Origin of the sequence: Paraburkholderia sp. (genome assembly GCF_024281035.1) — a bacterium.
GTDB lineage: Bacteria > Pseudomonadota > Gammaproteobacteria > Burkholderiales > Burkholderiaceae > Paraburkholderia.
Map to the genome: position 1 here is coordinate 1 of NZ_JAMXLH010000069.1, position 57,443 is coordinate 57,443.

The following is a 57,443-nucleotide window of genomic DNA, read 5'->3' on the forward strand; positions in this document are numbered from 1 at the left end:
TTCGCGTGCTCTTCGAGCTTGCGCGCGAGATCGAGCACCGGCGGAGCATGACGCAGCACGCGCTCCACGCCCGCACGCGCGGCAGCGTAGAAGCGGCCCGACATGAGGCGCGCGAGATGGCGATTCAGCGCGCCCACCGGCGGCGAGATCGACATGTCGTTGTCGTTGAGGATCACGAGCAGCGGCACGTCGTCTTCGACGCCTGCGTTGTTCATGGCCTCGAAGGCCATGCCGGCCGTCATCGCGCCATCGCCGATCACGGCGATGCCCATGGCGTTGTCGCCCTTGAGCTTGCTCGCGACGGCCATGCCGAGCGCCGCCGAGATCGACGTGCTCGAGTGGGCGGTGCCGAACGTGTCGTACGGCGACTCATCGCGCTTCGGGAAGCCCGAGATGCCGCCGAGCTGACGCAGCGTGTGCATCTGGTCGCGGCGACCCGTCAGGATCTTGTGCGGATAGGTCTGATGGCCGACGTCCCAGACGATGCGATCGCGCGGTGTGTCGAACACGTAATGCAGCGCGATCGTCAACTCGACCGTACCGAGGTTGGACGACAGGTGGCCGCCCGTTTGCGAGACGCTGTCGAGAACGAAGGCACGCAGTTCATCGGCAAGCGGTTGCAACTGCCGGCGATCGAGGCGGCGCAAATCCGCCGGGTCGTCAATGGTTTTCAGCAAGTCGTACATCGTCGTTCCATGGTAGGAAATCGGTCGCTCCCGCACTTCTGCAGCGCATTACTCCCCTTTCATGCGCGCGGGCGGGTTAGCGTAATCAGCTCACCCGGTTGACAACCAGATCAGCCAGTTCGGCGAGGCGCTGCGCGCGTGCGCCGAACGGTTCGAGCGCCGCATGCGCGTCGCTGCGCAATTGCTGCGCGAGCGCACGCGACGCGTCCAGACCGATGATCGACACGTAGGTCGGCTTGCCGTCCTTCGCATCCTTGCCAGCGGTCTTGCCGAGCGTTGCCGAGTCGGCGGTGACGTCGAGAATGTCGTCCACCACCTGGAAAGCGAGGCCCACGGCTGCCGCGTACGCGTCGAGCGCGCGCAGCGTATCGGCGGAGGGCGTTTCGCCCGCCACCGCGCCCATGCGGACCGCCGCGCGCAGCAGCGCGCCGGTCTTCAGCCGATGCATGGTTTCGAGTTCATCGCGCGAAAGCGCGCGGCCGACGCTAGCGAGGTCGATGGCCTGACCGCCCGCCATGCCGATCGAGCCGCTCGCCAGCGCGAGTTCGCGCACGAGCGCGGCCTGGCGCGACGCCGCATCGCGCAGCCCCGGCACGTCCGACGTCAGCGTAATGAAAGCTTGCGATTGCAGCGCGTCGCCGACCAGCAGCGCGGTCGGTTCGTCGTATTTAACGTGGACCGTCGGCTTGCCGCGACGCAGATCATCGTCGTCCATGCACGGCATGTCGTCGTGCACGAGCGAGTAGACGTGGATCATCTCCAGCGCACAGGACGCCGCGTCGAGCGCTTCGGGCGTCGCGCCGGTCAGCTCGCCCGCGGCATGGCACAAAAGCGGGCGCACGCGCTTGCCGCCGCCGAGCACCGCGTAACGCATGGCGTCGTGCAAGGTCGCAGGCAGCTCGCTGGCTGCGGGCAAATAGTGTTCGAGCGCGGTTTCGACCCGGTCCAGTACGAGCCGGGTCCATTGTTCAAATGTCATAGATCGTCGTCTCCGCCCTCGGCGGAACTGCCTGTTGTATTGAGGGGCACGGGCCGAAGCGTTTCGCCGTCGAGCACGCGCACCTGTTGTTCAACCTTCTCCAGCTGCTGCTGGCAGAACTTCACCAGCACGGCGCCCCGCCGGTAGGCAGCCAGCGATTCCTCGAGGCTCAGGCTGCCGCCTTCCATACGCGCCACGAGCGTATCGAGTTCCGCCAGCGCGGCCTCGTAGCTCCCGGGCTGCATCGAACCGTCGCTGGCTTGATTGTCAGTGACGGCATCTGCCGCCGTAGCGGCACGGTCCGCCGCACTGCCCGCTGCACTGACTTTCGGTGCGGATTTAGCCATGGGTCGTCGCAGAATTGAAACAAGGCGGAGATTCTACGCCAAAAGCGTGCCGATAGCCCCGCTCGCAGACGCATAAGCCGTGGGCACCTTATATCGGATGCTGACCGAAATTAATCCCGTTGGCGAAATTACACCGTTGCTGGGGCGCAATTTTGGCAAAAATCAGTGACTTAGCTATCGCGTGGGGGTGTAAACGGGTATAATCCCCGGCTCCCTAAATCGAATCTTCGATGGTTGGGTTGTTCACTGCTTTCACGTCTTCATCGGGAGTGGGAATGTCCAATCTGAGCAATGCATTGCAGCTGCATTCCATCCACTGCCAGCTGCCAGTCACCGCTTATTTTGACGATGCGCTACTGAAGCGCGAAATCGAAACGCTTTTCCAGAAAGGTCCCCGTTATGTCGGGCACGAGCTGATGGTGCCCGAGGCGGGGAATTATTTTGCCCTGCCGAGCGAGAACGAGGGGCGCGTGCTGGTGCGCAACCAGCACGATCAGGTCGAGCTGCTCTCGAACGTGTGCCGCCACCGCCAGGCCATCATGCTGAACGGCCGCGGCACGGCCGACAATATCGTCTGCCCGCTGCACCGCTGGACCTACGATCTCAAGGGCGACCTGCTCGGCGCGCCGCACTTCGCGGACAACCCCTGCCTGAACCTGAGCAGCACGCCGCTGCAGAAGTGGAATGGCCTGCTGTTCGAAGCCGCGGGCCGCGATGTGGCGCGCGACCTCGCCCAGCTCGGCCCGGCGCAGCATCTCGACTTCACGGACTTCATGTTCGATCACGTCGAGATCCACGAGTGCAACTACAACTGGAAGACCTTCATCGAGGTCTATCTGGAGGATTACCACGTCGTCCCGTTCCACCCGGGCCTCGGCAATTTCGTGTCGTGCGACGACCTGAAATGGGAATTCGGCGAGTGGTACAGCGTGCAAACCGTGGGCGTGCACAACCGTCTCGACAAGGCCGGCAGCCCGACGTACCGCAAGTGGCACGACGAAGTCCTGCGCTATCGCAAAGGCGTGCCGCCGGAGTTCGGCGCGATCTGGATGGTCTACTACCCGAATCTGATGATCGAGTGGTATCCGCACGTGCTCGTCCTGTCGTGGCTGATTCCGCAGGGCACCCAGAAGACGATGAACATCGTCGAGTTCTATTACCCCGAGGAAATCAAGCTCTTCGAGCGCGAGTTCGTCGAGGCCGAACGCGCGGCCTATATGGAAACGGCCATCGAAGACGACGAGATCGCCGAGCGCATGGACGCCGGCCGCCGTGCGCTTCTCGAGCGCGGCGAATCGGAGGTCGGCCCGTACCAGAGCCCGATGGAAGACGGCATGCAGCACTTCCACGCGTTCTTGCGCCGCGAGCTGGGCACCATCTAGGCACCTTCGAGGCACCTTCGAGGCGCCATCCAGGCACATTCGGAATGCCTCGGCCCGGGTAATGACCGGCCGGAACGAAAGACGGGCTTCGGCCCGTCTTTTTGTTTAGACTGAAGGCATCGGGCCGGCCTTGCCGGCCGCGCATCCATCAGGAGCCGTCGTCATGCCGCACACCCATCACACCACGCTGATCTCCGCCGCCAATCTCCATGAGCGTCTGGCCGCCGCGCCCGGCAGCACACTCGTGTTCGATTGCCGCTTCGACCTCGTCAACCCCGACGTGGGCGAAACCGCCTGGGCGGCCGGTCACATTCCGGGCGCGCAGTATTTGCATCTCGACCGCGATCTGTCCGGCGCGAAGACCGGCAAGAACGGCCGCCATCCGCTGCCCGATCGTGCTGCGCTCGTGAACACGCTCGCGGCCCGGGGCCTCAATGAAGGCCAGCAGGTTGTCGCGTATGACGCGCAAGGCGGCTCTTACGCAGCGCGTCTGTGGTGGCTGCTGCGCTGGCTCGGTCACGACTCGGTCGCGGTGCTCGACGGCGGCCTGCAGGCATGGGAAGCAGCCGGCTATCCCGTGTCGACGGACGTGCCGCACGCCGTCAAAGGCAACTTCAAGGCGGGCGCGCCGCTACAGGTGACGATCGACGTGCAGGGCGTCGTGCGCAATCTTTCGACGCACGAACTCGTCGTTCTCGACGCACGCGCAGCCGACCGCTATCGCGGCGAGAACGAAACGGTCGATCCAGTCGGCGGTCATATTCCCGGCGCGCGCAACCGTTTCTTCAAGGACAACCTCACCGCCGATGGCCGTTTCAAGCCCGCGCACACGCTGCGCGAGGACTTTACGGCCGTGCTCGCGGGCAAGACGCCCGAGCATGCCGTGCTGCAATGCGGCTCAGGCGTGACGGCATGCCATAACGCACTCGCGATGGAAATCGCCGGACTGCACGGCGCGGCGCTCTACGCGGGTTCGTGGAGCGAGTGGTGCGCCGACCCGGCGCGTCCGGTCGCGACGGGGCCGAATCCCTGAGCGCGTCCAGGCCCGTTCCAACTCAGCAACCCTCCAACCTTCAAGTCGCACGGCGTCACGCGACGCCGTGCGACTTGAACCACGCGAGCATGCGCGTCCAGCCATTCTGGGCGTCAGCCCTGCGATAGCTCGCACGATAGTCGGCGAAGAACGCGTGCCCCGCGTCGGCATATACGACGAATTCCGAGCCGCGGCCGCCCTGCGGCCCTTGCGCGATTGCCCGCTTCATCTGCGCGAGCGTGTCCTGTGGAATGCTCGTGTCCTGGCCTCCATATAGGCCGAGCACCGGCACCTGCAACTCGCCCGCGAGATCGAGCGGATTCGCCGGCGCGTTCTGCGTATGCGGCCCCGCCACGCGCCCGTACCACGACACCGCCGCCTTCAGGTGCGGATTGTGCTCCGCGTAGAGCCAGGTGACGCGTCCGCCCCAGCAAAACCCGGTGATGCCCAGACGCTTCGGGTCGCCGCCATGCTGCCCGGCCCAGTCGACCGTCGCATCGAGGTCGGACATCAACTGCGCATCCGGCACCTTGCTCAAGATGTTCTGGTCGATCTGCTGGATCGTCGGATAGACCGACGCGTCGCCTTCGCGCACGAAGAGATCGGGCGCGACGGCAAGGTAGCCGAGCTTCGCGAAACGGCGGCAGATGTCGGCGATATGCTCGTGCACGCCGAAAATCTCATGCACAACGACGATCACCGGCAGATTCGTTTTGCCGCGCGGCTGCGCGCGATACGCGGGAATCAGCGTGCCGTTCGATTCGAAGCCGACTTCACCGGCATCGAGACCTTCGGCATCGGTATGGATGGTTTGCGCGGAGACCGGCAGCACGGCGGCGGCAAAGCCGCTGCCGAGTGCGGCTCCAAGCGCGGCCTTGACGAAGGTGCGCCGGTCGAACGGCACGTGCGGGACAAGGGAATCGACATCGGGCTTCAACATGCAACGCTCCTCGTTCGACGACGGCGCCGGCGGCCGTCAATGCAGCTTCACGCGCGGCAGCGTGGTGCGGCGCAGCCAGTGCGCGAACGTGTCGAGCACCATGCGCGCGTAGCCGTGCAACGCAGCAATGTGCAGACGGTACAGCGACATGTACATGAAACGCGCAAACAGCCCTTCGATCAACATGTTCCCGCCGATCAGACCGCCCATCAGATTGCCGACCGCGCTGAAGTGACCGAGCGACACCAGCGAGCCGAAGTCGCGATAGGTGAATTCCGGCAGCGGCTGTCCGTCGAGCAGGTTGCCCATCGCCCCGAGCAGGAATGCGGCCTGCTGATGCGCGGCCTGGGCGCGCGGCGGCACGTTGCGTTCGTTGCCGGGCCACGCGCAGGCGGCGCAGTCTCCGAACGCGAAGATGTTGTCGTCGATTTCGGTCTGAAGCGTGCGGCGCACGCTGAGCTGCCCGAGCCTGTTGACAGGCAGTCCGTCGAGTTGCGCCAGCACCGGCGGCGCAATGATGCCCGCGGCCCAGACCGTGAGGTCCGCGCGCACGGCCTTGCCGCTTGCCGTATGAACGACACCCGGCGCGACCTCGGTGACGCGCTCGGCAAGCAGCAGACGTACGCCGAGTTTCTGCAGCAGATCGGCGGTCGCCGACGACACGCGCTCGGATAGTGCGGGCAAAATGCGCGGCCCCGCTTCGATCAGCACGATGCCGACGTCGTGGCGCGGATCGAGCTTGTGAAGCCCATAGGCGGAGAGCACCTGCGCCGTGTTGCGCAGTTCGGCGGACAACTCCACGCCGGTTGCACCCGCACCGATGATCGCCACCTGCACGCGCGGTTCGCCGCTCACCGCAGCACCTGCGGGCGCAGGCTCCGGAGCCTGATGCTCGGCGCGCATGCACGCCGCGATGAGCCGCTTGCGAAAGCGCTCGGCCTGCGCCACGGTGTCGAGCGCGATGGAGTTTTCGGCGGCGCCCGGCACGCCGAAAAAGTGCGTGGTACTGCCGATCGCCAGCACAAGCGTGTCGTAGGCGAGTTCGCGCGGCGGCAACAGTTCGCCGCCGTCATCGTCCTTCACGGCGCCGAGCATGATGCGCCGCGCCGCACGATCGAGTCCGATCAACTCGCCCTGCTGGAATTCGAAGCCGTGCCAGCGTGCCTGCGCCGCGTATTCGAGTTCCTGGGTGAACGGGTCCATGCTGCCCGCTGCGACTTCGTGCAGCAGCGGCTTCCAGATATGCGTTGGAAAGCGGTCGACCAGCGTGACGCTCGCCCGCGGCTCGCGGCCGTTGCGCGCCTTGCAGTAACGGTCGCCCAACCGCGTCGCCAGTTCCAGTCCACCTGCGCCTCCTCCCACAACGATAAACCGATGCATAAACTCTCCGTGCGTGTCGATAATTGCGTACGCGGCACGGCGGCAAGATGCGCCGGCCAGCCGCTTAATGTCGGCTTACGGAGCGCACGGCAGCAAGCCGTGCGCCTGCGCACGCTTGCGTGCGCGGGTATTGCATGTTCGATACGGCAAATCGTTCGCGTGGATCGCGGCTTTAAAGCGCGGCTTAAAAGCGTGGATTAAAGCGAGGCTTAAAAGCGCGGCACGGCGAGCGTAATCAGTGTGCTTCTTCCCAGTTCGCGCCAACGCCCACTTCGGCGACGAGCGGCACCTTGAGCGTCGTCACCGAACACATCAGTTCGGGCAGACGTTTGCGCACCTCGGCCAGCTCGTCGTCTGGGACTTCGAGCACCAGTTCATCGTGCACCTGCATGATCATTTTCGTGCGCATGCCGGTTTCGTCGAGCCACTTCTCGACGGCGATCATCGACAGTTTGATGAGGTCTGCCGCCGTGCCCTGCATCGGCGCATTGATCGCGGCGCGCTCCGCGGCCTGGCGGCGCGGGCCATTGCCGCCGTTGATCTCGGGCAGCCACAGGCGCCGGCCGAACACGGTCTCGACATAACCGCGCGATTTCGCGTCCGTGCGCGTCTCGTCCATGTAGCGCGCGACGCCCGGATAGCGCGCGAAATAGCGGTCGATATAAAGCTTCGCCGCATCGCGCGTGATGCCGAGATTCGACGCGAGCCCGAATGCGCTCATGCCGTAAATCAGGCCGAAATTGATGACCTTGGCGATGCGGCGCTGGTCGGAACTTACTTCGATCGGCGTGACGCCGAACACCTCGGAAGCCGTCGCACGGTGAATATCGTCGCCGCGCGCGAAGGCGGCGAGCAGCGACGCGTCGCCCGAGATGTGCGCCATGATGCGCAGCTCGATCTGCGAATAGTCGGCGGAGACGATCTTGTGTCTAGGCGGCGCGATGAACGCCTCGCGGATGCGCCGCCCTTCGCCCGTGCGCACCGGAATGTTCTGCAGATTCGGATCGTTCGACGCGAGCCGCCCCGTCACCGCCACGGCCTGCGCGTAGTTCGTGTGGACGCGGCCCGTTTGCGCGTTGACCATGCGCGGCAGCTTGTCCGTATACGTGGACTTCAGCTTGGACAGCCCGCGATGTTCGAGCAGCAGCTTCGGCAGCGGATAGTCTTCGGCGAGCTTTTGCAGCACTTCTTCGTCGGTGGACGGCGCGCCGCTCGGCGTCTTCTTCACGACCGGCAATTGCAGCTTTTCGAAAAAGATCTGGCCGATCTGCTTGGGCGAGCCGAGGTTGAATTCGCCGCCCGCGAGCGCGTAGGCTTCCTGTTCGAGTTCGACGAGCCGCACCGCGATTTCTGCGCTCTGTTTATCGAGCCGTTCCGTATCGATCAGCACGCCGTTGCGCTCCATCTGGCGCAGTACGCGCGAAGTCGGCATCTCGATCTCGCGATACACGTAGTCGAGCCCCCTGCCGGCTCCCTTGTCCTGCGCAACCTGCGGATAAAGCGCGAGATGCAACTGCAGTGTGATATCGGCGTCTTCGGCCGAATACTCCGCAGCTTTATCGAGCGGCACTTCATCGAAGCCGATCTGCTGCGCACCCTTGCCCGCAACCTCTTCGTACTTGATCGTCTTGATGCCGAGATGGCGCAACGCGAGGCTGTCCATATCGTGGCTGCGGTGCGATTCGAGCACGTACGATTCGAGCATCGTGTCGTGCTCGACGCCGTTCAACGCAATGCCGTAGTTCGCGAGCACCTGCTCGTCGTACTTCATGTGCTGGCCGACTTTCTTGTACTGGCCACCTTCGAACCACGGCTTGAGTCGCGCGAGCACGTCGGCGAGCGGCAGTTGCTCGGGCATGTCCGGCCCGCGATGCGCGAGCGGCAGATACGCGGCGTGCCCCGGCTCCGTTGCGAACGACATCCCCACCAGCTTCGCGACCATCGGATCGAGCGCCGTGGTTTCCGTGTCGAAAGCGGTAAGCTCGGCCGCCTCGATTTTCTTCAGCCACGCATCGAGCCGATCCCACGTCTGAATGGTTTCGTAATGCCGCGGCACGTCGAGCATCAGCGCGGGCTGCACTTCGGCTTCTCGTGCCTCACGCTGGTTCGCATTGGCATTGGCATTCGCGCTCGCGCTCGCCGCTGCAGGTGCAGCGTCGTTCGCACGCGCTTCGCTCAATTCGCGCGTCCAGGTCTTGAAACCATGGCGCGTAAAGATGTCGAGCAATTCGTCGCGCGCTTCGGCGCGCGTTGCGAGCGAACCGCCGATCGACTCGATGTGCTGTGAAAGATCGCACTCGGTTGCCACGGTAACGAGTTGCCTCGCCATGGGCAGAAACGCAAGCGCGTCGCGCAGATAACCGCCCACGGCGCCCTTGATTTCGGCTGCGTGTTCGACGACGCCGTCGAGCGTGCCGTATTCCGTGAGCCACTTGACCGCCGTCTTCGGACCGCACTTGTTCACGCCCGGCACGTTGTCGACGGTGTCGCCGATGAGCGAAAGATAATCGACGATGCGCTCGGGCGGCACGCCGAACTTCGCAATCACGCCTTCGCGGTCGAGCGTTTCATTCGTCATCGTGTTGATGAGCGTGACGTGATCGGTCACGAGCTGCGCAAGATCCTTGTCGCCGGTCGACACGATCACTTTCATGCCGCGCTTTTCCGCTTCGCGCGCGAGCGTGCCGATCACGTCGTCGGCTTCGACGCCTTCCACCATCAGCAACGGCCAGCCGAGCGCGCGCACGGCCACGTGAATGGGCTCGATTTGCGCTGCGAGCGGCTCGGGCATGGAAGGACGGTTCGCCTTGTAGTCGGGATACCAGTCATCACGAAACGTCTTGCCCTTGGCATCGAACACGCACGCGCTATACTCTGCCGTAACCTCCTTGCGCATACGGCGCAGCATGTTGATGATTCCGTATAGCGCACCCGTCGGTTCGCCGTCAGGACCGCGCAGATCCGGCATCGCATGGTAGGCCCGATAGAGATAGCTAGAACCATCGACCAGCAGCAGGGTCTTTCCTTCCAGCTCAGTTTGTAGCTTGGTTTCCACGCGAAGTTCTTCAGGCATTATGGACAAGAGAAAAGTGATTCCGAGTCTGCGTTCACTCGCAGATCAAGAGCGCGCAACGGCCAAGAAGGCGCGCGCATCGTGGCAGATGTTCACGATTATGGCAGAGTTTATCGAGGCAACCGAGTATCTGTCCGAGATCCGTCCGGCGGTCAGCATCTACGGTTCCGCACGCCTGAAACCGGACTCGGAGTACTACCAGCTCGCGACACAAATCGCCCGAAAAGTGTCGGACGCAGGCTTCGCCGTGATCTCCGGCGGCGGCCCTGGCATCATGGAAGCGGCCAACCAGGGCGCGCATGCAGGCAAGTCGCCTTCCGTTGGCCTGAACATCGAATTGCCGCACGAGCAATCGGGCAATCAATGGCAGGACATCTCGTTGCGATTCCGCCATTTTTTCACGCGCAAAGTCACGTTCGTCAAAAACTCCGATGCGGTGATCGTGATGCCGGGCGGCTTCGGCACGCTTGACGAACTCGCCGAAGTGCTCACGCTGATTCAGACGAAGAAATCGCGGCACGTTCCGATCATTCTGGTGGGCGCGGAATTCTGGAAAGGCCTGCTTGCCTGGTTCCGCTCGGCGCTCGTGCCGATGGGCCTCATCAATCCTGAAGACATGGATTTGATGAAGGTGACCGACGATCCGGACGAAGTGCTCGAAGCGGTGCTCAAGTTTTACGAGGACACTGGAGAAGAAGGCGAAGAGAGCGAAAAAGAACGGCGTACGCGCACCGATCCCGACGAAGACCGGATGTTCTATCTTTGAGCTTGCGGTTCGCACGCGACATGGCTCAGAGCCATGCCGCGCGCGCAGCGGGGCAAGCGATCGCGTGATGGTTGTAGACGCCTGTAATTTCAGGTCACATGCGATGCCATGAAGTTGCTTTGTGACGATCCCGTTTGGCGCTATTTCGCGCTACGCTCGCTACTTGCGTCAACGATCGTCCCCGCATGAAACAGATTCCCTCCACGACTCACGCCGCCACGCTGCACACCCCCACTGTGCGTGAGTTATTCCTCGGCTTTGTCGGCCTCGGCTTCACATCGTTCGGCGGCGCGCTGCCGCTCGCACGCCGCACCATCGTCGAACAGCGCCGCTGGCTTTCCGCCGCAGAATTCACCGATCTGCTTGGCCTGTGCCAGTTCTTGCCGGGCGGCAACGTCATTAATCTGTCCGTGGCGATTGGCGTGCGATTTCACGGCTGGCGCGGCGCACTCGCCGGGCTGCTCGGGCTGATCGAGGGACCGTCGCTTGTTGTAATCGGGCTCGGCGTGGTCTACGAGCAAACGCAGAACGATCCGCGTGTGCAGCACCTTTTCGTCGGGCTTGCCGCTGCGGCCGCAGGGCTGCTCGTCGCCATGGCCGTGAAGATCCTGGTGCCGCTGCGTCACGACCCGGCTGGCGCGTGCATTGCGCTCACTGGATTCATTGCGATCGCGATACTGCGCACGCCGCTCCTGCTCACCATGCTGGTACTCACGCCGATCGGGATTGCGTTCGCCGCCCGCGCCGCGCGCCGTGCGAGCAACGCGTCATGAACGCCACACTCGTCTCGCTCGCCGCGATTTTCAGCCAGCTTTCGCTGCTTGCATTCGGAGGGGGTAACACGATCCTGCCCGAAATGCAGCGACAGGTCGTGGACGTGCACCACTGGATGCCCGCCCGCGAATTCAGCGCGCTCTTCGCACTCGCCCAGGCCGCGCCAGGCCCGAACATGATGATCGTCACGCTGGTGGGCTGGCATGTGGCGGGTTGGGCGGGCATGCTCGTGACGTCGGTGGCGAAGTTCGGCCCGTCGTCGCTTGTGACGATAGCGGTGCTGCACGCGTGGGACCGCTTCAAGGACCGGCCATGGCGGCGCATTGCGCAGCGCGGACTCGTGCCGGTGACCGCAGGCCTGGTCGCCGCGAGCGCGGTGCTCATCGCGAAAGCGTCCGATCCGGCGTGGATCGCATGGGCGATTACCGGGGTCTGCGCGGTGCTCGCGTTCCGCACGAAGATTCATCCGCTCTGGCTGCTCGCGGCGGGCAGTCTGATTGGTTTGACTGGTTTTGGGCAGTGAGCATCACGCCGCAATGTGAAGCGACGTCGTGAAGTGGAGGCTCGGGACCTGCGGGCCGTGTCAATCGGGCGGATCACGATCCGGTGCGCAACCACCAAATGACGACCGCGACCGGGAACGGCGAGGTGAATGCCTGGCTCGGTCTCCGGATCAGACTCAACAACCTCCCGCTCGGCCGAAGTGCGCGTCACGATGCTTACTGCCTCGGTGAATTCATGCTGCGGGATCTGGCGGTACGAGACCTTGAAGTGCGAGTGAAGCTTCGAGTACATCTTCGTGACGCCGCCGGCCCGCTTCGCTTTTGGCAAGCGCTCGACGAAAGCATTGATCGTCAGGCGGAGCGTTTCGGCTTGCTCGCCAGCAAGCACATCCCGTCGATTAACTGAGAACGCGATGCGTGGATTGATTGCGATGCCCTCGTTCCAGTACTGCCAGAGTACATCGTCGCATTCGTTCTAATAGCGCGTAACCGACGCACGCAACTCGGCTCGAATTTCCCAATGTGAACGCCGGCGAGCCAACTCAAAAGCTTGCGTAAGGGAATCGCCGCCATCGACAGCGCGCCTCCGGCAGAAGGCATGGTGATAATCGCCATACCCCAGCGCCTCTTATTGGCCGCCAACTTTGCGTGCTGGCTTTTTCAGTCCAGATCCATCCACTCAACAATCGGCTTCATTGGCCTGTATGGCTGGCCGTTGCGCTCGACCACATACAGTTCAGTGCCGCTAAACGGTATTGAGAAAACCCGTGGGAATGTGTCTTAACGATGAATTCGGTTAGAGTGCGATAGACTATCGGCCCTCCGGCATTTATGTGAAGGCTCCCATGAACTCCAGACTGTTATATTCGGCCGCCCTTTCGATATTCGTTGCTTGCTCGTCTGGCTGCACAACCGGCTTTCGCAATGGCCAGGCGTGCAAGCAAAAGATGATCGAAACCTATCCTACCGGCAGTCCGGAACTCTCCTATGAACTGCCACAGGCATCGATACATGGCAGAAGGGTTGTCGTTGAAGCAACTTACCAAGGGCCACTCAAAAAACCTGAAACCGGCATATTCGCCAGAAAAACAGCCGACTATCCGGCAGCAGTCGAATGCACCTTTAATGGCGAAAATATGGAAACTTTCCGTTGGCTATCGCCAAAAAAACTTGCAACGGCTTACGCCAACCCTGACGAGAAAGAATCCGACAACAAAGTGGAAGATCAGTGACTGGCGTGGCGGCTTGGTCGCCCTTTATGCGAGGGTATTGCTAAGCCTTGTATCTCAGGCTGGATAGAAAAAGTGATGCCCACGCAGCCGCAGCAAGATACGCGCAGAATGTTACTGCGAGCAGCGCGCCAATCTTCCTTTGCTCGACCCTCTCAAAAATTGCACCGATCGCGAAGGGGATGAAGATCGCGATCATCGGTAGCGCAAAACGGTTTTCGACGGCAGAGATGGAATAGACCGCGAGCCAGGTCACGACGAACGCGGCAAGCATGGCAACGGCAAACCGCGCAGCGGGAGCCTTTGGGCCGCCATCACGCACTACCGCGATCTTCAAACACCGAATTGCGCCGACGACACCCCAGAAATTGGCCGTTTGACAAGCAATAAACAACAACGGCCGATACCACGGGCGAGCGTCATAGATGTACGGAAACAGGGCATCAAAATCAAGCGCGCCGAAGATGTGAAATGCAACCGTGCGCAGGCTGGTTCGCTGTACCGGGATAGTGAAGTGCGCCTCGCGCTCACCTTCACGAAGCACTCCATCGTCCGCATCAACACGCGGCACGACTTCTCGGGACATTCGATCTATAACCCGGTGCACGGTGCAACGAAGGCCCTGCACTTCGGCGTCCCCGACCACGTTGCGGTCTGCGGGCAAAAGAACACGCCAGGCTATTGCGTGCTGAAAGACCCGGACATGTGCATATTAAGCCGTCGACTGTCCACGTGAACTACGTCATGTCGTCAGTAGCGAAGGCGCCAATCTTCGGGTTCAACCGGTCGATGCACCACGCTAGACGCTGCGTAAGCATTGGAGGTGTTGCATCGACCGGTTGAATCCGCCTCTCGTTTCGTACGTCGGGCCGCTACTGAACGGCGGAAACCTGTGCTGGGTGTTGTATGAATGCATTGGCCGGGCGCAGCAGGGCGCTCCGCCGACTCAGGGACAGCACCTCGCTCAGATGCAGCAGATGATCGGTGTCGCTGGCGCAGCGCGTAACCTCAAGGCGACCCTCACGGCGGCTGGTACGTTGACCATCACCACTGATGAGGTTGGGGTGAGGTCGGCACTCGGTGACCCTGCGCAGATGCTGGCGAACTTCAACCAGACGGTATCGAAGACTGGAGCCGGTATCGGTGGCGTGGTGGGAACCGCGCTGACCGCAAATGGTTCTGCCGACATCTATGCCGTCTACAATCCATCAACCGGCCAGCAGGGCGCATACATCAAGAATGCTAACTCGCCCCTTCCGAATTTTGATGCATCGCCGCCGGCGGGTTGGGAATCAAACGGCCTCATTTCTTTCTGGCAACTGAACGCAAGCACGTAGTTTGTCGCTGGATTCCAGAGAAATCGTCGCATCTCGTATGCACCGCACGCCGCTTTTAGCACGAACACTGTATCTGCAACTTTCACCTCCTTCTCCATTGCTGGCGCCGTTCCTCCAAATGCCACACGCGTTTTCGCGAATCTCGGAATCGCGTCAACCGCAGGGCCTAGCGGAATGACTCCCATCGTGGCTGCCGACGCTAATGGCGCTGGAACCTAGCAAGACAATGGCGTCAACGCCAACAGTGTAACCAATTACATCAATTTCAATATTGATTTAACTATCCCACAAACACTCTATTACAAAAACTCGAACGGCTCTGGCACACCGATCGATTCGGTTTTGGTAAGCTGGTACGAATTCCGAGGAAATTAAATTCAAAATATCAATGTCCAATTTTCCGGAGCCGATCAAACAGAAATAGTTTCCTATTTCTGCTGCGCACAGAATTCTAAGATCTAGCCGAACCAAGGGTAAATACCTACGTAAGATCCGCGCTTGAAAACGTATTACGATGGTGTGCCGGCAGGAACGCAGCAGTACGGTCCGGCACCGAATAGCTAGGGTATGACTTCGCCTGGTCAGCCATCATCAAATGCTCATTGATTGATCGCTGGAAATGTGTCCGGTACAATCCACAGTGTTTGTCGTGACTAAGAGGCCATGGTGGCAACTGTGACTGTTGATCAGAAGTGGATCGGCGCTAGGGGTTTGTTGGTTCTGTGGACCTGTTTTGTCCTTCTGTCATTTCTCTTTTTTAAGCATCAGCAAATATACCACTCGTCAGGTGAGGTAGATGATCGAGGGTATTTAGAGATGATGAAACAGTACGCAAGTCACGGAATACTGGTCAGCGACAAATACTCAAAAATACGACTATATGCGTATCCGGCATTTCTGGCAATTATCTATCATGTTGCTGATATATTTAGAATTGGAGTTGAATTTGCAATATTTGCAGTTCAACTTTTGATATATATTTATTCTGTATATTTGCTGAACAGAGTTATCAGCAAGAACGTATCCGAACGTGCCGGTAATGCAATCGCGATTGGTCTTGGTGTAAATATATTTATCTCCCCTTACATTGGGATTGCGCTTACCGAAAGTTTGTCTGTTTCACTTCAGATTGCAGCGATAGCGGTTCTAGCGCGGGCATACTTCGAAGTAAATAGCTTATCGCTTCGCAAGATGGCGTTGATGGGCTTGACGGCAGGCATTATCTCAGGCTTGGCACTGATGGTGAGACCTGCGAATATACTGTTTATGGCAATCGTTATAGCAGGGTGCGTCACTACGGCTTTTCATCGCCGGGAAACCGCATCCCGAACGATGGCAATATTTTTATTATTTTCAATTTTTGGTTTTTCCCTTGCGGTTGCCCCTCAATTTGTGGTGAACGTTCATCTATTTAATTCATGGACCTTCATGCCCGTATATCATCTTGGTTCACTTCAGATTGATTTCGGAGAGCAGTATCTAAAATACGGAACTCGCATTGCGAATGTCGCACGGCCAATGCCATACGTGAACCCCTGGTACCACGGCGACGGGGCAGCTTCGCTGAAATGGTACGTGCTACACCCTGCCGCCGGCATCTCAACCATTGCGATGCACATCTTTGGCGTACTCGACTTCGATTTTCTATTTGTATATATCTACGACACTGACCCCTGGTATCGCTGGCCGCTGTTTTTCCTCTCGCAAGCTGCGAATTTCTTTGGAATTTTAGGGATCGCCCGCTGCATGAGAGCGGCAATTAATCGTGGTCACAGTAGCGAACGTGATGGCGCTCGATTGATGATTGTCTTGCTTTCCGTTTTTGCCATTACTTGGTTGGCAATTTGTTCGGTTTCTGCAGTAGAGAACCGGTTCGCGTTGCCAATGGTCGCAATATTTCTTCCTTGCGCCGTCGCATCGATAAGATGGCTGGTAGGCAGCAAGCGCGTCGTCTCTGTGCTCGCAATGTTCGCCGTATATCTCGCTGTTGCTGCCTACGCTTCCACTTTTTTGTCAGGTCTTAAAGTTGTTGCCTAAAGCACATTCGCCCTGTACTTGAGCATCAGTACGTGCGTTCCCTTCCAGATCGGCGCATACGGACACGGGAGTGTCGTTCTTGAAGTACTGATACGAGACTGACAAGTTCTTGTATCCGACAGACGCGCCGACGCCCCATCTGAGGTTCCACTTCGGATTGTTGTGGACGCTGATGTTCTGAGGAGCCGCATTCGGAGACGAGACCCACCTGATCACGTCTTCGGCCCATATCGACCGATGGATATATCGACCGATGGATGTACGGACCACCCTCAACGCCGAATCGCCATCCCGCATAGTCGTAGTGCGGCTCAAGCGTGAGCATGACGCCCGTGTCGTGACCGGAACCGAGATAGTTCGCGAGCGGCAGGCACTTGCCATTGCAACCTTTTGTTATCGGGTTGTAATTCGCATCTTCGGGCGTCGCCATGGCTTGGGTATGGATCGTTCCCAACCACGCATAGTCGGCGTGCCATGAAATGCCCCAGTGATCGGCCTGACACAGGTCACCGGTGAATCCAGCCTCGACGGCCAGGGCGGTCAAGTCGAATTTGTGTTCGAAGTCGTCCTGGTACCACAGGCCATTCGCTCTATGGTGGTAGGCGGCTCCGCCGATGCCTGCCTAGATTTCGAAGAACGATTCGGCATGCACTTGCGTGGCCGCTGCGTAGCCGAGCGCAGTCGCTACGGCTGCTGCTCTCCATGGAGCTCCTGCTTTTCTGGATCCGTATCCAGATCGATAAGCGCGCCGATCTCGCGCATCGTTTCCAACACGCTGTCGATCCGCTCTTGAGGCAGTGTCACCACTGCGGACGCCATGAAAAGGTTAGCCGGCGGAATCCCCTGCAGCTTGTTCTCGTCGGCGTAGTCCCTCCACCGTCGCGCGCTTTTCAAGCCCAGGATTTGCACCATCTGCGTGCCGTAGTAGCCGAGTTTCTCCTTCCACTGCTTCATTTGCGCCACGCTGGGCGATCGGAAAAGCATGTCGAGTTAATCCAAAACGCGCGAAAGCAGAGTTTCATGATGGTTTCCTTTCGGATGGCCGCCGCGCAAATGCGCTTCCAATACCTCCCACGACAGGCGGAATCCACCTCGCCATCAAGAACAATCGCCAGCCGCCTTCGGGCTGACCGTAGATTTTTACGCTCTGACCAAAGCACAAGACACGCATGAAACTCGCCGCACTGTCTCCGAGGACGTTTTCTACCTGGGCCATGATCCGCGCACCGAATCCGCCGTCTTCCGTGCAAGCAAGCGCGAAATGAAGCACGAGGGCGGCTATGTCTGCGCGGTGTGCGGCGACGAAGTAAAGGTCGAGTCGCATCACCGATTCTTCGAATGGACCTTCAGCCATGCGATCGACTTCGTATGGTCCGCGGCGTAGCGCTCAACCAGGTCGACACGATGTGGTCGCACAAGCTGCAGCGCGTCGTGCCGATCCCGAAGAAGCACCCGATCCGGGATCTGATCCGGCTGCCCCAAGGCTTCGACCGGGATGCATTCGATCCGGCCAGGCCCGAGACGTTCGTTGATTCCGTCTACAACCAGTTGCCTCTCTGCGAACTCGATCACCGCGGCCGCCACGAAGAGAGCATCGCGTCTGGTCCGTCCAGGCATTTCTCATCAAGGGCTTTGTGTATTCGTCCGACGAACTCAGGTCACTTCACCAGGAGTAGCCATGTACACGGTACTTATCAGCGGCGGCCTGACCGTATCGGCTGCCGATCTCGTTCCCACGGTTGACTGGGCAATGGCCGCCTTACATGGCGCGCCGCCTGCCAATCTGTCGAACCTCATCGCTGGCGCAATCGTGATGGCGATTCACGCTGGCTCAACGCATGGATCGAGCGCAAGCAACCCGCCACACCCACGCAGTAACCCGCCCGGCCGCGTCCGCAGCAAACCTCCCGACCACTCTCCGGAGCGCACCACTCAAACCCCCGGAGTTATCCCAACGAAGTAGCTCATGCTGCTTGCGGCAGGTTTTGTCGCACTATCGCTCACGGCTTGCGGCGGCTCCGCCACTGTCCCCAAGCTCACCTTCCCCCAAGCCGTCTCGCTCGTCTGTATCGATGGCAATGCCGCCTTCGACATCATGAAGACGGACGGCATGTTCACCGGCGGCGCGCTCAACACGTTCGATACCCAGGTTTCGCCGGACTTCAACAAGGTGTGCGCGGCTAGCACGACCGTGACGACCGCCAATCTCCTGAATTTGACGAGCGCCATGGCGCCGGCCATCAAGGCGATCGTGAATTCATCGAGCGCATCGCAGCAGTTCAAGAGCGATGCGAATACGGCTGTCGATGTGTTTTTGCTGGCATTCAATGTGGCAGTTCCGCTTGTGCCGGATGCTACGGCTAACGCTGCATCGCCGGCATCGGCTGCCTCGGCACGTGTCGCTGCATCGAGCGCACAATGATCGACTTCGCGGCTCTGGCGTTCGCCTGTCGTCGCGCAGACGCGGCCCACATCGAGAAGGACTCCGATTGTCAGGCAGCGTTTGAAGCGTCGGCGACGTAGGGGAGGCCAGTATGCGGACAGCGACCACCAAGCGCGCCTCTCCGTCGATCTGCGCGGCCAAACGTGGCTGTCGATCAGCGGTACCCGGGCGAGTGATCTGGCGGTTGGAGATGTCCTGCGTGATGTGATGCTGGAGCCCGTCGCAATCAATGGCAACCACGTCACGCGCGGTGCAGCCGAAGGTATGGATCGCGTGTTCAGATGGGCGGCAGCGACGGCTCCGAAGGGGGCCGTTTTCCAGATCATTGTGCACAGCCTCGGCACGGTCTCGGCAACGCTCGCGCCCTGTTATCTGCCCGCAGACCAGATCGGCACCATAACCTCGCTGGCCACACCGAAGTTCATCGGCCAGTATTTCTTTGTGACGCACGCGCCCGCATTTGAGCGGCTGACGCCCATTGTGCTGGGCGAGGATCGATGGACCAGCTGGCCGTGGTTCGATCCAGAATGGCAATATCGAGCGCCGGTCGAAACGCTCTGGCTCCAAGATGATCAGGGCGCGTACCAGATCCTCAATGACGGCAACCGATGGCATGGCGGCTGGGATTATGCCGACCACGGCATCGGCCGCTATCAGGGTCGGCTCGACAAGATCGCGCAAGCCGCACCAGCAGCTGCATAGCAAGACCTCCGGCGACGCTCGTTCAGGTCGCCGCCCCCTCTCTAACCAGTCGCTCCGACTGCGCGTCTATCGACATTCAAGTTAGACGCTCGCGCTTCGTCAACACGAGAAAAGCCCGCAAATATAGATCCATTCACTGAAACGCCACCTCAGCAAAGCTGCGCAATTTACGACTATGCAGCTTGTGCAATCCATTAGTGCGCAAGATCTCCATCGCCTTCACGCCGATCTGCAGATGCTGATCGACCTGAGCGCGATAAAACGAATCGGCCATGCCGGGCAGCTTCAATTCGCCGTGCAGCGGTTTATCGGAGACGCACAACAACGTGCCGTACGGCACGCGAAAGCGAAATCCATTCGCCGCGATCGTCGCACTTTCCATGTCGAGCGCAATCGCACGGCTCTGCGAAAGACGCAGCACGGGCTCGCGGTGATCGCGCAATTCCCAGTTGCGGTTGTCGACGCTCGCCACGGTCCCCGTGCGCATCACGCGCTTCAGTTCAGGGCCGTCGAGCTGCGTGACCTGAGCCACCGCGCGCTCCAGCGCCACCTGCACTTCCGCGAGCGCGGGAATCGGCACCCACAGCGGCAGATCCGCATCGAGCACATGATCCTCGCGCACGTAGCCGTGCGCGAGCACGTAGTCGCCAAGCCGCTGCGTGTTGCGCAGCCCCGCGCAGTGGCCGAGCATGATCCAGGCGTGCGGACGCAGCACCGCGATGTGATCGGTGATCGTCTTCGCGTTCGACGGCCCCACGCCGATGTTGATCATCGTGATGCCGCTGCCATCCGCGCGCTTGAGGTGATACGCCGGCATCTGCGGCAGGCGCACGGGCGGCATGCCCTCGTGTTCCTGTTCGCCGAGATTGGCGTTGTAGGTCACCACGTCGCCGGGCTCCACGAACGACGTGTATTCGCTGCGATAGCTGCACAGATCGGCGTCGTCGGTGCGCGCCATCATCGCGCGCCCGAGCTTCACGAATTCGTCGATGTAAAACTGGTAATTCGTGTAGAGCACGTAATTCTGGCAATGCGTGGGCGACGTCGCCGTGTAGTGCTTCAGCCGATGCAGCGAAAAATCCACGCGCGGCGCCGTGAAAAGCGCAAGCGGATGCGGCTCGCCCGGTCCCGGTTCGAATGTGCCGTTGACGATGCGGTCGTCGAGCTGCGCGAGGTCGGGTGTATCGAACACGTCGCGCATGGCCACGAGGTGCTCGCGATCGAGTTCACCTTCGAGGTGGATGCCCTCGGCGAACGCAAAGTGAATGGGAATCGGCTGATCCGACACGCCCACGTCGATCGACACCCGATGGTTCTTCGTGAGCAACCGCAGTTGTTCGCGATAGTAGTCGCCGAACAGGTCCGGCCGCGTGATCGTCGTTTCGAAGATGCCCGGGCCCGCCACGAAACCGTACGAACGGCGCGAATCGACATGGGTGTTCACTTCGGTGCGAACGCGCACGAACGGATAGCAGGCGCGCACGCGGCGCTCCAGCACCTCGCCGCGGCGGTAGCGCGCGAACGCGTCGCGCAGGAACGACGTGTTCGCCTCGTAGATCGTCGAGAGCCGCGCCACCGCATCGGCAGCGTCCTCGTAAGACCCCGTCGGGAAATCGTATGCGGGCAACATGAGCGGCCGCAGATTGGTATCGTTGTTCATCGTCATTCGCCTCCAATCGGTCGAACCACCTTACCACGGAACCCGGGCATTCTTGCTGTGCCCCTCGCGGCAACGTCAAGCTGGCCGGCGCGGTACGGCGTCGGTCACCCCCGGGGTCGACCCCGCGGCCGACGCCGGAGTCGCCGTGGGTCACGGCGGCGGGATTTGCTAGAATTGAGCTATCAAACCGGAGAAACACCGATCATCATGAAGTCGCTCCTTCTCATCGCTGCTGCGACGACACTCGCGTTCAGCGGGTTCGCCACGGCCGCGCCCGCCGACGACGCGAAAACCGCCGTCGAGGCCCAGTCCGCCAACGAGCGGGCGGGTCTGCCGGATCTCGCCAAGATCAACCGGCCGGCTGCCGAGGTCACCTCGAAGGTCGACGTCAACGTTCCGCGCCGGCCGAGCTTCCACGAAGTGAGCCCGACCGGAACCGAAATCACCGAATATCGCGACAAGGGCAAGCCCGTCGAAATCAACGTGCACTCGAACTTCGGCACGCGCTACACGATGAGCGCGCCCGCCGACACGTCGCCGCAGGTGCGCCCGAACGGCACGCCCAGCACGCGGCTGCCGTCGATCAACCTGCGCTACTGATCCGCAACGCCGTCTGCGCGCGCCCAGCGCAGGCAGACGGCGCGCGTTTAGCCGCGCTGCGGATTCGCTGCGCACTCGAGCTGTGATGTCTGGCCGCGAGTTCGTGCCACGAATTTGAGCCTCAAGCGCACGGTGCGTGCTGGATGCCATGCAGCGTCGGCAGACCGGCCCGATTTCTGCAGAACGCCCGATAAAACGCCGGCCGCACCCGCGTACGCCGGCCGCCCGACCACGCAACCAACACACTTTTCGCATGGCCGTCTTCACCGCTGTCACCGAAACCCAGCTTGCCCAATGGCTGCTCGACTACGATCTCGGCGACGTGGTCGACTTCCGCGGCATCCAGTCCGGCATCGAAAACAGTAATTTCTTCCTGACGACGACGCGCGGCGAGTACGTCCTGACGATCTTCGAAAAGCTGTCCGCGGACCAGTTGCCGTTCTACCTCGACCTGATGCGCCACCTGGCGTCGCACCGCGTCCCGGTGCCCGACCCCATGCCGCGCGCCGACGGCGCCCTCTTCGGCCCGCTGCATGGCAAGCCCGCGGCAATCGTGACGAAGCTGGACGGCGCGCCCGAACTCGCGCCGGGTGTGGAGCATTGCGTCGAAGTGGGCCAGATGCTCGCGCGCATGCACCTCGCCGGGCGCGATTTCAAAGGCGATCAGCCGAATCTGCGCAGCCTGGAATGGTGGGAAGAGACCGTGCCGACGGTGCTGCCGTTCCTCGACGAAGCGCAGCGCGACCTGCTCACGAGCGAGCTTGCGCACAGCCAAGCGTTCTTCGCCTCGGCAGACTATGCGCAGATGCCGGGCGGCCCGTGCCACTGCGATCTTTTCCGCGACAACGTGCTGTTCGCGCACGCGCATCCGGCGCCGGGCCACGAAGTGCGACTCGGCGGCTTCTTCGATTTCTATTTTGCGGGCTGCGACAAGTGGCTGTTCGACGTGGCTGTCACGGTGAACGACTGGTGCGTGGATCTCGCGACGGGCCGGCTGGATCGCGCGCGCGCCGAGGCGCTGCTGCGCGCCTACCAGACGGTGCGCCCGTTCACGCCCGCCGAAATCCGCCACTGGAGCGATATGCTGCGCGCAGGTGCGTACCGCTTCTGGGTGTCGCGCCTGTATGATTTCTACCTGCCGCGCTCGGCGGAGCTGCTCAAGCCGCACGATCCCGGCCACTTCGAACGCATCCTGCGCGAGCGCCGCGCGAACGATGCCTCCGACGCCCTTCACGCAGAACAAGGCTCATGCAACTGATCGAAGTTCCCGCGAAAACGGGCTACGTCTGGTTCCGCCAGGGTATCTGGCTGTTCCGCCGCAACCCGCTCGCGTTCCTCACGCTGTTTTTCACGTATCTGCTGGGGATGACGCTCATCTCCGCCATCCCGGTGGTGGGCGGCGTGCTGCCGCTCGTCCTCGTGCCGGGCGTGGCGGTCGGCTTCATGGCGGCCTGCCGCGACACGATTGCGGGCAAGCCGTTCTTTCCGACGATTCTCGTCGACGGCTTCCGCGCCTACGGCACGACGGTGACGAAGCGCCTCTTCGCGCTCGGCGGCGTCTATGTGGTGGCGATGCTGCTCGTGCTCGCGGCGTCGGCGCTCGTGGACGGCGGCACGCTGCTGCAGTTGATGACCATCGGCGGTTCGACGGGCACCGATTCGTTCGAGAACAGCGGTGCGCCGCTCGCACTGCTCGCGTCACTGGTGATCTACGTGCCGGTGGCGATGATGTTCTGGTTCGCGCCCGTGCTGACAGCATGGCACGACGTGCCGCCCGTCAAAGCGATGTTCTTCAGCGTGGTGAGCTGCTGGCGCAACAAGGGCGCTTTCGTCGTGTACGGGGCGTTGTGGATGGCGGTGTCGATTGGCATTTCGGTGGGGCTTTCGCTGCTGCTGAGCGCACTCGGCGCGAGCGAATACGGTGTGGCCCTGCTGATGCCCGCGCTCATTGTCCTGTTGACGATGATGTATTGCTCGTTTTACGCGACCTATCGCGGCTGCTTCGGCGTACAGGAAACGGAAAACCCGGAAAACGCGTGAAAAAAAACCACATAGCCTTGCGTCTATGTGGTTTCAGCAAATCTGTTGTGGTGCTTCGCTCGCCGCGGTCCGCACGCTCGAAATCACGCGGCTACGCTTACCAGCCACGCATTGAGCGCCACACGTCACGCGCGGGACGCCGCCTCCAGTTTGCGGCGCTTGAAATACAACCTTCCGTGCACGAACAGGAATACGCCGACGTTGGTCAACATCGCCAGAACCCAGACTACACAAACCACCAATATTTGATTAAAAGACAAATCAAACGCTTTTGTCAGCTGCCCGAACGTCAATGGAACAAGCATCAAAATAAAGGCAATAATTGTATACCGGTTAATCATCTTGCAATTTCCATTAAAGTTCGACGCAAGCACTTTCAATAACGCGCGTAACAACGCGCGCCGATATTACGGCAGTATCGCGCGACCCGCAAAATGGATCTGCAGACGGCGCCGGGCATGGCGTGAACCGATATGGGGAACCACTCGACAGCCCGGCCCCTTCTGATCGGCCCCGTACTGGCACAACGGCCACAATGGCCACAACGGCCCCCACGGCCACGACGTTTTCCGCGTGTGAGCGATGTCAGGCGTCTCATTCTAGTCGCAAAAATACCGTTAGCGGATTGCCCGCCATACATTACGTGTTGCGACGAATTGCGGCATGTATCAGCGGACCGGCACAAGCTGGCAGCCGATCACGCCGTACAGCGGGCGGCGCCGCGCGCCGTCCGCATTTCCGCAGGCTATCTGCGAAACCATGCCGCAACCGGAATCAGCCGGTTGCGGCGCCTGTCGCTGCTATCGTGTGTGGTACACGCTGGAATCAGCGCTGCCCCATCCAGGCCGGATGACGCACCGTCTTCTCGCGATCGATTTCGCGCAAGCGGAACTCGAGATCGTAGATATCGATTGCTTCAGCAAGGTAGGCCTCTTCGCGCGCCTTTTGCATGGCGTCGGCAGAGTTCGTGAGGAAGAGGAAAAGACGGCTCAGCATATACATGATTCAGCCCCGTTTCGAAAAGATATTCGCTGACATTGGATGAAGTGATTATAGGGTAAACCCTAATCGCCTTCACCGGCTGTAACCGAATGTCGCATCGAGTCGGGTAGCGCCTAACCCGCACCCCTGGCCAGCTGGCCGCCAAAGGCGTCGTTGGCCGCATCGCGGCGATGATCTTTGAAGAAGCTCCAGATCATCGCGCTGGCGTCCGGGCCCGTTGCCGAATGGAAGGGCACGGTGTCGTCGCCGCCGCTCCACGCATGATCGAGATTCGCCACACGGCACAGGCGCACGACGCTCGCGCCACGGCGCGCGTAGTCCTGCACGATGTGCCCCTCGCTCGCCGCTTCGTGCGAGGCGACGCCGGGTCTGACGCCGCGCGCGTCGGCCAGGCCGTTGAGCCGGAGGAACTGCACCGTGAGCTGCTCGGCGTTGATCGGTGCGACAACGCCATCGTCCTCACCCTGCACGACGATCGCCGGCATGCCCGGGTGCGCCTCGTCGCCGAGCTGACGCTCCAGCAGCTCCACCGGATCCTGATAGAGCCCGCGCCGCATGACATCGAGCGCGCCGACGCCCGAACGCGCCTCGCCGAATGCCGGCCCCGAATGCAGCGCAACCGCCGCGAACCGCTCGGGTGCGCGCACCGCCAGCAGCGCGGCGAGCCCTGCGCCCGCCGAGAGGCCCGCGAGATAGACGCGCGAGCCGTCGAAGCTGTGTTCGTCGACGAGTGCATCGACAAGCGAAACAACCGCCGCCGCCTCCCCGCCGCCCGCCTCGTCGCGTGCGTCATACCAGTGCCAGCACTGGTGCGGGTGGACGAGTGCGGACTGCTCCGGGTAGACCACCGCGAAACCGTGCAGGTCGGCAAGCAGGTTCATGCGCGTGCCCTCGGCGAACGCCTCCATCGACTGCCTGCAGCCGTGCAGCATGACGACGAGCGGCAGTCCCGCCGCGGCATGGCCCGCCGGCAGATAGAGGCCGTACGGCAGCGCGCGCGACGCGCGCAGCGGCGTCGCCGCAACGGTGTGTTCGGCGCGGCGCCATTCGCCCGCAGCCCAGGCGGCTGCACGCGGGCCCACGCGCGACTGGCGCACAGGCCGCACCACGTACTCACGTGCCGGGTAAGCTGACGCGGCAGCCTCACTGGCTGCCTGGCTGACGGCCTCGCTCACTGCGTCGGCCACGGCGGTTTGCGCTGCATGCCGCGGCGCCTTGGCATGCAGCGCGTGCCGGCGCGCCCCGCGCGCAGCCTCAACGGCAATCCGGCTCTGGATGGCAAGCAAACGTCGCAGGCCACCGGCTAAAAGTTTCGACAGATCTTTCGTCATCATCGGCCTCCCTTGAAGGGGTCTGATGCAATCAGATAGGGTTTGATGCTGGGTCTGATGCTATGTGGCAGTTCGCCACACTGCGTTATTGTGCATCGCACAATAGCACTAAACCGCCGACGCTGCAGAGCGGCTGGAGAAAACCAGGCGCCGGGATCGTGCAGCGCACCGACAGGCCGTACGGATAAGGGTTCGGCCGTGTCCGTCATGCGCCGCTATACTGAAGATCTATGCAATGTGCGTGTCTGCCCGCCGGGCCGCCCGCGCGTTAACCGGGTATCACGCCTTTTTCAATGCACCGTCGCTGCGCCAAGTCATGCCGGATTTACCCCTTCACCTGTGGTATGCGATCACGAACCTCGGCGGCGCGGGCCTCACGCTGCCGCTCGCGGTCGCGATCGCGCTCTGGCTCGCCGCAGGCTATTCCTGGCGCATGGCTGCAAGCTGGCTGCTGCTGATCGGCGCGTCCGTCGGTCTCGTCATGGTCACCAAGATCGCCTTTCTCGGCTGGGGCGTGGGCGTACGCGATCTCGATTTCACGGGCGTCAGCGGGCACGCCATGCTGTCCACGGCCGTCTATCCGGTGGCGTTTTTCCTCATGCTGCAAGGCGCGCGCGCGCCGCTGCGGGTCGCGGGCGTGCTGATTGGCCTTGCAGTGGGCGTTGCGGTGGGATTCTCGCGCGTCGTGCTGGACGCACATTCGCCGTCCGAGGCCGTCACCGGTTGTCTGGTCGGCGCAGTGACAGCGCTCACGTTCGTTCGCTACTGGTGGGCTGCGCAGTCGGGACGTCTGTCTGCGGCGGCCGTCGCGCTGAGTCTTGTCGCACTGACGTTCGCGCTGCACGACGTGCGCGTGCCGACACACCGCTGGGTCACGAATCTCGCGCTGACCGTCTCGGGTCATGAGCGGCCCTATGTACGTGCCCGCTGGAAAGCCAACCGCGCGCCGCGCGCGCCCGCTTCGCCGGTCTCACAGACCCGCAACACGCTCTCGCTGCCCACGCATCGCAACGCCGCCTGAGGGTAGCATTCAGGGCAACCCTCAGGGCAGCACTCAGCCGCTCACTCCCAGAATTACGCTCGACGCCTTGAAGACGGCACGCGCCTGTGCGCCGGGGACAAGGCCGAGCGCATCGACACTTGCATCCGTGACGATGGCGGCGATCACCGTGCCGCCCGGCAGATCGAGCGTCACCTCGGCATTCACCGCACCGCGCCGCACCTGGCCGATCGTACCGGCCAGCTGATTGCGTGCCGAAAGCCGCATCGCCGCCACTTCCTCGCCCGCCAGCAGCACGACCGACGACGCCTTTACCAGTGCGACGGCCGCCACGCCTTCGGCGAGCCCGAGCGTCTGCGTGCTTTCGCACGTCACGACCGCCACCACCTTCTGGCCGCCCGGCAGCACGATCGACACCTCGTCGTTCACCGCGCCGCGCACAATCGTCGTCACGGTGCCGTAAAGCTGATTGCGCGCGCTCGTGCGCAGGCCAAGACGCCCGAGCAGTGCCAGGTCGCTGTCGAACGTCTGCGCGGAATCCGCGCCGCCGAGCACGCTGGCCGCAGCCGCGGCCCGTTCGATGAAACGGCGATGCTCGCGCTCGATCGCGCGCCAGGTGTCGATCAGGCGCAACGCGCGCGGCGTGAGCGTCGTCCCGCCGCCGCCCTTGCCGCCCGTCGCGCGCTCGACGAGCGGTTCGCCCGCAAGATTGTTCATGGCGTCGATGGCGTCCCAGGCGCCCTTGTAGCTCATCCCGACCGCCTTCGCGGCCCCCGTGATCGAACCGGTTGCGCCGATTGCAGCGAGGAGCGCGATGCGCGACGCACCCCCGAGCATCTGCTGTCCGGACTGTAGCCAGAGCGAGCCGCCGACACCCAGTTCGGGCGCGGCACCGGAAGTGAATTCGGAAGAAGCATTCATGGCGGCGTCGCCGGGCGAAGGTGAAATCGGGGGACCGTGCGTTCGATGATCGGGACAGCGGGCGCGGCCAGGTCAGCCGCCCTGGACTTTCGGTTTGCGCAGTTCGCGCAGCAGCCGCTCGCCTTCCTTCGCGGAGCAGCGCTTGACCGCTTCGCACCAGCCGCGTGCAAAGCCGAGCGGATACGGCTCGACATCCATCGCTTCAAGAAAGCGCAGGGCGACCGCCGCGTCGTTGCCGTCACCGAGCACGGTCTGCAGCCGCGCCAGCGTGCGCGTCGTCTCCGTGCGCGTGCGGCGTGACGTGATCGGCGCGAAAAACTCGAGCGCGTAGCGCAGATATTTCGCGTTGATGCGCGCGCGATGGCGGCTCGCTTCGTCAATCGCCGTGAGCTTCTGCATTCCGGCGAGGCGGGCGTAATAGCGGCGCACCTGTTTTGCCGCATGTTTATGCAGCGAGCGGGCATGTGCTTCGCCTTCGCCCTGGCGCTGCGCGAACGCCGCGAGCCATTGCAGCCACACGAGCGTGAGGTGCGCGTAACGCGGCGAAGCCAGCGCCGCGCGCGCACGCGCTCGTGCAGCGAGGCGCATCGCGTCGGCCTGCGCGCGCAAGGCGTCCCAGCGCGCGGCCTCGGTATCGGCAGCCGCCAGCGCGGGCAACGTCGAGTCGACGAATACGTCGCGATCGCGCGCGTCGCCCAGCATGCCCCCCAGCCACTTCAGATCGGGCATGATGCGCGTGGCCCATGCGTCGTCCTGCCAGCCCGAAAATATCCGCAGCGCCGTGCGCAACCGCCGTTGCGAAACGCGCATCTGATGGATGAACTCGGTCTTCGCCGAATCGCGCACGCCCGCGTCGTTGCCGAGCCACTGGTTCGTGATGTTGCGTGCAATCGCCACAAGCGCGCCCAGCGCCGTGTCCACACCGCCCAGATCGACCGGCTCGGCATGAACCGCATCGCCGTCGCCGACGAGACAGCCCGCGGCAACACGGTCGAGCGCATCGCTTATCCGGACGAAGGCCGGCAAGCTTGCGGGCGCCGCATCGACGAGGTCGTGCGCACAGGCGAACAATGCGTCGACGGCCGGCGCGGCGTCGGCCTCTTCGGGCCACGGCGCACGCACGCGAAGCTCGTGCAGACATTGGGTTTCGTCGGGCGGCCGGTTCGGATCGTGAAGGCCCGCATCGAGCACCAGTTCGACCGCGATGCCGTCACGCGGCCACTGCCAGCGGCAACGCTCGCCGCACAGCGCCGCCGCCGGCACGGGCTCGCCCGCTGCGGCGAGCGCGTGCCGAAACGCCTCCGGTGCGGCGTCGAGCGATGCAACCGCGAAACCGTTCGCATCGAGCGGCGCCTCGAAGACGAGTGTGCGTGCGGTAATGCCCGGCGTTGCAATCAGGCAGTTCGACACGACGACCCGATTGCCGTCGCCGCGCGTCTCGACGGCGACGCGCCAGCCTGCGCGAGCCAATGCTGCGTCGCGATCGAACGTGACTGCCGTCACGCATTCCCTTTCGGCCGATAGCGCGACAAGCTGCGGCAGCGCAGCAGCCAATTCCCTCGCGAGCACCGCTGCGGTTCGGTCACCGGGATGCCGGGTGTCGACTGACTCGTTGCAAGCTGCTGGATAAACGATATCCAGCACAATCTCGAGAACGCGAACCATGGACGCTCCAGGGACGGAAAAGCGGGCAAATCAAGGTGCCAAAACAAGGTACAAAACAGGGTACAAAAAAACATCGAAACGGCGTGGAGCCGCGCTATTGTCCCCAAAATTATACGGCGCACCGGCAAAACGACGTACGCCGGCTTGCGTCGCGCGCGTACTCATTCATCCGCCCCCGCTCATCTTGACTATTATCAATTGAGCCAGACGGCGACGATGAAAGAATGTTTAGACCATATTCCCGATCATTCGGACATTTCTAAGGAGTGGCGAGTGTTTCCTGAATTCAGAGATTTGATATCGCGCCTCAAAAACGAGGATGAGCATTTCGCACGGGCTTTCGAGCGCCACAACGAACTGGATCAGCAGATCAAGAACATGGAAGCGGGTCTCGTGCCTGCCGACGGCTTGACGATCGAGCACCTGAAAAAAGAAAAGCTCCAGCTCAAGGATTCGATCTACCAGATCCTGCGCAAAACCTCGAACGACTGAGACACGTCGTGTCGCGCGCGCATCGACCTGCGTGCGCGACGCCGTCGCGTCAGCGAAGAATCGGCGGCAGCGACTGAGGCTGAGTCGACTGCGTCTGCTGCATCGGCTGTATCGACTGCGGCATGGCCGCGGGCTGCGCCGTGGCCGCGGCAGCGGCAGGCGCCTGCACCATCAGCTTGGGACGCGGCGCCGGATGCGCCACAGCGGGCTTCGTGCGCACGTGTTTCGCCACGCTGGCGGTGGAAGCGTGTGCATGCGCGGAATGAGCCGGATTCGCGAGCGCGGCCTGCCGGGTCGAGTGTGCCGCGACGGCGTGACTTCGATGAGCGCGTTGTGCGGACGCATGCACCGCGCTGGCGTGAGATCCGCCGTGCCGTGCCGTCGTCGCTGGCTGGGCGTGTCGCGCCAAAGCATGCGCCTTAACCGCCGCGCGATGACCCGCCTTGCCGCCATGACCGCGATCGCCGTGCGCGACAGCCTGCGCACCGCTGCGCCGCGCATGCCCCGTGTGCGCGGCGTGCGCCTGCGCGCCGTGCTTCTCCGCGTGCAACGAAACGTGGCGCGCCTCCGGCGGATTCCACACCTCTTTGACCTGACCGGCGGCGACCGCCGCCGTCGATACCCACATTGCCGCAACCAACACTGCTACTGCCCGCATGCCGCACCTCCCGAACACTCGTCGCGTTTACTGCTGAATGACTGCTGAATACCGGGCGGCGATTATACCCAACCATAACTTGCAATAATCCATATATGGACTAACATTTACAAATGGTTCATATTAGGACTCAATCATGACGCACGCGTATGCCGCCTCGTCGGCCGCGCCCGCCCGACGACCACGCGCCGAACCCACGTTCACGGAAATGTCCGCCGCCGGTCTGCGCGCCTTCTTCAAGATCGCGCACGACTGGGATCTGAGCGCCGACGAGCAGATCGTGCTGCTCGGCTCACCAGGCCGCTCGACGTTCTTCAAATGGAAGCAGGCACCGGAAAGCGCACGCCTCGGCCGCGACACGCTCGAGCGTCTGTCGCTGCTGCTCGGCATCTACAAGGCGCTGCAGATCCTGCTGCCGCAACCCGCCGCCGCCGACGCCTGGGTCAAGCGGCCCAACAGCGCGCCGCCGTTCGGCGGCCGGCGCGCGCTCGACCGCATGCTGGCCGGCAATATCAGCGATCTCGTGGCCGTGCGTCAGTACCTCGATGCGATGCGAGGCGGCTGGGCGTGACGCAATCGACCTGGCAGGACCGCTGGCGCAGCACGCCGCTCGCGTGGACGCCCGCGTACCGTGTGATTCCCACACGTTTTCCCGCCGTGAACCTGTTCGACCGCGTGGCCTCGTCCGAGGATTTCGACGCGCTCTACGCGCTCGAAGCGCTGACCAACGACCGTCTGCGCACCGAAACCGGCGAACTCGATCTCGTGCCGCGCGAAGAGCGCCGCTTCGGGCCCGGTTATGGCCCGATCATGGCGGCGTTCACGCATCTGAATCCGCAGGGCAGCCGCTTTTCGGACGGCACGTATGGCGTGTTCTATTGCGCGCGCTCGCGCGCAACAGCCATCGCGGAGACGCGCTATCACTCGGCGCGCTTTCTCGCCGCAACCAGCGAGCGGCCGCTGCGCCAGCAGATGCGCCTCTACACCGTCGCAGCCGAGGGCGACATCGTCGATCTGCGCGGCGAGCCCGCACCCGATCCCGCCGTCCTCTCGCCGACCGACTATGCGGCAGGCCAGGCGCTCGGCCGCGCCGTGCGCGAGGCCGGAGCGCCCGGCATCGCGTACCCGTCGGTGCGCGATGCGGGCGGCGAATGTCTCGCCGCGCTGCGCACGTCGCTCGTGCACGCGTGCCATCACGCGGCGTATCTGGAATACAACTGGAACGGGCACACCATCGACATGGTGTTCGAATTGAACCGCATCGTTTGAAGCCTGAAGCGCGCGCTCAGGGCAACGCGAACCTCGCTGCGCCGCGCTCGCGCGCTTCAAGCGTCGAAACGGACCAGCGCCGCGGCGTCAATGCCTCGACCATCGTGAGCCGGCCTTGCGCGATGAACGCGCCGGTGTCGATGAACATCTGCGAGCCGATCTGCTGCACGTCGCGCACGGGCGTATGCCCGCAGTACGTGAGCGAGAGTGCGCGCTTCGGCGGCTTGACCATGCCGAGCACGAGTTCGCGGCCCCACAGCATCCGCTCGCGCACGGCATCGTCGATGCGGCCCGCGTCGAGGTCGTCGTCGTTGCCGAAGAATTCCGCGTGCAGCACATTGAACCGCGCATCGCCCACGCCGACCACGCGCACGAGCGGCAACTGGCGCAGCCGCTGCGCATGGCGCACGAGTTCGCCTTCGGGCAGGCCCTCGGCCCAGGTGCCGCCAATGCCGTACCAGCGGTAGCGCGGCAGGCGGCCTTCGGCGACGGCGCACATCGCATCCTCGTGATTGCCGAGCACCGGGAAGAACCACGGCTTGCCGATGAGGCCGAGCGCCTCCTCGCACTGGTCGCCGCGATCGACGAGGTCGCCCACCGAAAAGAGCCGGTCGCGCGCGGCGTCGAACTGCGCGTCGCGCAACAGATAGCGCAGCGCATCGACGCAGCCGTGCAGGTCGCCGATCACAAAATCGCGGCCTTCACGATTGCTCGCGTGGTGCTGCACGACGGGAACGGAAGCGTGTGTCATGTGATCATCATAGTCCCGCTCATAACACCCGTATGCGCGACGTCCCGCGCTTGCCGCCCACGCATGCGCCACACATCGCTGCACGCCTTTACTGCACGCCCTTACTGCACGCCCTTACTGCGCGCCCTTACTGCGCGCCCTTACTGCGCGCCTTTACTGCGCGCCTTTACTGCGCGCCCTTACTGCGGGATCGCGCGCAGCACGCCGACCTGGGCCGCCGTGATCGCCGCGCGCGGATTGCCGAACTGTTGCGTCACGTAGTTCGAAATCGCGGCGATCTGCTCGTTGGTGAGTTCGCTGCCGAAGGCGGGCATCAGCACATCCACGCTCTTCGTCGTGCGCGTGACGCCGTGCAGGATGACCATCGCCAGGTTGTCCGCATTTGCCGCGCCCGTCACGCTGTTATGGATCAGCGACGGATACGCGCCCGGCGCGCTTGCACCGACGCCCGCACCCGTCCAGTGGTGACAGCTCGCGCAGTTCGCGACGAAGAGCTGCGCCCCGTTCGCGGTCATAAGCGGTGTGCCGCGCAGCGCCGTCACATCGTTGACGGCGGGCTGGCCCCACGTGTCGCGCGAACGCGTCACGCCGCCGGAGATAGGCTGTTGCGCGCTCAGGAACGTCACGATCGAATGCGCGTCTTCTTCGGTGAGAAATTGCGTCGAGTTCTGCACGACTTCGGCCATCGGGCCTGCGGCGTTCGCGTGACCATTGGCGGCCCCGGTCAGGAGATACGCGGCAAGCGCGCCAACAGGCCAGGTGCCGATGCCGCCCATGCGGTCGGGCGTGATGTTGTACGCCTGCCAGCCCGCCTGCACCGCACCCGAAAAGCGGTCGCGCCGCTTCAAACCCTGCATGAAGTTGCGCGGCGTGTGGCACTCCTCGCAATGCGCGAGCCCCCGGACGAGATACGCACCGCGGTTGTATTCGGCGCTCCTCTTCGGGTCGGGCACGAAGCGCCCTTCGTTGAAGTTGAAAAGATTCCAGAAGATCATCAGCCAGCGCTGATTGAACGGAAAGCGCAGTTCGTTGGGCGGCGGCCTGTAGTGGACCGGCGCGACGGTGTTCAGGTACGCGCGGATCGCAAGCACGTCCCGCTCGGTCACGCGCGTGAACTCGGCGTACGGAAACGCCGGATACAGCCGCTCGCCGCTTTTACCGATGCCTTCGTGCATCGCGCGCAGGAAGTCGGTGTTGGACCACCGGCCGATGCCCGTATCCGGATCGGGCGTGATGTTCGGCGAGTAGATCTTGCCGAAGGGCGTCTGGATCGCAAGGCCGCCAGCGAGCGGGCGGCTCTTGTCGGACGTGTGGCACGCGATGCAATCGCCGAGGCGCGTCAGATATTCGCCGCGCTTCACGAGGTCGGGGGTGTCCGCAGCCCCCGCAGCGCCGGCCGCCGCCGCTGTGCCTGGCTGACCGCCCGGCGCCTTGCCGAGCGCGGCGGTCAGCGGCGCTTCGTCGATGAAGCGCGACGGCCCGTCATGCGACGCGTGCCACGCGATGTAAAGCGCGAACGCGCAGAAAACCGTGGCTGCGAGCGCGGCATGCGTGCTGCGCCTGCGGATCGTGGGCACGGGCCCAGGTCTGGGCCTCGGCAACCCGGTATGCGCGGACTGGAACGCTCGTTCGATCATCGTCATTCTCCGGTCGCTGAGCATCACAGTTCGCGCCGCAGCTTGTCGGCAAGTTTCAGCGACAGCGCGGCAAGCGTCAGCGTGCAGTTCACCGATGCCGCGCCCGGCATCACCGCACTGCTCGCGATAAACAGGTTCGCATGGTCGTGGGTGCGGCAGTCGGCGTCGACAACCGAATCGGCCGCGCTCGTCCCCATGATCGTCGTGCCCATGATGTGGTTGTTCGGCGCGAAGTTATCGTCGAATGCGATTTCGGTGCCGCCCAACAGTTCGGCGATCTGCGCATACAGCGCGTGCGTGTGCGCCGCGCTCTTTTTCACGTAGTCGTTGATCGAGTAGTAGATCTCGGGCTGCGGGATGCCGAGCGCGTCCTTGTGCTCGCCCGAAGGCAGCACGCGGTTCTGCGGCTCGGGCAGATGCTCGTGGAAGCTGTTGATCGCGAGTCTGCGCGATGCGCGCTCGCGGATCTGGCGGTCGAGTTCGGCGCCGGTCAGGCCGCTCTTGATGAGCGCCGCCGTCACCGCCATCGTGTTCACGCCGTTCGACAGATGCAGCTTTTTCGATGCGTAGTCGGAGCGGAACGCGCCGTCGCGGAAGTTCACGACCGAGGTCATTTCCATCGGGCCGCGTCCGGGCCATAACGGTTCGTTGGCGAGAAACGTGACGCCCGTGCCCGGATGATCCATCAGATTGCGCCCCACCTGATCGGAACTGTTGCCGATGCCGTGCGCAAACCGCTCGCTCGTCGACATCAGCATGAGCTTGGGCGTTTCGATGCCGTTCGCGGCGAGCACGAAGAGCTTGCCCGACACGCGCGTGCTGTTGCCGTTTGGATCCTTGTAGTGAACCGCCGTAATGAGCCCTTTGTTGTCGGCCTCGATGCGATAGACCACCGCTTGCGCGATGAGCTTCGCGCCCGCGCGCTCCGCCTTGTCGGCATGGATCACGCCGCTGTACATCGCGGCGATCGGGCAGATCGGCATGCAGTTGTTGTTGCCGCAGCAAGTGGGACGCTCATCGTAGGGTCGGCTGTTGCGCGCAACCGGTTCGGGCACGACGTGAAAACCGTTGGCGTTGAGCACGTCGGAAAAGCGCTGGTCCATGTACGAGAGCGGCAGCATGCTCATCGGATAGGGCTGCGAGCGCGGCGAGCCGAGATCGTACGGCGCGCCGGGTCCCGAGACACCCAGTTCGACCTCGGCAAGCTGATACCACGGCTCCAGCTGTTCGTAGGGATACGGCCAGTCGCGGCCCACGCCGTACAGCGTCTTCAAACGAAAGTCCGAGGGCAGCAGACGCCATGCTGCGGCAGCCCAGTGCCACGTCGTACCGCCCACGAGCCGCAGATATTGCGAGTTGTAGGGGTACTCGCCCTTCTGGATCAGGTAGTCGTTCGGTGGCGAATACTCGGGATGCGGCGCGTAGGGCACCGAGGGATACGGTGTCGCGAAGTCGGCTTTCGCGGGCGAATTACGGAAGTTCTCGACGATCTGCCAGCGCGCGAGCCGCGGGCCCGCTTCGAGCAGCAGCACCGAAGCGCCGGCCTCGGCCAACCGATGCGCGACCAGACTGCCCGCCACGCCCGAACCGACCACGACCACGTCGGCAGAATGCTGTATTGGCATCGTCGTCCTCTTTTTTCAGGCTCTCATTGTGCGGACTGCGTTTTGCGCCAGAACGCGGCGCGCGCCGCCGTGCGAGAAGCTGCGCGCGCCGCAACACCACAACGCCCGCGTCTAGCCGCCGTCGGGCTTGCGAGTCCAATAGAACGGCACGTCGCGGCAATACGATGGAATCGTCAGCACGTCGCTGACCGGATCGAACATCAGCGCCTTTTCGTAAGCCACCACCTGAACATGCGGCAATTCGCCGACTAGGCCGAGATACCACGCGCGCATGATGTCGCCGACCGTCGCCGCGAGTTCGGGCCGTTCACCCTGGAGCGCTGCCGTCACGGTATCGGACGGCACGCCGCCATGGCTCCCGATCCACGTATTGAGCGCAGTCACGTTCTGCGCGAACTGGCTGCTCGCGCCAGCAAGCGCCGCGTAGACGCGCTGCGCGAGCAGCTTGTCGAAGCTCGTGCGTCCGGTGAGGTGCTGCGAGAGGACGATAAAGGCGTCGTAGCCGCCGTCGCCGGGCTGCGCCGCGAACACGCGGTCGATGCCGAATGGCCAGCCGCCGCGGCCTGCCATCGTGAAAGCAAGTGCCGCGGCAGCAGCGCAGGCGCCGGTCACGAACTGCCGGCGGCCGGGCCGTAAGCCCGAAGGTTGAGGTGTCCCGTCCTGCGTCACATCTGTCATGGGTACTCCCGATGAGTTTCGTGGCGATACGGATGCAGCGGACGAATACGAATACTGCAGCAAATATTGCAGCTGAATGCAGTGCAATGTAGACGAGATTTGCAATCGTGTCGCGCGACGTGCGCGATGTGCACGACGTGCGCGCCTCACAGGCGAGCATGGCGGCGATGACTCGCCGCGCAAGCAATATAGCCCTTGCCGGCTTCATTAGACAAATCGCCGGGCGCGCATCCCGCATCGCATCGATTCGCGGGATGCAACGGGTAAAATTGCGCCCATTTACACACACCCGACCCGCACACCCAGGCCCGCAAAGGACATCGATACCGCATGAACCTCTATCCGCAGGTGCTTCGCAACCGCCCGCACTTGATGCTGGGTCTCGCCGCCGGCGTCGTGGCCGGCCTCCTGTCTCCCGTTTCGCTCTCGCTTTCGGCGCGCGCGCTGCTCGGCTGGGACGCCGCGGTGTGGGTCTATCTCGTGCTCATCTGGTTTCACATGGCTTTCGCAACCGACGACGACGTGCGCCATCACGCGCAGCGCGAAGACGAGAACGCGGTTGCGGTGCTGTTCGTGATCTGCGTGGCAACCGTCGCGAGCATTTTCGCCATCGTGCTGGAACTGGGCACGACCAAGGATCTCGGCACTGCATCGAAGCTGCTGCATTCGGCCATCACCGGCCTCACGCTGATCGGCGCGTGGTTCCTGATCCCGACCATCTTCACGCTGCATTACGCGCGCATCTACTACGGCTCCGACCAGAATGCGCCTGTCCTCATGTTCCCCGACGAAAACTTTCAACCCAACTACTGGGACTTTCTGTATTTCGCCTTTACGATCGCCGCTGCATCGCAGACCGCCGATATCAGCGTGCGCGGGCGCAGCGCCCGGCGCGGCGTTCTCGCGCAATCCATCCTCTCGTTCTATTTCAACGTCGCCGTACTCGGCCTGTGCGTGAACATCGTCGCAAGCATGGTCGGCGGCTGAGCGTTCGCGCATACCCATCTTCACAGCTTTCGCTGCGTCTTCAGGCATGGCCCTTGCTCGCCTCGCGAGCAAGGCGTCCGGCGTACTTCGTGGTTTGGCTCCGGCCGTCTTCTGCACTACATTGAACTAGACGCGCCGCGGCGAGCGCAGCGCGGCACGCTCCGGCACCCTCCGGGCAACGTGATCGCAGCAGGCGGCATCCACGTTGTCCGACGTATCTGGAAGACGACCGATGGAACCTCCCCACGCCTATGCGCCGCGGATCTATTTCGTCCATTCCGTCCATGTCGGGCCACTCGACGCATGGCCTGCGCTGTTCGCGCACGCCGCCTCGCTCGGCTTCGATCATGTGCTGATCGGCGCGCTGTTCGCGCCCGGCCTTTCCGGCGACGGCCGCATCGTCGCCGATCATGCGCGCCTGCATCCTGACTTCGGAACGTCACAATCGGCCGACGTTGCGCTGCGCACGCTCGCGCAAGCCGCACGCGAGCGCAACATCACGCTGCTCGCCGATCTCACGCTCGACCGCACCGCCGCCGATGGCACGCTCTACGCGGCACATCACGAGTGGTTTCATCCGTTCGAGCCCGAAGACGCGCGGCTCGACCCGCGCCACGGCCACAGCGACGCCAATGTCGCCTACGCCGACTTCGCCCGCGCAGGCGCGCCGCTCGCTGCGTGGTGGGCGCAGCGCGTGATCGAACTCGTGCAGGCCGGCATTGGCGGATTTCGCATCGACTCGCCGCATTGCACGCCGCGAGACGTACTGCGCGGCATCTTCGACACCGTGCGCCAACGCCATCCCGACACACGCTGGCTTGCCGCCACACCAGGACTCGCGCGTCCCGCCATCGCCCAGCTCGAAGGCGTGGGGTTCGACGCCGCCTTCACGTCGCTGCGCTGGTGGGACTACGCGGCGAGCTGGATGGTGGAGGAACACGACGTGCTGCGGCACGTCGGCTCGCCTGTGGCGTTTCCCGAAGCCCCGTATGGCACGCGTTACGTGCACGACCAGGAAGGCGCTGCCGATGCGCGCGCAATCGAGCGGGCATACCGGCGCATGTTGCGCGCGGCGGCGGCGCTCGGCACGGGCTGGCTCGTGCCGATGGGCTTCGAATACGGCGTGAGCGAAATCGTCGAGCATGCGGGCGGCAGCGCAGCGGACTGGGAGACAGCCAAGGCGCGCGCGCCGTTCGATCTGTCCGCCGACATCGCCCACGCGAACGCCTTGCAGCGCGAGACGTGGACCTTGCAGACCAACGGCGAGTTGCGTGCGCTGAACGGCCCCGGTGCGCCGGTCGCTGCCCTGCTGCGCGGCGACCGCGCGGACCTGCGCGACGCCGAAGATGCCGTGCTCACGCTCATCAACCCCGCGCTCGCCGCGCCCGTGCGCGTGGACATGGCGCGCCTGCTCGACGGCGTGCCCGGCGGCTTCACGCGCTTTGCACCGCTCGATGCCGAAACGTTGCGCGGCGCACGCGCCGCCGCGCCGCGCGATGCAAGCGCGGTGCCCGACACCTTCACGCTGCCCGCGGGCGCGTGCTGGATGTTGCGCGCGCTTGCGGCCCCCATCGTCGAGCTTGCGCCGCCTGAAGATGTTGCGAAGACGCGCACGAGCGGTCACAAGAGCGTGATCGAAGCGCTCAGTGCGCCGCGCATCGCCATCGAAAGCGTGACGCCTTCTGTCGATGAAGGCCGCTTCGTGGCGAAGCGCACCGTGGGCGAGCGCGTCGAAGTGCGTGCGGCGATCTTCGCCGACGGCCACGACCATATCGACGCCGCGGTTCTGTGGCGCGCCGCCGACGAAACCGCATGGCACGAGTCGCCGATGACACCCGTGCCGCCTGCGGGCACCGACCTGTGGAGCGGACACTTTCCGCTGGATCGCATCGGCCGCCACGAATTCGTCGTGATCGCATGGCGCGACGACTTTGCTTCGCTCGTCGAACACGTGCAGAAGAAACGCGCGGCAAATCAGAGCGTCGATCTGGAGATGGAGGAAGCGAGCCGTCTGCTCGCGCTATTGCTCGCGACCGCCGAAACGTCCGACGCGCCCGATGCTCACGACGCGCCAACCGCACCCAACGCAACGGGCAGCGAACCGGGCGGCGAACACGCCGCCGTAGTGGCCGCGCTCGATGCAATCGCGCGGCGCTTTGTCGGCGCGGATACGGATACGCGCTGCGCCCTGCTCGCGGCCCCGGCGACGGCGGCGGCGGTTCGCGCCGCGCATCATCGCCCGTTCCTCTCGCGCGACACGCGCGTACGCCGCGTGGATGCCGAACGCCGCGCCGCACGCTTTGCAAGCTGGTACGAAATCTTCCCGCGCTCGATGAGCGACGACGAATCGCGCCACGGCGCTTTCGACGACGTGATTGCGAAGCTGCCGCGCATTCGCGACATGGGCTTCGACGTGCTGTATTTCCCGCCGATCCATCCGATCGGCGTGACCAACCGCAAGGGGCGCAACAATGCACTCACGGCGCAGCCGGGCGACGTGGGCAGCCCGTATGCGATCGGCGCGGCGGAAGGCGGACATACGGCGATTCACCCGCAGCTCGGCACGCTCGAAGATTTCATGCGCATGCTGGCCGCCGCGCATGAGCACGGGCTCGAAATCGCACTCGATTTCGCGATTCAGTGCTCGCCCGATCACCCGTGGCTGAAGGCCCATCCGGGCTGGTTCGCCTGGCGTCCCGACGGCACGCTGCGTTTTGCCGAGAATCCGCCGAAGAAGTACCAGGATATCGTCAACCCCGACTTCTACGCGCACGATTCGAAGCCCGGCCTGTGGCTCGCGCTGCGCGACGCGATTCTGTTCTGGGTGGACGCGGGCGTGCGCATTTTCCGCGTCGACAACCCGCATACGAAGCCGCTGCCGTTCTGGGAATGGATGATCGCCGACGTGCGCGCGCGGCATCCCGACGTGATCTTTCTTTCCGAAGCCTTCACGCGGCCGCGCCTGATGTACCGGCTCGCGAAACTCGGTTTCTCGCAGTCGTACACGTATTTCACGTGGCGCGAGTCGAAGCGCGATTTCACGGATTACCTGACCGAACTCACGCAGACTGCCGTGCGCGACTTCTACCGGCCGAACTTCTTCGTCAACACGCCGGATATCTATCCGCGCCATCTGCAAACCAGCACGCGGGCGAGTTTCATGATTCGCGCGGCGCTCGCCTCGACGCTTTCCGGTTTGTGGGGCGTCTATTGCGGCTTCGAACTCTGCGAGGGGCACGCGCTGCCCAACAGCGAAGAATATCTGGACTCCGAGAAATATCAGCTTCGCGCATGGGACTGGAACCGCCACGGCAGCATCGTCGCCGAAATCACCGCGCTGAACCGCATCCGGCGCGCGAATCCGGCGCTGCAAACCCATCTCGGCGTCACGTTCCTCGACGCGCGCAACGATCAGGTCCTCTGCTTCGAGAAGGCCACGCCGGTGCGCGACAACGTCGTCGTCGTCGCGATCAGCCTCGACCCGTATGGCGAGCAGCGCGCCGACTTCGAACTCTCGTGGCACACGTTCCAGCACTGGCGGATCGACGACGGCGCGGCGCTCGCCGTCACCGACGAACTCACGGGCCAGCGCTTCGAATGGCACGGCCGCCGGCAGCACGCGCACCTCGAAGCGCACGTGCGGCCCTTCGCGATCTGGCGCATCGAGCCCTTGCGCGGACTGCCGCGCGATGAGCCGCCAGCCGAAGCCGAAGGCGCGCCCGTAGAACACGTCAAGGGCCACCCCGAACTCGATGCGGATTTCCCGCCCGGAGGCGCGACGTGAAACGCGAACGCCCCGCTCACGAGCCGTCCGCCCACGAAGCGGCACGCGAAGCCACGCACGACAGCACGGCGCTGGAAGCGCGCGAGGCGAGCACCGCGGCGCAGCGGCGCGGCAAGCCCTCGCCGCTCCCCGACGATCCGCACTGGTACAAGGATGCGGTCATCTACCAGGTGCACGTGAAGTCGTTCTACGACGGCAACAACGACGGCGTCGGCGATTTTCCGGGCCTGCTCGCCAAGCTTGACTACATCGCGGGGCTCGGCGTCACAGCGGTCTGGCTGCTGCCGTTCTATCCGTCACCGCGTCGCGACGACGGCTACGACATCGCCGACTACCGCAACGTGCACCCCGATTACGGCCAGCTCGCCGACGTGCGCCGCTTCATTCAGGAAGCGCACGCGCGCGGCCTGCGCGTGATTACCGAACTCGTCATCAATCACACTTCGGATCAGCATCCGTGGTTCCAGCGTGCGCGCCGCGCCCGGCCCGGCTCGAATCACCGCAACTACTACGTGTGGTCCGACACGGACACGAAATACGCCAACACACGCATCATCTTCATCGACTCGGAACCGTCGAACTGGGCCCACGATCCCGTCGCGGGCGCGTATTACTGGCATCGCTTCTACTCGCACCAGCCGGATCTGAACTTCGACAATCCCGCCGTGCTGCGCGAAGTGCTGCAGGTCATGCGCTTCTGGCTCGACATGGGCATCGACGGGCTGCGCCTCGACGCCGTGCCGTATCTGGTCGAACGCGAAGGCACCAACAACGAAAACCTGCCCGAGACGCATGCGATCCTCAAGCAGATTCGCGCCACCATCGACGCGCACTACCCGAACCGCATGCTGCTCGCCGAAGCGAACCAGTGGCCCGAGGACGTGCAGGAATATTTCGGCCGCGAAGACGAATGCCACATGGCGTTCCACTTCCCGCTGATGCCGCGCCTGTATATGGCGATCGCAAGCGAAGACCGCTTTCCGATCATCGACATCATGAAACAGACGCCGGATCTGCCGCCCAGTTGCCAGTGGGCGATCTTCCTGCGCAATCACGACGAACTCACGCTGGAGATGGTCACCGATTCCGAGCGCGACTATCTCTGGAACACCTATGCGAGCGACCGGCGTGCGCGCCTGAACCTCGGCATTCGCCGCCGCCTTGCGCCGCTCATGGAGCGCGACCGCCGCCGCATCGAACTCATCAATTCGCTGCTGCTTTCGATGCCGGGCACACCCGTCATCTACTACGGCGACGAACTCGGCATGGGCGACAACATTCACCTCGGCGACCGCGACGGCGTGCGCACGCCGATGCAATGGTCGTCGGACCGCAACGGCGGCTTCTCGCGCGCCGATCCCGAGCAACTGGTGCTGCCGCCGCTCATGGGCTCGCTCTACGGCTACGACGCGATCAACGTCGAAGCGCAGAACCGCGATCCGCATTCGCTGCTCAACTGGACGCGCCGCATGCTCGCCACGCGCCGCGCGAAGCAGACGTTCGGACGCGGCACGATCCGCTTTCTGCGGCCGGCAAACCGCAAGATCCTCGCGTACCTGCGCGAAATGGTGGAAAAAGCGCCGGACAAAACGCCCAGCGAAGCGCCGATCCTGTGCGTCGCGAACCTGTCGCGCGCGCCGCAGGCCGTCGAACTCGACCTCTCCGAATTCGCCGGAACGTCGCCGATCGAGATGACGGCCGATTCGGTGTTTCCGCCCATCGGGCAGTTGCCGTATCTGCTCACGTTGCCGCCCTACGGCTTCCTGTGGTTCCTGCTGTGCCCGGGCAATCAGCGCCCGGCCTGGAGCCAGCCCGCCTCCGAGCAATTGCCCGAGTTCGTGACCGTCGTGATCCGCGAAGGGCAGGTGGGCGCCACGCCCGAAAACGTGCGGTTGCTCGAATCGGAAGTGCTGCCCTCGTGGCTGTCGCGGCGGCGCTGGTTCGCGTCGAAGGACCGTGCGCTCAGGCGCGTGCGGCTCGCTGCGCTCACAACGATCCAGGGCGGCGGCTTCGCGTTTACCGAAATCGAAGCCGAGCTCTCCGATGGTTCGAGCGAGCGTTACGTCCTCCCCATCGCGATCGCCTGGGGCGCGGAGATCACGACGCCGCTGCATATCCAGCTTGCGCTTTCGCGCGTGCGGCGCGGGCGCAATATCGGCTACCTCACCGATGCATTCGCGCTGCCGTGGTTCACCTACGGCGTGCTGCGCAAGCTGCGCGAACACGCGGCAGTGCCCACCGTCCAGCAGAGCGTGATCCACTTCCGGCCCACGGAGCGCTTCGACGCCATCGACCTCGGCGAAGCACCGGAAATCCGCTGGCTCGCGGCGGAGCAGAGCAACAGCTCGCTCGTGATCGCCGAGACGCTCGTGCTCAAGCTCGTGCGCAGGCTCATGCCGGGCGTCCATCCCGAAGTGGAAATGAGCCGCTATCTGACGAAGCTCGGCTACGCGAATACGGCGCCGCTCTTCGGCGAAGTCGTGCGCGTCGATCCCGAGGGCGTTCCGCACACGCTCGCGATCCTGCAGGGCTTCATCGACAACCAGGGCAATGCGTGGGACTGGGCGCTCGACTATCTGCGGCGCACCGTCGACGAACTCGCGCTCGCCGCCGATGACGGCGCCGCCGATCAGGCCCACGAAGAAGAAGCGATACAGGGCTATTGCACGGTGATCGGCGTGATCGGCAAACGGCTCGGCGAGCTGCATGCGGCGCTCGCCACGCCGACCGAAGATTCCGCATTTGCGCCGGTTCAGGCCACGCACGACGACGTGCGCAAGTGGGTCGCCGAAACGAAAACCATGCTGACCGCCGCGCTCGACATCCTCGCGCGGCAGACATCGGGCGAGCAGCACACGCTCGACGACGACGCGCACGAACTCGCGCTCGGCCTCGTCGCGCACCGCGATGCGCTGGTCGCAGCGATCGGACACCGCGTGCCGCTCGACGCGACGGCATGGCGTATCCGTATTCATGGCGATTTCCATCTGGGCCAGGTGCTGCTCGCGCAGGGCGACGCCTATCTGATCGACTTCGAAGGCGAGCCCGCACGTCCGCTCGCGCAGCGCCGCGCGAAGACGTGCCCGCTACGCGACGTGGCGGGTCTGTTGCGCTCGCTCTCGTATGCGGGGGCCGCCGCACAGTCGTCGACCGAAAGCGCTCCCCAGCAGACCGCCGATCGCAAGCGCGCGCTATTCGAGCGTTTTCGCGTCTACGCCGCCGATGCTTTCCTCAGCCACTATCGCGCCGCCGTGGCCGACATGCCGCACGCGCTCGTGAGCGCCGCGCACGAACAGGAACTGCTCGACCTGTTCCTGATCGAGAAGGCCGCCTACGAGATCCGCTACGAAGCGGCCAACCGGCCGACGTGGCTCGCGCTGCCGGTGCGCGGACTCGCGGCCATCGCCGCCCGCGTGCTGGCCACCACGGGCGCCACGGGTGCGGCGGGCACGACCGAACCCACGGGCGCGCCCCCGGCGGGAGGCGCTCATGGCTGAACGCGCACCGAACGCGGGCCTCGCGCAACAGGACATCGACGCGCTCGTCGCCGCGCGGCATGCCGATCCGTTCGCGCTGCTCGGGCCGCACGTGGTCGACGGCGCGCCCTATGTGCGCGCGTGGCTGCCCAACGCGGCGAGCGTGCAGGTCGTGGCGCGCGACCGCGCGCACGTGATCGGCGAACTCACCCGCATTCATCCCGCGGGACTCTTTGCGGGGCCGCTGGCCGAGGTGGTGCCGTACCGGCTCGACATCGACTGGCAAGGTGTCACGCAGGAAGTCGAGGACCCCTATTCGTTCGGCCCGCAGCTCTCCGAAGACGCATTGCGCCGACTAGCAAACGGCGATCCGTATGCCGTGCTCGAATGCCTCGGCGCGCAGCCGCTCGTCTGCGACGGCGTGCCCGGCGCGCGCTTCGCCGTATGGGCGCCGAACGCACGGCGCGTCTCCGTCGTGGGCGACTTCAATGCGTGGGACGGCCGCCGCCATCCGATGCGGCTGCGTCACGAAGCGGGCGTGTGGGAACTGTTCATTCCACGCGTGGCCGCCGGTGCGCGCTACAAGTACGAGATCCTCGGCGCGCGCGGCGACGTGCTGCCGCTGAAGGCCGACCCCTGCGCCCTGCAGACCGAAAGTCCACCGTCCACGGCGTCCATCGTCGCGCCCGTCGAAGCACTCGATCACTATGCATGGCGCGACCGCGAGTGGTTGCGCACGCGCGGCGAAAAGCAGAACGCGCGCAGCGCCATCGCCGTGTACGAGGTTCACGCGCCCTCGTGGCTGCCAACCCAGGGCGAAGACGCGCCCGCCCCCAACTGGTCCGCGCTCGCCGATCGCCTGATCCCCTACGCACAGGGCATGGGCTTCACGCACATCGAGCTGATGCCGGTGGCCGAGCATCCGTTCGGCGGCTCTTGGGGCTATCAGCCGCTCGCGCAGTTCGCGCCGACCGCGCGGCTCGGTTCGCCGCTCGACTTCGCGGCCTTCGTCGACCGCGCGCACGAAGCGGGGCTCGGCGTGATCCTCGACTGGGTGCCCGCGCATTTTCCGAACGACGCGCACGGCCTGATCGATTTCGACGGCACCGCGCTCTACGAACACTCCGATCCGCGCGAGGGCTATCACCCCGACTGGAACACGATGATCTACAACCTCGGCCGCCGCGAGGTCAGCGCGTTCCTGATCGCGTCGGCGCTCGCGTGGCTGCTGCGCTATCACGTCGACGCGCTGCGCGTGGACGCCGTCGCGTCCATGCTCTACCGCGACTACTCGCGCGGCGCGGGCGAATGGGTGCCGAATGTCTACGGCGGCCGCGAGAACCTCGAAGCGATTGCCTTCCTCAAGCGCCTGAATCACGAAACGCAGTACGTGCCGCAACGCCCCGGCGTGATCACGATCGCGGAAGAGTCGACCGCCTGGCCCGGCGTCACCGCGCGCCCCGAGGACGGCGGCCTCGGCTTCCAGTTCAAATGGAACATGGGCTGGATGCACGACACGCTGCACTACATGCACGAAGACCCGATTCACCGGCGCTACCACCATCACGAGATGACCTTCGCGCTCGTCTACGCGTGGTCCGAGCATTTCGTGCTGCCGCTGTCGCACGACGAGGTGGTGCACGGCAAGGGCTCGCTGATCGGCAAGATGCCCGGCGACCGCTGGCAGCGCTTTGCGAACCTGCGTGCGTACTTCGGCTTCATGTGGGCGCATCCGGGCAAGAAGCTGCTCTTCATGGGCGGCGAGTTCGCGCAGTGGGCCGAGTTCGATCACGACGGCACGCCGCAGTGGGAACTGCTCGACGACCCGCTGCATCGCGGCGTGCAAAAGCTCGTGCGCGACCTCAACCGGCTCTATGGCGCCGAACCCGCGCTCTATGCACTCGACGCCGAGCCGGGCGGCTTCGAATGGCTCGTCGGGGACGACCACGACAACAGCGTGCTGGCATGGCGCCGTGTGGACGGCTCGGGCCGCGAGATCGTCGCCGTCTGCAACTTCACCCCGGTGCCGCGCCACGGCTACCGCATCGGCATGCCGCAGCCCGGCCAGTGGGAGGAAGTGCTGAACACCGACGCCGCCTGGTACGGCGGCTCGAACATGGGCAACGGCGGCGTCGTCTGGACGCAACCCGTGGCGAGTCACGGCAAGCCACAGTCGGCGGCGCTCGTGCTGCCGCCGCTCGGCACGCTGTACTTCCGCCTGGTCCGGTAGCGACAGCAAACACGAGCGACAGCGGTCGCTTGTAACGTCAGGATTACGATGCAACACGAAGAACAAGACGAGGAGCATCGACATGGCTAACGGCGCGCCCGAGCGCCTCCTGCCGGGCATGCCCTGGCCGCTCGGCGCATCGTGGGACGGGCTCGGCACCAATTTCGCCGTGTTTTCCGCGAACGCCTGGCGCATCGAGTTGTGTCTCTTCGATCGCACCGGGCGCAAGGAACGCATGCGCTACACGCTGCCCGAATGCACCGATGAAATCTGGCACGGCTATCTGCCAGGCGCGCATCCGGGCACCGTGTACGGCTTTCGCGCGCACGGGCCGTATCAGCCGCATCAGGGCCATCGCTTCAACCCGCACAAGCTGCTGCTCGACCCATACGCGCGGCGGCTCGTCGGCCAGTTCCGCTGGTCCGACACGCTGTTCGGCTATCGCGTCCACTCCAACCGCGCGGACCTCTCGATCGAACGTCGCGATTCGGCTCCGGCCATGCCCAAGGCGATGGTGGTCGCGGACACCTTCGACTGGACCCGCGACGTGCGCCCCAACGTGCCGTGGGGCAAGACTGTGATCTACGAAATGCATCTGCGCGGTATCTCGATCGAGCGCCACGACTTGCGCGCGCACACGCGCGGCACCTTCGCCGGACTCGCCACGCCGCACTTCATCGAGCATCTGCACAAGCTCGGCGTCACCACCGTCGAACTGCTGCCCGTGCATGCCTTCATGCACGAGCGCTTTCTGGTCGAGCGCGGCCTGCGCAACTACTGGGGCTACAACACGGCCGCGTTCTTCGCGCCGGAGCCCGCGTACCTCGGCGGCTACGACCCCGACATGATGCGCATCGCCGTGCGCCAGCTTCACGCGGCGGGTATCGAGGTGATTCTCGACGTCGTCTACAACCACACCTGCGAAGGCGGCGAAACGGGTCCCACGATTTCGTGGCGCGGGCTCGACAACGCCAGCTACTACCGCGTCGTGCCAGGCGACGAGCGCCACTTCATCAACGACACCGGCGTCGGCAACACGCTGAATCTCTCGCACCCGCGCGTGCTGCAGATGGTGACCGATTCGCTGCGCTACTGGGCCACGTCGTATCGCATCGACGGCTTTCGCTTCGACCTCGGCGTCGCGCTCGGACGCGAGGCCACCGGCTTCGATCCGAACAGCGGCTTTTTCGACGTGCTGCGCCAGGATCCGGCGCTCGCACCGTGCAAGATGATTTCCGAGCCGTGGGACGTGGGGCCGGGCGGGTATCAACTGGGCCAGCATCCGCCCGGCTTCTCCGAATGGAACGACCGCTTTCGCGACAGCGTGCGCCGCTACTGGCGCGGCGACCGCGGGCAGCGCCCCGAGCTTGCCGCGCGGCTCGCCGGGTCGGCGGATCTGTTCGACAAACGCAGACGGCGGCCGTGGGCGTCGATCAATTTCATCACGTCGCACGACGGCTACACGCTCACCGACGTGGTCTCCTACAACCGCAAACATAACGAAGCCAACGGCGAAGACAATCGCGACGGCCACAACGAGAACTGGAGCGAGAACTGGGGCATCGAAGGCCCGGCAATCGATCCGGCGATCATCGACACGCGCGCACGCGTGGCACGCTCGATGCTTGCGACGCTCTTCGTCGCACTCGGCACGCCGATGATGGTGGCGGGCGATGAAGCCTGCCGCACGCAGCGCGGCAACAACAACGCGTACTGCCAGGACAACGAACTTTCGTGGGTGGACTGGACGCTTGCCGAATCACCGCAGGGCGAAGCGATGACGGCGTTCGCCGCGCGCGCCATCGCACTGCGCCGGGATCACCCGTTGCTGCGTGAAACGCACTTTCTGTTCGGCGAGCGCGAAGTGCTGCCCGACGCGCTGCCCGACGTCCACGATATCGACTGGTTCGACGAGCACGGCGAGCGGCTTTCGACCGAAGCGTGGCAGGACCCGGAAGCGCGCGCGTTCGCACTGCGCCGCGCGGGCCCAGGCCTCGACGGCGAAATGGAAGTATTGTTGATCATGCTGAATGCCTCGCCCGGCGCGATCACGTTTTCGGCACCGATGCCGCGCATGCAGTGGGAGGTGCTGCTGGACAGCGCGCAGCCCGCCGCCGCGCCGTTCGTGCTGCCGGGCGGCACGTTCGAGGTGGCCGCACGCGCGATCGCGGTACTGTGTGCACAGCCCCTGCGCAAACCCGCACCAGCGGCCGAACCTGCGCACGACGACGCACCGCTGCCGCCCGATCCGAGGACCCCGCCCGTCCCGGGCGCCGCCGCCCCGGGACGATAGTCACAGGAATTCGCCATGCCTTCGCCCACGCCTGATCCGCATGCACGCCGCTACATGCATTGCCTGCCGTTCGGCGCGCAGTTGATCGGCGCAACGCGCGCCCAGCCGCACACGCGCTTTCGCGTCTGGGCGCCGTCGTGCAGCGCCGTGCAAATCGTGTTCGAGGCTGCGCCCGACGGCAGCACGCCCCAATCGCCCCAATCGCCCCTCTCACCGCTCGACATGACATCGGCCGGTAACGGCTGGTTCGAGGCGCAGGCGCCGTGCGGTCCCGGCACGCGCTATCGCTACCGTATCGACGGCCGGCAGGCGGTGCCCGATCCGGCCTCGCGCTACCAGCCGGAAGGCGTGCATGGTCCGAGCGCCGTGCTCGATCCGCGCGCCTACGCATGGCAGCACGCGCACTGGATGGGGCGGCCGTGGGAAGAAACGGTGATCTACGAACTGCACGTGGGGGCGCTCGGCGGCTATCGCGCCGTGACGGCGCGCCTGCCCGCGCTCGCCGAACTCGGCGTCACGGCCATCGAACTGATGCCGCTAAACGACTATTCCGGCGAGCGCGGCTGGGGTTACGACGGCGTGCTGCCCTACGCGCCGCACGCGGCCTACGGCGCGCCCGACGAACTGAAGGCGCTCGTCGACACCGCGCACGGCCTCGGCCTGCAGGTTTTCATCGACGTCGTCTACAACCACTTCGGCCCGGACGGTAACCGGCTCGGCGAATACGCGAAGCCGTTCTTCCGCGAAGGCGTGAAGACGCCGTGGGGCGAGGCGCTCGACTTCGACCGTTTCGAAGTGCGCGACTTCTTCTGCGACAACGCGCTGTACTGGCTCACCGAATATCGCTTCGACGGCCTGCGCATCGACGCCGCGCACGCCATCGGCAACACGCCCTGGCTGCGCGAGCTGTCCGATCACGTGCACGCGCGCGTCGAGACTGGCCGTCACGTCCATCTCGTGCTGGAGAACGAGCACAACGCGTCGAATCTGCTGGAGGCGCACTTCGACGCGCAATGGAACGACGACGCCCATCACGCGCTGCACGTCCTCCTGACCGGAGAAAACGAGGGCTACTATCGCGCGTTCGCCGCGCATCCGGTCCGCCAGCTCGCGCGCGTGCTCGCCGAAGGCTTCGCATATCAGGGCGAAGCGTCGCCGCTGCACGGCGGCCAGCCGCGCGGCGAACCGAGCGCGCATCTGCCGCCCACCGCATTCGTGATGTTCCTGCAGAACCACGACCAGATCGGCAACCGGGCATTCGGCGAGCGGCTGCGCACGCTGTGCGACGACGACGCATTGCGCGCCGCCACGGCGCTCTACCTGCTCACGCCGCAAATTCCGCTGCTCTTCATGGACGAGGAGTACGGCTCGACGCAACCGTTCCAGTACTTCACGGCCTACACGGGCGATCTCGCCGATGCGGTGCGCGAAGGACGCCGTCGCGAGTTCGCGGCTTTCAGCGCGTTCACCGATCCCGCGCGGCGCGAGCGCATCCCCGATCCCAACGATGCCGCGACGTTCGCGAACTCGTCGCCGCCGCTCGACACGCGCCTCGACGGCGAACGGTGCGAATGGATGCACTTCTACAAATCGGCGCTGGCCGTGCGCGCGCATCTGCTGATGCCGCGCCTGCGCCATGCGAGCGCGCTCGGCGCCACCGTGCTCGCCGATGAAGCGGGCAAGGATCTCGCCGCGCTCGTCGCGCACTGGCGTCTCGACGACGGCGCGATCCTCGCGCTCGCGCTCAATCTCGGCCACGACGACGTGCCGCTCAATCACGCGCCCGACGGCATGGTGGTGTTCGAAACGCCGCCACGCGCGCGCGATCGCATCGACAACGGCGTGCTGCCCGCGCGATCGTGCCTCGCCTGGCTGACCGGCGACGTGCCCGACTACGCGATCCATCACGACGCGCGCATCGTCCATCAAGAGGAGCCGCGTGCATGAGCACCGCGCGCCGCACGGAAACGCTCGAAAGTCTCGCGACGCAAGCGGGCTTCGAGGTGGAATGGGCCGACGCGCACGACGAGTTGCAGCGCGTGCCGGACAGTACGCTCGCGGCGCTGCTCGAATGCGCGGGCCTGCCGTGCGGCAGCGCCGCGCAACTGCGCCAGAGCGCGGCGGCGCTCAACGCCGAGCAGTCCGCACGCCGCCTGCCGCCGCTCATCACCGCCGAGTTCGACCGCGTCATTGCACTGCCCGTTTCGGCGGTGCGCGCGGGCAGCCACTACCGCATCGACCTCGAAAGCGGCGAACACATCGAGGGGCGCTTCACGGCGCCGAAAGGCGCGAGCGCGCTGCTCGCACCGCTGAGCGAACCGGGCTATCACACGCTCACGATCAACGATCGCCAACTGACGCTCGCCGTCGCGCCGCCGCATTGCCACACCGTCGCCGATGCATGGCTCGCCATGCATGACGGGCGCGCGAGCGCGCCCGCGCTCTGGGGCGTCGCGGCGCAACTGTACGGACTGCGCCGCAAGGGCGACGGCGGCATCGGCGATTACACCGCGCTCGCGACCCTGGCCGTCCATAGCGCGAAGCACGGCGCGCAGGCACTCGCCATCAGCCCCACGCATGCGATGTTCAGCGCGCTGCCGGATCATTTCAGCCCGTACGCGCCTTCATCGCGGCTCTGGCTCAATGTCGCGCATATTGATCCGGCCGCGATGTTCGGCGCGCAGGCCGCCCGCGAAGCGAGCGCCGCCGTCCACGCCGACGCCGCCTGGAACGAACTCGAAGCGCTGCCGCTCATCGACTGGAAGCACGCCGTGCCGCTCAAGCTGCAAGTGCTGCGCGCACTGTTCGAGCGCTTCGACAAGGATGAACGCGCAAGCGGCTCGCCGCGCGCGGCCGCGTTCGTTGCGTTCTGCGCGGACGGCGGCGAGTCGCTCGAAGATCACGCGCGCTTCGAAGCGCTGCACGCGGTCATGCCGAACACGCCGGACGACGCGGGTCACGGGCACGACTGGCGCACCTGGCCTGCGGGCCTGCGCGATCCGCGCAGCGCCGAAGTCGCGGCCTTTGCCGCCGAACACCGCGACGAAGTGGATTTCCACCGCTTCCTGCAATGGCTCGCCGCCGATGGCCTCACGCGTGCGCGGCAAGGCGCACGCGAAGCGGGCATGGCGATCGGCCTCATCGCCGATCTCGCCGTGGGTTGCGACGGCGCGGGCAGCCATGCGTGGTCGCAGCCGCTGGACATGCTGCCGCGCGTTTCCGTTGGCGCGCCGCCCGATCTCTTCAATCAGGCCGGTCAAAGCTGGGGCCTCACCACGTTCTCGCCGCGCGCGATGCGCAACAACGGCTTTCGCGCGTTTATCGCCATGCTGCGCGCCGCATTCGCGCACGCGGGCGGCGTGCGCATCGACCATATCCTCGGCCTGCGCCGCCTGTGGCTCGTGCCCGAAGGCGAAAGCGCGAAGCACGGCGCGTATCTGCGCTATCCGTTCGAGGATCTCCTGCGGCTCATCGCGCTCGAATCGTGGCGGCATCGCGCGATCGTGATCGGCGAAGATCTCGGCACCGTGCCGCCCGGCCTGCGCGAACGGCTCGCGTCGCACGCGCTCTACGGCATCCGCGTGCTCTGGTTCGAGCGCAAAGGCCGCGCCTTTCTCGCGCCGCGAAGCTGGGACACGCGCGGCATGGCGACGACGACCACCCACGATCTGCCGACCGTCGCGGGCTGGTGGCACGGCCTCGACATCGACTGGCGCAACCGCATCGGCCAAACGCTGCCACGCAAGGACGGGCGCGACCCGGTCGAGCTCGAACACGCCGAGCGCGCCGCCGACCGTGCCGCGCTGTGGCAGGCGCTGCAGAAAAGCGGCTACGCGCCGTGCGACGCCGCGAAAGCAGCACCGGACGGCACGTTACCGGACCGCGCGCTGCCGGACTCCGCGTTGCCGGACTCCGCATTGCCGGACTCCGCATTGCCGGACTCTGCGTTACCGGACTCCGCGCTGCCAGACCCCGCGTTGCCGGACTCCACGTTGCCCGACTCCGCACCCGTGGAAGGCGCACTCGGCTACGTCGCGTCGAGCGCGAGCCCGCTCATGATGTGTCCGCTCGAAGATCTGCTCGCGCTCGAGAATCAGCCGAATCTGCCGGGCTCGATCGACGAACACCCGAACTGGCGTCAGCGCCTGCCGCTCGGCGTCGATGCGCTCTACGCCGATCCGGCGTTCGCGGCGCGTGTCGAAACCGTCGTGCGTGCGCGCGAAGCCGCGACAGCGGCAGCGGCCACAGCAGACGCGGCGGACGATTCATCCGAACCCGGCGCGCAAGCGGCGCCGCCCACCGGGCCGACGCCATGACCATCCCACGCGCGACGATCCGCCTGCAATTGAATCGCGACTTCACGTTCGCCGACGCGCTCGCGCAGATCGACTATTTCACGGCGCTCGGCGTGAGCCATCTCTACACGTCGCCGGTCACGACGGCGCAGCCCGGATCGACGCACGGCTACGACGTCGCCGATTACGGCACGGTCAGCGCGGAACTCGGCGGCGAAGCGGGCCTGCGCAGGCTCGCCGCGAAGCTGCGCGAGCGCGGCATGGGCATCATCGTCGATATCGTGCCGAACCACATGGGCGTGGGCGGCGGACACAACGCCTGGTGGCGCGACATCCTCGAATGGGGCCGCCACAGCGCGTACGCGCGGCACTTCGACGTGGACTGGCACTCGCCCGACCCCGCGCTGCGCGGCAAGGTGCTGATGCCGTTTCTCGGCGGGCAATATGGCGAAGAACTCGCGGCGGGCCGCATCGAACTGAAGTTCGACGCGAGCGACGCGCGCTTCGTCGTCACGTATGGGCCGCATGTGTGTCCGGTCTGCCCGGCCGACTATGCGGCACTGCTGCAATTGGCGAACCACGCCGAACTCGATGCGCTCGCGGCGTCGTTCCAGGGACTGACGACGCAGCCCGACGACCAGCCGCGCGCCGCGGCCGCCCGCGATGCGCTGCGCGCCTTTGTCGACCGCAACGGCACGGACGCAATCGACGCCGTGTGTGCGGCCCACGCGGGCACGGACCCGGCCGGGCGCGACCGGCTGCACCGGCTGCTGGAGCGCCAGCACTACCGGCTCGCGTGGTGGCGCACCGCCACCGACGAAGTGAACTGGCGGCGCTTCGTCGATGTGAGCGCGCTCGCGGGCGTGCGCGTCGAGCGGCACGACGTGTTCGAGGCGGTGCACAAGCTCGTGTTCCGCCTCTACGCGGACGGCGTGATCGACGGAGTGCGCGTCGATCACATCGACGGTCTCGCCGATCCGCGCGAATACTGCGAGCGTCTGCGTCAACGGCTCGTGCCGTTGCGCGCGGCAGTGCCGTATATCGTCGTCGAGAAAGTGCTCGCGCATGGCGAAACCCTGCGCGACGACTGGCGCGTGCACGGCACGACGGGCTATGACTTCATGGATGACGTGGGCGCCCTGCTGCACGATCCGGCGGGCGCGGCACCGCTCGCGCAAACGTGGGCCGCGATAGCGGGAACGTCCGCGCCCTTCGCGCTCGTTCAGTTCGATGCGCGGCGCGAAGTGCTGGCCGCGTATCTCGCCGCCGAACTCGACCACGCGACGCGCGCGCTGCATCGCATCGCACGCGAGCAGACGGTCACGCGCGACTTCACTTACGCGAGCCTGCATCGCGCCGTTGCGCAGCTTGCGATGCACTTCCCCGTGTATCGCATCTATCCGGTGAACGGGATGCGTGGGCCGCTCGACAACGGCTACTTCGACACGGCGCTCGCCGCCGCGCGGCAGGCGTTGCCGCGCGCGAACCGCGCCGCGCTGGAGCAGATCGCTGCCTGGCTCGGCGGCCGCTCTCCCGATGCCGCTACACCCGCAGCGAACGGCAAGCCGCCACGCACGGCCAAGATCGCGCAGAACAGCGCACAGATCGCTGCGCAGAACGCGCAGAACGTGTCTAACGTGCCGCTGAGCCACGCGCTCATCGTGCAGCGCACGGCGCTCGCGCTCTTCTCGCAGCTCACCGCGCCGCTCGCGGCCAAGGCCACCGAAGACACCGCTTTCTACCGCTATGGCCGGCTGCTGTCGCGCAACGAAGTGGGCTCGGATCCCGATAATTTCTCGCGCAGCGTCGAGGACTTTCACGCCGCGAATAAACGGCGCGAGCGGCATGCGCCGTACAGCCTGCTCGCCACGGCGACGCATGATCACAAACGCGGCGAAGACCTGCGCGCACGCCTCGCCGTCTTGAGCGAATGGCCCGACGAGTGGAGCGCAACGCTGCGCACATGGTCGACGTTGAACCAGCCTCACCGCCGCAACGACACCACGGGCAATGCGGACTGGGCGCCGGGGGCCGCGGCGGAGGCGATGCTCTATCAGATGCTCGTGGGCTGCTGGCCGCCCGATCTCGATCCCGGCGACGAAGCGGGCGTGCGCGCGCTCGCCGAACGCGTGGCGCAGTGGCAGCGCAAAGCACTGCGCGAAGCCAAGCTGCGCACGAACTGGCTGTCACCCAATGAGACATACGAATCCGATTGCCAGGCATTTCTGTTCGATATCCTGGCGCCGCAGCGGCGCGACGGCTTCCTGAACGCGCTCGCCGAATTCGTGGCGCGCATCGCGCCCGCAGGCGCGCTTAACGCACTTCTGCAGACCACGCTGCGGCTCACATCGCCTGGCGTGCCCGATCTGTATCAGGGCACCGAACTGTGGGATTTCAGTCTCGTCGATCCGGACAACCGGCGGCCCGTCGATTTCGCGGCGCGTGCGGCGGCGCTCGACGGCGCGCCGCCAGCGGCGAAACTTTCGCACTGGCGCGACGCGCGGGTGAAACTTGCGATCGTCCAGCGGCTGCTGGCGCTGCGCGCGCTCGCACCGGAACTGTTGCGCGAGGGCGGCTATGTGCCGCTTGAAGTGCACGGGGCGCTGGCGCCACACGTCATCGCGTTCGCGCGCAAACGCGACGATGCCTGCGCGGTCATCGTCGGCACACGGCTGGCGGCGCGGCTGCTCGACGGGGATATGCCGCTCGTCGCGGCGCAGGATTGGCGCGATACCGCGATCGCTATACCGAAGGACTGTGCCGCGCCGCTTTGGCACGACTGGTTAAGCGATACGCAAATAAGCGCTACGAAAAGAAGCGACGCGGAAAAAACCGCGCAAGGAGAAAGCACGCTGTATCTGCGCGACGTGCTTCAGGCCATGCCAGTGGCAGTCCTGTCCAACCTCGCGCCCGTGCACTCGTGATGCGTTAGACGGCTGCGGCGGGCACGCTCAATGCGAGGGCCGCAGCGGTGCCTTCGGCGAGTGGCTGCTGCTCGAAGCGCCCGCCGTGCGCCTCGGCCACGCGTTGGCATAGCGCCAGCACCCACGCCGCGCGCCCCGCCTCCAGCGGCTCGCGTGCCTGCGCGCGCGCAAACGGCTCAAGCAGATGCGGCACGGCTTCGTCGGTCAACGCCTGCGGCGCGGCGGTCCACGTCACGTCGAACCCGGCCGCAGCGGCCGTCGCATTCACGTCGAGCGTCACGGCGGCGCCCTGCGCGCTCGCCTCCACCGCGAACATGAGCATCAGCCAGAGCGCTTGCGCGATCCGTTCGCGGTCGCCATCGAGCGTCGCGCCCGTCGGCGTGCCGCGCACGGTCAGCGTCACGGCGCGCGCATCGGCGAGCGCCACGCGCACGTCGTCCACCGCTTCGCCGATCAATGCGTCGAGCGCGAACGGTGCACGCTCGACGTGTAATTTGCGCGTTTCGGCGCGCGT

At 64.7% G+C, this 57,443-nt stretch carries 49 protein-coding genes and 1 pseudogene (1 of these 50 running past the window's edge); 28 read left to right on the forward strand and 22 right to left on the reverse strand.

Going from position 1 to position 57,443, the window contains the following annotated elements:
- The 3 genes from Q0L30_RS22670 to Q0L30_RS22680 form a co-directional block, all read right to left on the reverse strand.
- Positions 1-686, reverse strand: a 686-nt coding sequence (locus Q0L30_RS22670) for a 1-deoxy-D-xylulose-5-phosphate synthase N-terminal domain-containing protein (protein ID WP_296661899.1), incomplete at its 3' end; no start/stop codon positions are given.
- 85 nt (positions 687-771) lie between these two features.
- Positions 772-1,665 (reverse strand): polyprenyl synthetase family protein, encoded by an 894-nt coding sequence (locus tag Q0L30_RS22675; RefSeq protein ID WP_296661900.1) that lies wholly within the window; start codon positions 1,663-1,665, stop codon positions 772-774.
- Complete coding sequence (locus Q0L30_RS22680) at positions 1,662-1,910, reverse strand: exodeoxyribonuclease VII small subunit (RefSeq protein ID WP_296661962.1); 249 nt, start codon at positions 1,908-1,910, stop codon at positions 1,662-1,664. The genes Q0L30_RS22675 and Q0L30_RS22680 overlap by 4 nt, the downstream gene beginning before the upstream one ends.
- A 377-nt stretch (positions 1,911-2,287) precedes the next feature.
- On the opposite strand from Q0L30_RS22680, the gene Q0L30_RS22685 reads away from it, so the two are divergent.
- Both Q0L30_RS22685 and Q0L30_RS22690 read left to right on the forward strand, forming a co-directional pair.
- Positions 2,288-3,394, forward strand: coding sequence for an aromatic ring-hydroxylating dioxygenase subunit alpha (locus Q0L30_RS22685; RefSeq protein ID WP_296661901.1), 1,107 nt, complete (start codon positions 2,288-2,290; stop codon positions 3,392-3,394).
- Positions 3,395-3,557: 163 nt separating this feature from the next.
- Positions 3,558-4,427 carry a sulfurtransferase gene (locus tag Q0L30_RS22690; RefSeq protein ID WP_296661902.1) on the forward strand — a complete coding sequence of 290 codons (870 nt, stop codon included), beginning with the start codon at positions 3,558-3,560 and terminating at the stop codon, positions 4,425-4,427.
- 55 nt (positions 4,428-4,482) lie between these two features.
- Here Q0L30_RS22690 and Q0L30_RS22695 read toward each other — a convergent pair whose 3' ends face one another.
- The 3 genes from Q0L30_RS22695 to polA form a co-directional block, all read right to left on the reverse strand.
- Positions 4,483-5,367, reverse strand: coding sequence for a dienelactone hydrolase family protein (locus tag Q0L30_RS22695; protein ID WP_296661903.1), 885 nt, complete (start codon positions 5,365-5,367; stop codon positions 4,483-4,485).
- 36 nt (positions 5,368-5,403) lie between these two features.
- The gene (locus tag Q0L30_RS22700; protein ID WP_296661904.1) at positions 5,404-6,747 is read right to left on the reverse strand and encodes an NAD(P)/FAD-dependent oxidoreductase; all 1,344 of its coding nucleotides are present in this window, start codon (positions 6,745-6,747) and stop codon (positions 5,404-5,406) included.
- Positions 6,748-6,982: 235 nt separating this feature from the next.
- Positions 6,983-9,820, reverse strand: a complete 2,838-nt coding sequence (gene polA / locus Q0L30_RS22705; RefSeq protein WP_367277855.1) for a DNA polymerase I — start codon at positions 9,818-9,820, stop codon at positions 6,983-6,985.
- Between the two features lies 1 nt (position 9,821).
- Between polA and Q0L30_RS22710 the strand changes: the two genes are divergently transcribed.
- From Q0L30_RS22710 to Q0L30_RS22725, 4 genes are all read left to right on the forward strand, one after another.
- On the forward strand, positions 9,822-10,586 hold the full coding sequence (locus Q0L30_RS22710) for a TIGR00730 family Rossman fold protein (protein WP_296661905.1): 765 nt from the start codon (positions 9,822-9,824) through the stop codon (positions 10,584-10,586).
- A 185-nt stretch (positions 10,587-10,771) separates the two neighbouring features.
- Positions 10,772-11,359, forward strand: coding sequence for a chromate transporter (locus Q0L30_RS22715; RefSeq protein WP_296661906.1), 588 nt, complete (start codon positions 10,772-10,774; stop codon positions 11,357-11,359).
- Positions 11,356-11,883 carry a chromate transporter gene (locus Q0L30_RS22720; protein ID WP_296661907.1) on the forward strand — a complete coding sequence of 176 codons (528 nt, stop codon included), beginning with the start codon at positions 11,356-11,358 and terminating at the stop codon, positions 11,881-11,883. The genes Q0L30_RS22715 and Q0L30_RS22720 overlap by 4 nt, the downstream gene beginning before the upstream one ends.
- A gap of 98 nt (positions 11,884-11,981) precedes the next feature.
- On the forward strand, positions 11,982-12,269 hold the full coding sequence (locus Q0L30_RS22725) for a hypothetical protein (protein ID WP_296661908.1): 288 nt from the start codon (positions 11,982-11,984) through the stop codon (positions 12,267-12,269).
- Here the strand turns inward: Q0L30_RS22725 and Q0L30_RS25820 are convergent.
- A pseudogene (locus tag Q0L30_RS25820) lies at positions 12,215-12,511 on the reverse strand (hypothetical protein); the annotation flags it as partial. The gene Q0L30_RS22725 and the pseudogene Q0L30_RS25820 sit on opposite strands and share 55 nt — an antisense overlap.
- A 197-nt stretch (positions 12,512-12,708) precedes the next feature.
- On the opposite strand from Q0L30_RS25820, the gene Q0L30_RS22730 reads away from it, so the two are divergent.
- Complete coding sequence (locus tag Q0L30_RS22730) at positions 12,709-13,095, forward strand: hypothetical protein (protein ID WP_296661909.1); 387 nt, start codon at positions 12,709-12,711, stop codon at positions 13,093-13,095.
- A gap of 40 nt (positions 13,096-13,135) precedes the next feature.
- Here Q0L30_RS22730 and Q0L30_RS22735 read toward each other — a convergent pair whose 3' ends face one another.
- On the reverse strand, positions 13,136-13,678 hold the full coding sequence (locus Q0L30_RS22735; protein WP_296661910.1) for a hypothetical protein: 543 nt from the start codon (positions 13,676-13,678) through the stop codon (positions 13,136-13,138).
- 382 nt (positions 13,679-14,060) lie between these two features.
- Here Q0L30_RS22735 and Q0L30_RS22740 point away from each other — a divergent pair, with 382 nt between their 5' ends.
- Positions 14,061-14,429 (forward strand): hypothetical protein, encoded by a 369-nt coding sequence (locus Q0L30_RS22740; protein WP_296661911.1) that lies wholly within the window; start codon positions 14,061-14,063, stop codon positions 14,427-14,429.
- Between the two features lie 816 nt (positions 14,430-15,245).
- Positions 15,246-16,466, forward strand: coding sequence for a hypothetical protein (locus Q0L30_RS22745; RefSeq protein WP_296661912.1), 1,221 nt, complete (start codon positions 15,246-15,248; stop codon positions 16,464-16,466).
- 25 nt (positions 16,467-16,491) lie between these two features.
- On the opposite strand, the gene Q0L30_RS22750 is transcribed toward Q0L30_RS22745, so the two are convergent.
- The 3 genes from Q0L30_RS22750 to Q0L30_RS22760 all read right to left on the reverse strand — a co-directional run bounded on the left by Q0L30_RS22750 (position 16,492) and on the right by Q0L30_RS22760 (position 17,820).
- The gene (locus tag Q0L30_RS22750; RefSeq protein WP_296661913.1) at positions 16,492-17,010 is read right to left on the reverse strand and encodes a hypothetical protein; all 519 of its coding nucleotides are present in this window, start codon (positions 17,008-17,010) and stop codon (positions 16,492-16,494) included.
- A gap of 140 nt (positions 17,011-17,150) precedes the next feature.
- Entirely contained in the window at positions 17,151-17,420 is a 270-nt protein-coding gene (locus Q0L30_RS22755; RefSeq protein ID WP_296661914.1) for an XRE family transcriptional regulator, read from the reverse strand.
- Positions 17,421-17,484: 64 nt separating this feature from the next.
- Complete coding sequence (locus Q0L30_RS22760) at positions 17,485-17,820, reverse strand: hypothetical protein (RefSeq protein WP_296661915.1); 336 nt, start codon at positions 17,818-17,820, stop codon at positions 17,485-17,487.
- Between the two features lie 14 nt (positions 17,821-17,834).
- Here Q0L30_RS22760 and Q0L30_RS22765 point away from each other — a divergent pair, with 14 nt between their 5' ends.
- The 3 genes from Q0L30_RS22765 (at position 17,835) to Q0L30_RS22775 (ending at position 19,611) form a co-directional block, all read left to right on the forward strand.
- Positions 17,835-18,209 carry a hypothetical protein gene (locus tag Q0L30_RS22765; protein WP_296661916.1) on the forward strand — a complete coding sequence of 125 codons (375 nt, stop codon included), beginning with the start codon at positions 17,835-17,837 and terminating at the stop codon, positions 18,207-18,209.
- 223 nt (positions 18,210-18,432) lie between these two features.
- Entirely contained in the window at positions 18,433-18,888 is a 456-nt protein-coding gene (locus Q0L30_RS22770; protein WP_296661917.1) for a hypothetical protein, read from the forward strand.
- A 228-nt stretch (positions 18,889-19,116) separates the two neighbouring features.
- Positions 19,117-19,611, forward strand: a complete 495-nt coding sequence (locus tag Q0L30_RS22775) for a hypothetical protein (RefSeq protein ID WP_296661918.1) — start codon at positions 19,117-19,119, stop codon at positions 19,609-19,611.
- Positions 19,612-19,744: 133 nt separating this feature from the next.
- On the opposite strand, the gene Q0L30_RS22780 is transcribed toward Q0L30_RS22775, so the two are convergent.
- Positions 19,745-21,271 carry an AMP nucleosidase gene (locus tag Q0L30_RS22780; protein ID WP_296661919.1) on the reverse strand — a complete coding sequence of 509 codons (1,527 nt, stop codon included), beginning with the start codon at positions 21,269-21,271 and terminating at the stop codon, positions 19,745-19,747.
- A 207-nt stretch (positions 21,272-21,478) separates the two neighbouring features.
- Here Q0L30_RS22780 and Q0L30_RS22785 point away from each other — a divergent pair, with 207 nt between their 5' ends.
- The 4 genes from Q0L30_RS22785 (at position 21,479) to Q0L30_RS22800 (ending at position 24,294) form a co-directional block, all read left to right on the forward strand.
- Positions 21,479-21,871: a hypothetical protein gene (locus Q0L30_RS22785; protein ID WP_296661920.1), complete on the forward strand. Its 393-nt coding sequence runs from the start codon at positions 21,479-21,481 to the stop codon at positions 21,869-21,871.
- 253 nt (positions 21,872-22,124) lie between these two features.
- Positions 22,125-23,129 carry a homoserine kinase gene (locus Q0L30_RS22790; RefSeq protein ID WP_296661921.1) on the forward strand — a complete coding sequence of 335 codons (1,005 nt, stop codon included), beginning with the start codon at positions 22,125-22,127 and terminating at the stop codon, positions 23,127-23,129.
- Positions 23,120-23,911: a BPSS1780 family membrane protein gene (locus tag Q0L30_RS22795; RefSeq protein ID WP_296661922.1), complete on the forward strand. Its 792-nt coding sequence runs from the start codon at positions 23,120-23,122 to the stop codon at positions 23,909-23,911. Before Q0L30_RS22790 ends, Q0L30_RS22795 begins: the two co-directional genes overlap by 10 nt.
- The gene (locus tag Q0L30_RS22800) at positions 23,908-24,294 is read left to right on the forward strand and encodes a hypothetical protein (RefSeq protein ID WP_296661923.1); all 387 of its coding nucleotides are present in this window, start codon (positions 23,908-23,910) and stop codon (positions 24,292-24,294) included. The genes Q0L30_RS22795 and Q0L30_RS22800 overlap by 4 nt, the downstream gene beginning before the upstream one ends.
- A 442-nt stretch (positions 24,295-24,736) precedes the next feature.
- On the opposite strand, the gene Q0L30_RS22805 is transcribed toward Q0L30_RS22800, so the two are convergent.
- Complete coding sequence (locus Q0L30_RS22805; protein ID WP_296661924.1) at positions 24,737-24,913, reverse strand: DUF3563 family protein; 177 nt, start codon at positions 24,911-24,913, stop codon at positions 24,737-24,739.
- Positions 24,914-25,026: 113 nt separating this feature from the next.
- On the reverse strand, positions 25,027-26,244 hold the full coding sequence (locus Q0L30_RS22810) for a PHB depolymerase family esterase (RefSeq protein ID WP_296661964.1): 1,218 nt from the start codon (positions 26,242-26,244) through the stop codon (positions 25,027-25,029).
- 316 nt (positions 26,245-26,560) lie between these two features.
- On the opposite strand from Q0L30_RS22810, the gene Q0L30_RS22815 reads away from it, so the two are divergent.
- Positions 26,561-27,265: a phosphatase PAP2 family protein gene (locus tag Q0L30_RS22815; RefSeq protein ID WP_296661925.1), complete on the forward strand. Its 705-nt coding sequence runs from the start codon at positions 26,561-26,563 to the stop codon at positions 27,263-27,265.
- Between the two features lie 33 nt (positions 27,266-27,298).
- Here the strand turns inward: Q0L30_RS22815 and Q0L30_RS22820 are convergent, their stop codons facing one another.
- Positions 27,299-28,165 carry a TOBE domain-containing protein gene (locus tag Q0L30_RS22820; RefSeq protein WP_296661926.1) on the reverse strand — a complete coding sequence of 289 codons (867 nt, stop codon included), beginning with the start codon at positions 28,163-28,165 and terminating at the stop codon, positions 27,299-27,301.
- Positions 28,166-28,237: 72 nt separating this feature from the next.
- A complete protein-coding gene (locus Q0L30_RS22825; protein ID WP_296661927.1) occupies positions 28,238-29,830 on the reverse strand; it encodes a CHAD domain-containing protein in 1,593 nt (530 codons plus the stop codon).
- Between the two features lie 273 nt (positions 29,831-30,103).
- Here Q0L30_RS22825 and Q0L30_RS22830 point away from each other — a divergent pair, with 273 nt between their 5' ends.
- Entirely contained in the window at positions 30,104-30,322 is a 219-nt protein-coding gene (locus Q0L30_RS22830) for a YdcH family protein (RefSeq protein ID WP_293037965.1), read from the forward strand.
- 49 nt (positions 30,323-30,371) lie between these two features.
- Here Q0L30_RS22830 and Q0L30_RS22835 read toward each other — a convergent pair whose 3' ends face one another.
- The gene (locus Q0L30_RS22835) at positions 30,372-30,980 is read right to left on the reverse strand and encodes a hypothetical protein (protein ID WP_296661928.1); all 609 of its coding nucleotides are present in this window, start codon (positions 30,978-30,980) and stop codon (positions 30,372-30,374) included.
- 136 nt (positions 30,981-31,116) lie between these two features.
- Here Q0L30_RS22835 and Q0L30_RS22840 point away from each other — a divergent pair, with 136 nt between their 5' ends.
- Entirely contained in the window at positions 31,117-31,551 is a 435-nt protein-coding gene (locus Q0L30_RS22840) for an antitoxin Xre/MbcA/ParS toxin-binding domain-containing protein (protein ID WP_367277856.1), read from the forward strand.
- Positions 31,548-32,249 carry an RES family NAD+ phosphorylase gene (locus tag Q0L30_RS22845; protein ID WP_296661929.1) on the forward strand — a complete coding sequence of 234 codons (702 nt, stop codon included), beginning with the start codon at positions 31,548-31,550 and terminating at the stop codon, positions 32,247-32,249. Before Q0L30_RS22840 ends, Q0L30_RS22845 begins: the two co-directional genes overlap by 4 nt.
- 16 nt (positions 32,250-32,265) lie before the next feature.
- On the opposite strand, the gene Q0L30_RS22850 is transcribed toward Q0L30_RS22845, so the two are convergent.
- The 4 genes from Q0L30_RS22850 to Q0L30_RS22865 all read right to left on the reverse strand — a co-directional run bounded on the left by Q0L30_RS22850 (position 32,266) and on the right by Q0L30_RS22865 (position 36,940).
- A complete protein-coding gene (locus Q0L30_RS22850) occupies positions 32,266-33,000 on the reverse strand; it encodes a metallophosphoesterase (RefSeq protein WP_296661930.1) in 735 nt (244 codons plus the stop codon).
- Positions 33,001-33,179: 179 nt separating this feature from the next.
- Complete coding sequence (locus Q0L30_RS22855; RefSeq protein WP_296661931.1) at positions 33,180-34,637, reverse strand: cytochrome c; 1,458 nt, start codon at positions 34,635-34,637, stop codon at positions 33,180-33,182.
- Between the two features lie 23 nt (positions 34,638-34,660).
- A complete protein-coding gene (locus Q0L30_RS22860; RefSeq protein ID WP_296661932.1) occupies positions 34,661-36,262 on the reverse strand; it encodes a GMC family oxidoreductase in 1,602 nt (533 codons plus the stop codon).
- Positions 36,263-36,373: 111 nt separating this feature from the next.
- Complete coding sequence (locus tag Q0L30_RS22865) at positions 36,374-36,940, reverse strand: sugar dehydrogenase complex small subunit (protein WP_296661933.1); 567 nt, start codon at positions 36,938-36,940, stop codon at positions 36,374-36,376.
- 330 nt (positions 36,941-37,270) lie between these two features.
- Here Q0L30_RS22865 and Q0L30_RS22870 point away from each other — a divergent pair, with 330 nt between their 5' ends.
- The 8 genes from Q0L30_RS22870 to treY all read left to right on the forward strand — a co-directional run bounded on the left by Q0L30_RS22870 (position 37,271) and on the right by treY (position 56,929).
- Positions 37,271-37,927 carry a DUF1345 domain-containing protein gene (locus tag Q0L30_RS22870; RefSeq protein WP_296661934.1) on the forward strand — a complete coding sequence of 219 codons (657 nt, stop codon included), beginning with the start codon at positions 37,271-37,273 and terminating at the stop codon, positions 37,925-37,927.
- Between the two features lie 232 nt (positions 37,928-38,159).
- Positions 38,160-41,711 carry a maltotransferase domain-containing protein gene (locus Q0L30_RS22875; protein WP_296661935.1) on the forward strand — a complete coding sequence of 1,184 codons (3,552 nt, stop codon included), beginning with the start codon at positions 38,160-38,162 and terminating at the stop codon, positions 41,709-41,711.
- Positions 41,708-45,208: a maltose alpha-D-glucosyltransferase gene (gene treS / locus Q0L30_RS22880; protein ID WP_296661936.1), complete on the forward strand. Its 3,501-nt coding sequence runs from the start codon at positions 41,708-41,710 to the stop codon at positions 45,206-45,208. The genes Q0L30_RS22875 and treS overlap by 4 nt, the downstream gene beginning before the upstream one ends.
- Positions 45,201-47,417 carry a 1,4-alpha-glucan branching protein GlgB gene (gene glgB, locus Q0L30_RS22885; protein WP_296661937.1) on the forward strand — a complete coding sequence of 739 codons (2,217 nt, stop codon included), beginning with the start codon at positions 45,201-45,203 and terminating at the stop codon, positions 47,415-47,417. Before treS ends, glgB begins: the two co-directional genes overlap by 8 nt.
- Positions 47,418-47,499: 82 nt before the next feature.
- Positions 47,500-49,710 carry a glycogen debranching protein GlgX gene (gene glgX, locus Q0L30_RS22890; RefSeq protein WP_296661938.1) on the forward strand — a complete coding sequence of 737 codons (2,211 nt, stop codon included), beginning with the start codon at positions 47,500-47,502 and terminating at the stop codon, positions 49,708-49,710.
- Between the two features lie 15 nt (positions 49,711-49,725).
- Positions 49,726-51,657, forward strand: coding sequence for a malto-oligosyltrehalose trehalohydrolase (gene treZ, locus Q0L30_RS22895; protein ID WP_296661939.1), 1,932 nt, complete (start codon positions 49,726-49,728; stop codon positions 51,655-51,657).
- Positions 51,654-54,026: a 4-alpha-glucanotransferase gene (gene malQ / locus Q0L30_RS22900; RefSeq protein WP_296661940.1), complete on the forward strand. Its 2,373-nt coding sequence runs from the start codon at positions 51,654-51,656 to the stop codon at positions 54,024-54,026. Before treZ ends, malQ begins: the two co-directional genes overlap by 4 nt.
- Positions 54,023-56,929, forward strand: a complete 2,907-nt coding sequence (treY, locus tag Q0L30_RS22905) for a malto-oligosyltrehalose synthase (RefSeq protein ID WP_296661941.1) — start codon at positions 54,023-54,025, stop codon at positions 56,927-56,929. Before malQ ends, treY begins: the two co-directional genes overlap by 4 nt.
- Positions 56,930-56,933: 4 nt before the next feature.
- Here the strand turns inward: treY and Q0L30_RS22910 are convergent, their stop codons facing one another.
- Positions 56,934-57,443, reverse strand: the 3' portion of a protein-coding gene (locus Q0L30_RS22910; protein ID WP_296661942.1) for a sensor histidine kinase KdpD. Its footprint extends 252 nt past the window's final position; the window shows 510 of its 762 coding nt (coding positions 253-762); its start codon lies beyond the right edge, outside the window; it ends in the stop codon at positions 56,934-56,936.

What these genes read in the sequence shown, in the direction of transcription:
- Q0L30_RS22695 (WP_296661903.1), bottom strand. Translation starts at nt 5,367, where the DNA reads ATGTTGAAGCCCGATGTCGATTCCCTTGTCCCGCACGTGCCGTTCGAC.
- Q0L30_RS22680 (WP_296661962.1), bottom strand. Translation starts at nt 1,910, where the DNA reads ATGCAGCCCGGGAGCTACGAGGCCGCGCTGGCGGAACTCGATACGCTC.
- polA (WP_367277855.1), bottom strand. Translation starts at nt 9,820, where the DNA reads ATGCCTGAAGAACTTCGCGTGGAAACCAAGCTACAAACTGAGCTGGAA.
- Q0L30_RS22840 (WP_367277856.1), top strand. Translation starts at nt 31,117, where the DNA reads ATGACGCACGCGTATGCCGCCTCGTCGGCCGCGCCCGCCCGACGACCA.
- Q0L30_RS22740 (WP_296661911.1), top strand. Translation starts at nt 14,061, where the DNA reads ATGCAGCAGATGATCGGTGTCGCTGGCGCAGCGCGTAACCTCAAGGCG.
- Q0L30_RS22730 (WP_296661909.1), top strand. Translation starts at nt 12,709, where the DNA reads ATGAACTCCAGACTGTTATATTCGGCCGCCCTTTCGATATTCGTTGCT.
- Q0L30_RS22675 (WP_296661900.1), bottom strand. Translation starts at nt 1,665, where the DNA reads ATGACATTTGAACAATGGACCCGGCTCGTACTGGACCGGGTCGAAACC.
- Q0L30_RS22850 (WP_296661930.1), bottom strand. Translation starts at nt 33,000, where the DNA reads ATGACACACGCTTCCGTTCCCGTCGTGCAGCACCACGCGAGCAATCGT.
- glgB (WP_296661937.1), top strand. Translation starts at nt 45,201, where the DNA reads ATGGCTGAACGCGCACCGAACGCGGGCCTCGCGCAACAGGACATCGAC.
- Q0L30_RS22795 (WP_296661922.1), top strand. Translation starts at nt 23,120, where the DNA reads ATGCAACTGATCGAAGTTCCCGCGAAAACGGGCTACGTCTGGTTCCGC.
- Q0L30_RS22825 (WP_296661927.1), bottom strand. Translation starts at nt 29,830, where the DNA reads ATGGTTCGCGTTCTCGAGATTGTGCTGGATATCGTTTATCCAGCAGCT.
- Q0L30_RS22755 (WP_296661914.1), bottom strand. Translation starts at nt 17,420, where the DNA reads ATGAAGCAGTGGAAGGAGAAACTCGGCTACTACGGCACGCAGATGGTG.
- Q0L30_RS22765 (WP_296661916.1), top strand. Translation starts at nt 17,835, where the DNA reads ATGGTCCGCGGCGTAGCGCTCAACCAGGTCGACACGATGTGGTCGCAC.
- Q0L30_RS22815 (WP_296661925.1), top strand. Translation starts at nt 26,561, where the DNA reads ATGCCGGATTTACCCCTTCACCTGTGGTATGCGATCACGAACCTCGGC.
- treY (WP_296661941.1), top strand. Translation starts at nt 54,023, where the DNA reads ATGACCATCCCACGCGCGACGATCCGCCTGCAATTGAATCGCGACTTC.
- Q0L30_RS22700 (WP_296661904.1), bottom strand. Translation starts at nt 6,747, where the DNA reads ATGCATCGGTTTATCGTTGTGGGAGGAGGCGCAGGTGGACTGGAACTG.
- Q0L30_RS22790 (WP_296661921.1), top strand. Translation starts at nt 22,125, where the DNA reads ATGGCCGTCTTCACCGCTGTCACCGAAACCCAGCTTGCCCAATGGCTG.
- Q0L30_RS22775 (WP_296661918.1), top strand. Translation starts at nt 19,117, where the DNA reads ATGCTGGAGCCCGTCGCAATCAATGGCAACCACGTCACGCGCGGTGCA.
- Q0L30_RS22745 (WP_296661912.1), top strand. Translation starts at nt 15,246, where the DNA reads ATGATGAAACAGTACGCAAGTCACGGAATACTGGTCAGCGACAAATAC.
- Q0L30_RS22870 (WP_296661934.1), top strand. Translation starts at nt 37,271, where the DNA reads ATGAACCTCTATCCGCAGGTGCTTCGCAACCGCCCGCACTTGATGCTG.
- malQ (WP_296661940.1), top strand. Translation starts at nt 51,654, where the DNA reads ATGAGCACCGCGCGCCGCACGGAAACGCTCGAAAGTCTCGCGACGCAA.
- Q0L30_RS22710 (WP_296661905.1), top strand. Translation starts at nt 9,822, where the DNA reads ATGGACAAGAGAAAAGTGATTCCGAGTCTGCGTTCACTCGCAGATCAA.
- Q0L30_RS22835 (WP_296661928.1), bottom strand. Translation starts at nt 30,980, where the DNA reads ATGCGGGCAGTAGCAGTGTTGGTTGCGGCAATGTGGGTATCGACGGCG.
- Q0L30_RS22785 (WP_296661920.1), top strand. Translation starts at nt 21,479, where the DNA reads ATGAAGTCGCTCCTTCTCATCGCTGCTGCGACGACACTCGCGTTCAGC.
- Q0L30_RS22760 (WP_296661915.1), bottom strand. Translation starts at nt 17,820, where the DNA reads ATGGCTGAAGGTCCATTCGAAGAATCGGTGATGCGACTCGACCTTTAC.
- Q0L30_RS22865 (WP_296661933.1), bottom strand. Translation starts at nt 36,940, where the DNA reads ATGACAGATGTGACGCAGGACGGGACACCTCAACCTTCGGGCTTACGG.
- treZ (WP_296661939.1), top strand. Translation starts at nt 49,726, where the DNA reads ATGCCTTCGCCCACGCCTGATCCGCATGCACGCCGCTACATGCATTGC.
- Q0L30_RS22720 (WP_296661907.1), top strand. Translation starts at nt 11,356, where the DNA reads ATGAACGCCACACTCGTCTCGCTCGCCGCGATTTTCAGCCAGCTTTCG.
- Q0L30_RS22725 (WP_296661908.1), top strand. Translation starts at nt 11,982, where the DNA reads ATGACGACCGCGACCGGGAACGGCGAGGTGAATGCCTGGCTCGGTCTC.
- Q0L30_RS22715 (WP_296661906.1), top strand. Translation starts at nt 10,772, where the DNA reads ATGAAACAGATTCCCTCCACGACTCACGCCGCCACGCTGCACACCCCC.
- Q0L30_RS22820 (WP_296661926.1), bottom strand. Translation starts at nt 28,165, where the DNA reads ATGAATGCTTCTTCCGAATTCACTTCCGGTGCCGCGCCCGAACTGGGT.
- Q0L30_RS22685 (WP_296661901.1), top strand. Translation starts at nt 2,288, where the DNA reads ATGTCCAATCTGAGCAATGCATTGCAGCTGCATTCCATCCACTGCCAG.
- Q0L30_RS22780 (WP_296661919.1), bottom strand. Translation starts at nt 21,271, where the DNA reads ATGAACAACGATACCAATCTGCGGCCGCTCATGTTGCCCGCATACGAT.
- Q0L30_RS22860 (WP_296661932.1), bottom strand. Translation starts at nt 36,262, where the DNA reads ATGCCAATACAGCATTCTGCCGACGTGGTCGTGGTCGGTTCGGGCGTG.
- Q0L30_RS22855 (WP_296661931.1), bottom strand. Translation starts at nt 34,637, where the DNA reads ATGATCGAACGAGCGTTCCAGTCCGCGCATACCGGGTTGCCGAGGCCC.
- Q0L30_RS22690 (WP_296661902.1), top strand. Translation starts at nt 3,558, where the DNA reads ATGCCGCACACCCATCACACCACGCTGATCTCCGCCGCCAATCTCCAT.
- glgX (WP_296661938.1), top strand. Translation starts at nt 47,500, where the DNA reads ATGGCTAACGGCGCGCCCGAGCGCCTCCTGCCGGGCATGCCCTGGCCG.
- Q0L30_RS22810 (WP_296661964.1), bottom strand. Translation starts at nt 26,244, where the DNA reads ATGACGAAAGATCTGTCGAAACTTTTAGCCGGTGGCCTGCGACGTTTG.
- Q0L30_RS22770 (WP_296661917.1), top strand. Translation starts at nt 18,433, where the DNA reads ATGCTGCTTGCGGCAGGTTTTGTCGCACTATCGCTCACGGCTTGCGGC.
- Q0L30_RS22805 (WP_296661924.1), bottom strand. Translation starts at nt 24,913, where the DNA reads ATGTATATGCTGAGCCGTCTTTTCCTCTTCCTCACGAACTCTGCCGAC.
- Q0L30_RS22875 (WP_296661935.1), top strand. Translation starts at nt 38,160, where the DNA reads ATGGAACCTCCCCACGCCTATGCGCCGCGGATCTATTTCGTCCATTCC.
- Q0L30_RS22735 (WP_296661910.1), bottom strand. Translation starts at nt 13,678, where the DNA reads ATGTCCCGAGAAGTCGTGCCGCGTGTTGATGCGGACGATGGAGTGCTT.